The organism is Neolewinella xylanilytica, assembly GCF_002934605.1.
GTDB classification, from domain to species: domain Bacteria; phylum Bacteroidota; class Bacteroidia; order Chitinophagales; family Saprospiraceae; genus Neolewinella; species Neolewinella xylanilytica.
Genome location: NZ_PTJC01000006.1, coordinates 1,843,085 through 1,900,755, shown reverse-complemented (window position 1 = coordinate 1,900,755; position 57,671 = coordinate 1,843,085). Strand labels below are relative to the sequence as shown.

Here is a 57,671-nt window from a genome sequence, read left to right as displayed (position 1 = left end):
GCCATCGAAGCATCTTCGGATGAAACGCTGATCATGTCCTACACCGGCTATGGTAGCCGTGAGGTTCCGGTCGGTGATAACGAAATCATCTCGATCAGTCTAACGAGCGGTGAACTCCTCGACGAAGTAGTCGTAGTGGCGTACGGCAAGCAGAAAAAAGCTACCGTAACGGGAGCGGTCGTGGCCATCGACGGTGGCGACCTCGAAGAATCCCCTTCGGTGAACTTGAGCGCCTCTCTGGCCGGGCGCCTGCCCGGTGTTGTAGTTATTCAAAGTAGCGGTGAGCCGGGCTACGACAACGCCTCGATCAACATCCGCGGCCAGAACACCCTGGGCAACAGCAGCCCCCTCATCGTCATCGACGGAGTTCCCGACCGGGCCGGTGGTCTGGCGCGCCTTAATCCGCAGGACATCGAGTCCATCTCCGTACTGAAGGACGCCTCCGCGGCGATCTACGGAGCCCGGGCGGCCAACGGCGCCATCCTGATCACCACGAAGCGAGGAACCACTGGTAAGCCCACGGTCAGCTATGACTTCAATCAGGGCTGGGCGCAGCCGACCGTTATTCCCGACATGGCCAATGCAGCTGAGTACGGGCGGATCATCAACGAACTGCAGATCTATCAGTCCGGCGTGCCCGTCGACGAATGGCAGGATGCCTGGCGCGCACTGGAGGAAACCGGCACCTATGTATCCCCCACCGACGGAGTTAATCCCATCAACGCCTCCCATACCCCCGAGGACATCGAGTTGTACGAAAACCAGACCGACCCGTGGGGCCACCCGGATACCGACTGGTTCGACGATGCCTTCGTGGACTGGGCGCCACAGGGCCGTCATAACCTGCAGATCGACGGCGGTACGGATAACGTCCGTTACCTGGCCTCGCTCGGCCATACCACCCAGGACGCCTTCTACAAAAACACGGCCACCAAGTACAAGCAGTACGACATGCGCATCAATTTAGATGCGGATATCAGCGACTACGTGACCACCAGCTTCGGCGTGCTGCTACGCCGCGAGGACCGCAACTTCCCCACCGAAAGTGCCGGATCCATTTTCCGCATGCTGATGCGCGGCAAGCCGCATGAGCCGGAGGTGTGGCCCAACGGCCTGCCCGGTCCGGACATCGAGAATGGGCAGAACCCCTACGTCATCACGACCAACGCTACGGGTTACGACCAAGATGTCCGCGACTTCATTCAGACGAACGCCAGTGTAAGTATTTCCAACCCGTGGGTGGAAGGATTGTCGCTTACGCTTTCCGGGGCTTTGGACCAGCAGGTGAACAGTCGTAAGCGGTGGCAAACCCCCTGGATGCTGTACAGCTGGGACGGTCAGACCTACGAGGACGATGGGGAAACGCCTTTACTCGAGGGAGCGATCCGGTCCACTTTCACCGATCCTCGCCTTCAGCAATGGGATGCCCGGATCCTGAACACGAACCTTTCAGGCCGCATCAACTACGACGCGGAGCTTGCCGGTGAGCACACCATCGGATTTATGGCAGGGGTTACCCGGGAAACCTTTGACGGATCGGATTTCTGGGCTTTCCGCCGCAATTACATCTCCACGGCGGTGGATCAACTTTTCGCGGGCGGCAACCTCAATCAGAACAACGGCGGCTCCGCGTACAACCGAGCGCGTCTGGGCTACTACGGCCGTGCTCAGTATGACTACAAGGACAAGTATTTGGCAGAATTCATCTTCCGCTACGACGGTTCTTACATCTTCCCGGAGCAGGATCGTTTTGGATTCTTTCCCGGCATCCTTGTCGGCTGGACCGCTTCCAACGAGGATTTCTTCAACGTTTCCGGCATCGACTTTCTGAAGTTTCGGGCCAGCTACGGACAGATGGGTAACGACCAAGTCTTTTTTAACAACCAATTACAGGAATACGCCTTCCTAAGCACCTACGGCTTCGGCAACTTCCCGATCGGCGGTGCCAACGTCACCACCTTGCGTGAGCAGTTGCTGGCTAACCCCAGCTTTACCTGGGAACGGGCCAACAACTTCAACGTCGGACTGGACGCCGTGCTGTTCAACAACCGCATCGACGTCACCCTGGAATACTTCAACAACCTGCGTACGCAGATCCTGATTCAACAGACCGGTTCCACACCCGCCTCCTCGGGCATCAGCAGCCTGCTACCCCCGGTCAACGCGGGAGAGGTGGAAAACCGTGGTTTCGAATTTAACCTCGGTTACAACGGCAACGCCGACAACGCACTGCAGTACCGCTTCGGCGTCAACGGCGGCTACGCTAAGAATAAGGTTCTCTTCATCGACGAAGTGAGCGGCGCGCCCGACTACCAACTGCAGGAAGGCAACCCGATTGGCGCGTATCTGGTGTACGAATCCGACGGTGTCTTTGTCGACCAGCAGGACATTAACAACACCGAACTGGACTACTCCGCCGTAACCAACAATCTCCGCCCCGGCGATATGAAGTTCATCGACCAGAACGGCGACGGCATCATCAACGGCGACGACCAGATCCGCATCGACGACAACGGAACCCCGACCTTCAACTTCGGCGCGAACATGCGGGCCAGCTACGGGGGCTTCGACCTCAACGTTCTGCTGCAGGGCGCCACGGGCGCTTCGCTACGCGTTCAGACGGAATCCGGCACCATCGGTAACTTCCTAAAATACAGCTACGACAACCGGTGGAGCATCGCCAACCCCAGCAGCGAGCATCCCCGCCTGGCCGAGCGCGGGAACACTTACTACACCGGTGGTAACTACGGCAACAACACGTACTGGCTATTCAGCAAGAACTACGTCCGCCTGAAAACCATCGAACTGGGCTACAGCCTGCCGGCTACGATCACCGATCGCTTGCCCATCAGCTTATTCCGGGCCTACATCAGTGCATTCAACCTATTCACCATCGACAGTCTTGACTTCTTCGATCCGGAGAGTACCAACCAGAGCGGACAGTACTACCCGCAGTCGCGCGTCATCAACATAGGCTTCAACGTCACCCTTTAATCATGCAACTCCAACCGACCATGTCCATTTTTTATAAGACCGGTTACCGCTTGCTTACCGTGGTGGGAACCTTTACCATGCTGCTGACTTTTTCAGCGTGCGACGATGAATTTTTAAATACCGAGCCCCTTGGAAGCATCTCCAGTCAGGCGACTTGGGCCGACGGCCCGCTCTCCGAGGCTTTCGTCTTCAATGTCTATTCCTACCTGGGACGCGGCGGCTTCGACGAACAAATGCTCGCCAGCCTGACCGACGAGGCGCTGTTCACCCACCCGGGGAGGGGCATCGATATCTTCAATGAAGGCAACGAAGCCCCCGATAACATTGCCTGGACCAGCGGTACCTACTCCTACGGAAATATGTACTCCGCCATCCGCCAGGCCAATATCGTCCTGCAGGAGCTCCCGAACTCCACCTTCGACAACGACGAGTTACGGGACCGGCTGATGGGAGAGGCCTACTTCCTGCGGGCCTACTACTACCACCAGTTGGCCCGCTTCTACGGTGGGGTTCCGCTGATCAGTACTCCCTACGGACTGAACGAGGATTACTCCGTCGCCCGCTCCACCTGGGCCGAAACGGTCGACTTCATCCTAAGCGACCTGGAACAAGCAATCTCTTTGTTGCAGGGCAAACCGGAAGCCCGGGGGCGCGCGTCCGTTCTGGCGGCACAGGCCCTGAAGGCACGGGTGCTGCTGTACGCCGCATCGGACCTGCACGACGCCAGCAAGCTACAGGCAGCCTCTTCCACGATGGCCGGCTACGGCAATATAGACCTGGTGGCCTACACCTCGGGTAGTCAGGCAGACCGCTGGACCGCCGCCCGTAACGCTGCCAAAGTGGTAATGGATGCCTCCAGCGGCTACCAGCTGGACCTGACCGAACCGGCCGCCCCGGAACAAGGAACCATGAACCACATCTCCATTGCCATGGCGGGCGGTAGCGCCGCTCCCGGTGTGGACGCGCTCGGTGCGCAGGAGTTAATCTTCGAACGATCCGTAGCCGGCACCTACAACGAGACGCGATACATGATGTACAACGGCCCGAATGGCTACCATAACTGGGCCGGTAACACGCCCATCGGTGCCCTGGTGGACGATTACGAAATGATGGACGGTACGTCCTTTAGCTGGGACGACGAAGAGGTAGCGGCCAACCCGTACGACAACCGGGACCCGCGCTTCTACGCCCACATCCTCTACGATGGAGCCGAGTGGAAGCCCCGGCCCGACGACGTTGTCGCTCGCGATCCCTACGGAGAAATCCAGACGGGAGCCTACGATTCCGGCCAGGACAACGATAGTGGTGAGACGATTTACATCCCTGGCCTGGACACGCGGGAATCCTCCGTAGAAGACTGGAACGGAACGCGCACCCACTACTACACCCGTAAGTTCGGCGATCCCGATCCCGCCATCGTGGATAACACATCAAACTTCAATACTACCCCCTGGCCCTTCATTCGCTATACCGAAATGGTCCTCAACTACATCGAGGCCAGCCTGGAGCTTGGCGACGAAGCGGAGGCCACGGCCTGGCTCAACCGGATCCGCTTCCGGGCCGGCATGCCCGCCGTCACCGATACGGGCGACGACCTCATGGATCGCTACCGCAACGAGCGACGCATCGAACTATCCTACGAGGAGCACCGCTACCACGACGTTCGCCGCTGGCTGATCGCCGAGGAAACCCAGGGCGAACCGCTGGGCGGAGTAGACGTCACCGCCGACCTCCTGCCCGGTCAGTCGCCGAACGAACCCTACTTCTACGATCCGGAAACCTACGAGTACACCTACGAACCGGTCATCGTACCGGAAGAAAGCCGGATGTGGAACGACAAGATGTTCTTCCGCCCCATCTCCCGCGGCGAGATCAACCGGAACGAGCTGCTCGTTCAGAATCCCGGGTACTAAGTATTCCGACCTTCAGAAGGGGTCCGTTTTCGTCACCGACGAAGACGGACCCCTTTTTCGTTGTGGCCCGTCCACGCTATCTTCCCCTCATGCGTTCCCTGACTTACCCGCTCGTTCTCCTGATCCTCTGGCTCGGCGGCTCCGCCTGCGGCCCGGACACCGATGGCGTAGCCCAAGTAGCGGCCCCGCGCTTCTCCCTGATCGCGCCGGAAGCCAGCGGCCTGACCTTCAACAACCTGCTCACCGAGGGCCCGAACACCAATATCCTGATGTACGAATACTTTTACAACGGGGGCGGCGTGGCGGCGGCGGACTTCAACCAGGACGGGTGGGTAGACCTGTATTTCACCAGCAACCTCGGTGAAAACCGCCTGTATCTGAACCGGGGTGATTTCACCTTTACGGACGTGACCGATCCCAGCCAGACGGCCGGCCGACCGGGTCCGTGGAAGACCGGGGTGGCCGTAGTGGACATCAACGCCGACGCCCTTCCGGACCTCTACGTTTCCTATTCCGGCATGCTGCCCGCCGAGAAGCGCCGCAATCAGCTCTTTATCAATGGCGGTTCCGACGATCGGGGCATCCCCCGTTTCCGGGAAGCGGCCGCCGAGTACGGACTCGACCTGCCCGCCTTCAGCAACCAGGGTTACTTTTTCGATGCTGACGGCGACGATGACCTCGACCTGCTCCTGCTCAACCACAACCCCAAGAGCCTGCCGGTCCTGAACGCGGAGAAGACCGGTCAGCTCCTTCAGACGCCGGATCCGGAACGCGGTTTGCGTTTCTACCGTAACGAGGAAGGCACCTACCGGGACGTTACGGAAGAGGCCGGCATCAACGGTTCGCCCCTCAGCTACGGTCTGGGACTCGCGCTGAGTGACATCAACGGAGACGGTCTGATAGATTTCTATCTCTCCAACGATTATGAGGTGCCGGACTACCTGTACATCAATCAGGGCGACGGGACCTTCACCGACGAGCTTAGTGAACGACTGGGCCACACCAGTCACTACTCCATGGGCAACGACATCGCCGACGTGAATAACGATGGGCTGCCGGATATTTTCACCCTGGATATGCTACCCGCCGACAACCGACGCCGTAAGCTTTTGATGGCCGACGATAACCGCTCGCGCCACGATCTGAATCGCGCCAGCGGTTTTCCGGACCAGACGATGCGCAACATGCTCCAACTCAACCGGGGCGACGGGAGCTTCGCGGAGATCGGTCAACTCGCCGGGGTAAGTGCGACCGACTGGAGCTGGTCGGCCCTATTCAGCGACTTCGACAATGATGGCTGGAAAGATCTACACGTCACCAACGGCTACCTGCGCGACTACACCAATATGGACTTCATCAAGTACATGGACGACTTCGTCGCGGCCCGGGGACGGCTACAGAAAACGGACGTACTGGAAATGCTGAAGGAAATGCCGGCCTCCGACCTGAACAACTTTATCTTCAAAAACCAGCACAGGGAAGGCTTCGAAAACGTGACCGGCCAATGGGGGCTAGACCGGCCATCCAACAGCAATGGGGCGGTGGCCGTAGACCTCGATAACGATGGCGACCTTGACTTGGTCGTCAATAATCTGAATCAGCCGGCCTTCCTCTACCGCAACGAAACCACGGATGGAAACTATCTGCAGGTAGCCCTGCAGGGGCAGGCACCCAATACGCAGGGCATCGGTGCTAAAGTCACGATCGAAGTCAACGACACGGTCCAGGTGCAGGAATACTTTCCCAACCGCGGCTATTTGTCGAGTGGTCCGCCGTTGCTCCATTTTGGTTTGGGCGCCGCGGCGCAGGTGCAAAGCCTGCGGGTTAACTGGGCGAACGGGCTGGTATCCACCTACGAGGATGTACCGGCGAATCAACGACTCACGGTAACGCAGAAGAGCGCCAAAGCAGCGGAGGCTTCGGACCTACCTGACGTTGCAGCCTACTTCACCACTACCAGCTCGCCGGTAACCTACACTGACGTAGGACCTGGCGTACGGGATTTTGACCGGCAAGCGCTTCTTCCGCGCAATCTGTCATCGACGGGTCCGGTGCTGGTGACCCACGATTTGAACGCCGATGGCCTGGACGACCTCCTAATCGGAGGAGAAGCAGGTCGGGGCGTCCAGGTTTATTTGCAATCGGAGAACGGATTGCGCGAAGGGTCCGTAAGCTTCCGGCCACCATCCAATAGCCTGCTTCGGATAACGGACATCTCCGTAGGGGATGTGAACGGCGATCGACTTCCCGATATCTACGTAGCCCATGGTGGGTACCAATCGGGGAACGAGGGCAATATGAATTCGGATTATGTCCTGATCAACGGCGGGGACGGTAGCTTTACCCTATCCCAATCCTTTCCGGCCATCACTTCTGGCACGGCCACCGTGGCCATAAGTAGTCAGGCAAAGGTTAACGGCTACCCCATCATCTTCCTCGGCGGTGGCGTTCAATCCGGAGCCTACCCCCTGGCGGAAGCAAGCCAATTCCTGGTAGCGGATGCATCCGGCGCCTACCAAAGCGTGGCACTTGCCGAGGACGATCCGCTGGCTACCCTCGGACTCGTCACCGACGCGGTATGGCAAGACCTGGACGGGGACAACCAGGAAGAATTGATCGTGGTCGGCGAATGGATGCCGGTCACGGTGCTCACTACGGACGGTGAACGTGTACGGGATGTCACGGCCAGCTACTTCGAAGCATCGCCCCGGGGCTGGTGGTACCACCTCCTCGTTGATGACTTTGACGGAGACGGTCGGGTGGATTTACTGATCGGAAACGAAGGACTCAATAATCAATACGGTGCCACGCCGGATAGTCCGGTAATGCTCTACGCCGCCGACCAGGACAATAACGGTAGCATCGATCCGATCTTTAGCTATTACATCCACGGTACCCGCTACCCCGATCTGACGCGCGATGAGTTATTGTCTCAGCTCAGTGGCCAACGCGCCCGCTACCCGAACTACGCGAGTTACGCGGAGGTGACCGCCGATGACTTGGAGGCCGGATTCGAAAAAGCGGGGCAACGGAAATCGGCCGAGCGGTTGGAAACAAGTCTTTTCCTACGCGGTGAAGACGGCAGGTTTCATCTAGCATCCCTGCCCGTCGAGGCACAGTACGCCCCGGTATACGCCGCTTGTAGCCTCGATGCCACTGGCGACGGTATACCCGATATCATCCTGGGAGGCAACGAAGTGAAGGCCCGGCTCCGTTACGGCAGTTCGGATGCCAATGCCGGTACGCTGTTGCGGGGGAATGGGGACGGTACCTTCGAATACGTGCCCCACCCGCTATCGGGTTTGCATTTTTCAGGATCGGTACGGTCGCTGGCGATTTACAATCGAATGCTCCTGGTCGGGGTACAGGAAGGCGACGTAAGTGCCTATACCCTGGCCACCCCCACGAAATAGCCAGCCCGGGCAGGCAACCGCCTGGTGGGGAACCACGTACCTTCGTGGCCGCATGGCTAACCCCACCGACGTGTTACATCCCCTACCGCCCGGAACGGAGTCCACTCCCCTACCCGACCGCTTCACCTTTCCCTTTTACTACCGCCCGCATACGCTGGCGGTGGCGGCGGCCGAAGATCTGCAAGCGCATCTGCGGAGCGATAAAAGCTGGGACGCCGATTTCGGCCTGGACGCCGACGGCACCGGCCGCCAGGGCAAAATGTTCGGTGTACTGGTGGTGGCGCACGGGGATGAGGAACTAAGTTACCTGGCGGCCTATTCGGGAAAACTGGCCGACAGCAACCACCTCCCCGGATTCGTTCCGCCGGTGTATGACCTGCTTGATGAGCGGGGTTTTTACCGCAGTGGGGAATCCGAAATCAATGCGGTAACCCTGGAGTTGGAAGCCCTCCAGGCTAACCCCGCCTATATACGAGCCAAGCAATTACTCGAAACGACCCGGCTGGAAGCGGAGCAGGAACTTCAGCGGGAACGACAACTAGTCAAAGCAGGAAAGCAGCGGCGGCGGGAAGCAAGGGAAGCCGCTGCTGACTTATCCCCTACCGAGCTGGAAGCACTGGAGAAACGGTTGGCGGCGGAGAGCATTCGCCAGAGCTACGGGCTGAAGGATCTCAAACGGGCGCTGGAACACCGCGTTCAACTGGCGGAAGAAGACGTCTCCCGGTACGAGATAGCAATAAGCCGTACGGAGAAGCGACGACGGGAGATGTCCGCCGCCCTCCAGGATCGCATTTTCACGGAATACGCGTTTTTGAACGCGGAGGGTCAAACCCGTGGCCTGGGCAGCATTTTTTCCGAAACCGTTTTCGGGGTACCCCCGGCCGGCGCGGGGGAATGCGCCGCACCAAAGCTATTGCAATACGCATTTATACATGGATTACGGCCGATCGCCCTGGCGGAATTCTGGTGGGGACAATCTCCCGGTTCCGAAATTCGACAGCACGGCCACTACTACCCCGCCTGCAAGGGCAAGTGCGAGCCGATCCTCTCGCATATGCTACAGGGGCTCGAGGTGGACGAAAATCCGCTGCTGGTCAACCCCGCCCGGGGAAAAACCCTGCGGATCGTATACGAAGATGACGACCTGCTGGTGATCGACAAGCCGCACGAGTTCCTCTCCGTCCCGGGTAAGCACATCCAGGATTCCGTTTACCAACGCATACGGGGCCAGTATCCGGAAGCCACCGGACCGCTGGTGGTGCACCGGCTAGACATGTCGACCAGCGGGCTGTTGTTGGTCACCAAACGCAAGGAGGTACACAAGCAGTTACAGCGGCAGTTCTTCCGGCGTTCCGTAGAAAAGCGCTACCAAGCCCTAGTGGTGGGGGCGGTGGCCGGGACGGAGGGATTCATCGACCTGCCCCTGCGCGGCGACCTCGACGACCGGCCCCGTCAGATCGTCTGCTCCGACCACGGGAAGGCCGCCCGCACCCGCTGGAAAGTGGTGGAAGCTACCGGCGGAAATACCCGGGTGGACCTGTGGCCGGTCACGGGGCGGACCCACCAGCTTCGCGTGCACTGTGCGCACCCGGAGGGGCTGGGGGCCGCGATCGTGGGCGACGATCTCTACGGGCAGCCGGACGACCGCCTCTGCCTGCACGCCGCCTGGATCGCCTTCGTGCATCCGACGAGCCGGGAACGAATGGCCTTCGAATCCTCCGTTCCGTTCTGAGGGTTTTTCTCCTGCGCTCCGGCGCCCACCTGAACAATTTCGGGCGCCTCACCGATAGATAGTAGACATAACCCGAACACTATGAAGACGATATATACCTCTATCCTGTTTCTCTCCCTATTCAACCTCGGAAGTTGTGAGAGCAACGAAACCAGTACGGCCGAGACCGACTTTCCTGAAACCGAGCAAGCCATCGAGGAAGAACTCGTCCCGGCCAACATGGCCCCCGAATTCGTCGAGGTCCTCGAGGCACACGGCGGCCTGGCGAATTGGAATAACCTGGCGGGTTTGAGTTTCCTGATCAATGGTTTTCCCACCATGGATGGCGACCGGACCATCAGTGATTACCACAAGGTGAACCTCGGAAGCCGCTACCACCAGATCGAAGGAGAAGGTTACGAAATCGTCTCCCGCGGCGACACGACCTGGGTCACTCCCGATCTGCAGGTGACCGGTGTACCGCCCCGCCTCTACCAGGGTGCCTCCTTTTACTTGATGGGGATGCCATTCGTATTCGCGGATGAAGGCCTAACCGTAACCTACGCCGGGGAAGCCGAATTCGGAGAAGAAACCGTCGATCAGTTCAACGTCCAGGTACCCGACGACATGGGTGACGGCGGAAATGACTATCAACTTTATACCGATCCCGCTACCCACCAATTGCAGTACTCCACCTTCAGCGTCAATTACCCCGCCGTAGCCGATATGGATTTGCGCCAGATGGTCGAATTCAACGAATGGCAGACCGTTGACGGACTGATCGTACCCTCCGTACTCGTACTCTACACCGCGCAGGGCGAAATCACTGAAGGCACACCCGGTTCGACCATCAGTTTCGAGCGGGTTGCTTTTTCCGAAAATCCCTTTGAGGACTCCGTATTTACCACCCCGGAGGGGGCATTGGTCGACCAGACCGCCTACGGTAGGTAAATAAGCACTAGGTACCCAGCCCGGGTTGTCCGTTCGGGTACAGGATCCCCTTCTCCAGCCGGAAGAGGTGGCCGAAGGGGTCGACCTTGAAATCGAGGTGTCCGTCCAGGTCGGCGTAAGCGATGTTCGGGCGGCTCAGCGCGAAGTGCAGGCCGGCGGCGATGCCCAGGCCGCATTCGTCGAGGCAACCTACCATAACTTCGTTTGCGGCCGACTTCGCTACCGAATTGATGTGCAGGGCCGTCCAGATCCCACCCACCTTTTGCAATTTGATGTTGATCATATCGGTCAACTCATGCTGGGTCAGCCGGAATGCATCGCTGAGGGTTTTGAGGCTTTCGTCCGCCATTACCGCGATGGGTGAATCACGGGTGAGGGTACCCATAACCGCTTCTTCGTCGATGCTGGTTGGCTGCTCGAGGATATCGATACCCAAGGGTTGGGCGGCGCTGATGAAGTGCAACGCCTGCTCGAGCGTATACCCCTGGTTGCCATCGAAGCGCAGGGCTACCTTAGGGTAGCGCTTGCGAACGGCGCGGATGCGGGCGATATCTTCCTCGTAATCTAAGCCCCCTTTGATCTTCAGGATACCAAAGCCTTGGTCCACGTACTGCCGGGCGCGGGAAACGGTTTCCTCCAGTCCCAGAATGCCGACCGTTACACTGGTAGCAATGTGGGTACGGAAGCCACCGAGAAATTCGTAGAGCGGGACACCGGCCTTTTTAGCTACCAAGTCGTACAATGCACTGTCGACCATAGCCAGGGCGGAACTCTTCAGCGTACCGCGCAATTCCTCCAGCAGCCGGGCGTAATGGAAGGGATTTTGTCCCATCAGGACGGGCACGATGTAGTCGGGAATGGCACGTTCCACGTCCGCGGCTAGCTCGTCGGTCACCACCAAATCGGGGGCGGCGCAACCGAAGCCGACAAATCCGTCGTCCGTGCTGACCTTCAGAATGAAGTTGGCAGCCTGGCCGATGGTTTCGTAAGCGATGGTGTAAGGCTCGATCAGTTCCAGATCATAGCGTTCGTAGTCAATTCCGGTTATCCGCATTGGCACGAAGGTAGGTGGTAATTTGCTTCACCAGCGCATCTGGCCCGTGGGCCAGCACGTCATAGCAAGGCAAACCCGTTTCCTCCGTCACTTGCCGGCAGGCGCCTTCGATCGCTCCCGCTTCCAATCCTTCGTGGTTAAGGGTTATGGCGATCACCTCCCGCCCGGACACCACCTTGATGGCGTGGATCTGCTCCGGCAGACTATGGAGCCGGTAGCCGGGGAAGCCGTCGTACTCCCTGCGGGTGGGCGCGTGTTGAAGCACTACGAAGTCGGGCCGACCCGCCGCCAGAATCTCAAAACCGCCCGGATAGGCCGGGTTCATCAGCGACCCCTGCCCCTCGATGACGATCACGTCGGGTTTTTCGTTGCGGTAGGCACTGACCACGGCGTGCTCGATCTCTCCGGACACAAAATCGTTGATGCAACTATCCATGATCATGGAGTATTTGGCTCCCTGCATCCACCCGGTCTGCCCGGTGCCGATCATCTGGGCCGCGTATCCGGCTGCCTCCAAGCCGTGCACGATGAGCCAGGCCGTGGTGCGCTTCCCGATGGCCGAGTCGGTACCCAGCACGGCAATTTTCAGGCAATCCACCTCCTCGATATCCCCGGTAAAGAAGTGCAGTTGGTCGCGGTCGGGGGTTTTGCGTACGTCGCGAATGGATACGCCGTACTGGTTAGCGGCTTCGCGCAGGTCCGGGTCATTCGAGATGAAGTCGTGCAGGCCGCTATCGATGTTCAACCCCGCCTGGATGGCTTCCCGTATGGCGGTGCGTCCGGCGACGGGAAGGCGCCCGCCGTCGGGAGCCAGGCCGATGACGAAGTAGCGCGGCCGCAGATCACTCTGCTCCAGCGCTTCCTGCAAACAGGAATACACCGGTATACCGTTCGGCTTGCCGTCCAGCACCTGCCCGCTGTCCTGCCCGGCGTACTGCCGGTCGATAATGCCGATCACCCGGTAGCGGCGGGTGAAGCGGGCCAGGCCGTGGGCGGTTTTTCCGTTGGGGGTATTGAATGCGCCATCGGCGTAAACGATGGCGTTGCCGTCAAGGGGCGTCGTACTCATGCTAAATTATCGTTTGGCGGTAAGAACCGCAATCTGTAAGGAATGATCGCTTTCCTCCGCGGTCAGGGCGATCAGGCCCGCCGTAGAAGCCGGCAGCACCTGGAGGGCTTCCTTCTGGCTCAGGTAGGATGACATCTTGCGCATCTGCTCGTCCGTCACGTGCCATGCCCCTCCCCCACTTTCGTGGATCGCATTCAGGGCTTCCTGCCCGTCGAAGCTGTGCCAGTTGATCAGGGGCTCGTTGATGGAAGTTTCCTTGATGGAAGCGGGGTCGAGATCGATACACCTCCGGCTGCCGGCCAAAAAGGAGGTAACGATGGGGTTCTTCCGAATGGAAGACGCACCGATCATACGGGGCAGCTTGTCGATGTGGCCGTTCTTGAGCAGGCGTTCAAAGCCGGAGAAGATACCCGCCAGTAACGTCCCGTTGGAAACGGGGACGGCGATCCGGTCGGGGACGGTAGCGAGCGACTGGGTAATTTCGTTAGCGATCTGGGCGTAGGCACGCAACTGAAGATCCGTATTATCACCACCTGGGTTTGCGTCGTAGCACCCTCTCTCGAGGGCCCATTGCCGGCTGATGGCGACCGTATCCTCGTAGGTTCCTACGGGGCGGTGCAGCTTTGCCCCGAGCCTTTCCATCTCCTCGATGCGTTTGGAATGGTAGCCGGCCGGAATGAATATCTCGCAGTGGAGGCCAGCGAGATAGGCTGCCAGGGCCACGGCCACCCCGTAATTTCCACACGTAGCCAGCGCTACCCGGTCGAAATTTTCGGAAAGCGCTTCCTCGACGTGGGCGAAGGCAATGCGGTCTTTTTGTGTGCCGGTCGGGTTGTCCCCCTCGAATTTCAGATATAATTTACCCTGATCGAAGTCCCGCTCCAGCCCCCGCGACCGCCGCAACCAGGTATCTCCGATTTCCCGGTCGATGATTTCACTGAAGGCCCGAATCCGCTCGAGTTGGGGAGCGCTGCGATTGCTGCTGATCCGGGCCAGTTCCCGCGCGTGTTTGCTTACCGTATTATCCGCCGTCCGAACGGCATCTCGTAATGTCATGTATGGGTTGCGTCTTACCTAATAACCACGGGGAAAGCTAAACGTTTTCGTACCGTTACACAAGGTGGCGCCGGAGCGCGGGTGCGGGGAATACCCCAAAACGCTAGCGGCTACTCTTACCGTAGGCAATACGGTAGATCACGCCGTTCGTGTCGTCGGTGGCCAGCAGGGAACCGTCCGGCATCTCCGCCAGGCCGACCAACCGTCCCATCTGCTGCTGATCGTTATTCCGGAGCCAGCCGGTAGCAAAGTCGTGAAAGGCAACGGGCTTTCCGTTGTCATCGAACTCGATTCGCACGATCTTGTACCCACTGGGCTCCGAGCGGTTCCAACTGCCGCGCATGGTGACGATGGCGTCGTTGCGGTAGGTAAGCGGGAACTGATCGCCCCGGTAAAAGATCATGTCGAGGGGGGCACTATGGGCGGTATAGGTCATCACCGGGTCCGTTACTTTCTTTTCAAAGGCGTCGAATCCTTCTTCTGGCTCGTCGGCAGGGTTGTAATGGCCATCACCGTAGATGTAAGGCCAGCCGTAGTGCTTGCCTTCTTCCAGCATGTTCAACTCTTCCTTCTGGGCATCATCGCCCAACCAATCAATACCGTGGTCAAGGCCGTAGAGCACGCCGGTCTCGGGATGCCAGTCGAAACCGATGGTATTGCGAAGTCCCTTCGCGAATATCTTGCGCTCGCTGCCGTCGGCGTTCATCTGCACCAGCGTGGCGTTTTCGTCGTTGGTTTCCGCGCAGGCATTACAGGTACTTCCTACCGAGACGTAGAGCTTATCGTCCGGCCCGAAGGCCAACGTCCGGTTGTTGTGCTGACCGCCCTCCGGAAATTTCGTCGCTACCGTATCGATAGGGCCGAAGGTGCCATCGGACTGCAACCGGGTCTTGAGCACCTCGTTGACGGCTACCATATAGAGCTCGTCGCCACGCAGTTCCAACCCGTGGATGTTTTTCATCTCGAAAACCTGCTCGCGGGAATCGGCTTTGCCGTCACCATCGGTATCGCGCAGCATATAGATATCACCACCCCGCCGGGTAACGTACACCGTACCGTCCTCTCGTACGGCAAGCATTCTCGGCTTACCCATATCCTCGGCGAATTTTCCGATGGTGAAGCCATCGGGCACGCTTAGTTCGGCAACGCGCGCGTCGGTGGCGTCGATCCGTTCGGGCTGAAATACGTAGCCTTCCACGCGGGCCCGGTTGATGGGATCTTCGTCGGTGGAGGATAGGGGCTGCACTTCGGACGCGGTGGAGCAGCCGATTAAAAACAGGCAGGCGGCCGGTGTCAGGTGAAAAAGCTTCATACGGTTTTCTTTAGGGCTTGTTGCTGATCGCAACCCAAGGAAGCGGAAGCGAGTTCGGACTATACCTCGTTATCTCCGGCCACGACGGGAAATAGCTATCTTTCGGTAAATCAATTGACCCATGGCGAAAATAGATAAACAGGACCTCCATCCGGACGTATACCGCTTGTTCGACCGCTACGTCCACAGCAAGTTGGAACGGCGCGAATTCATCGAACGTATCGGTGCCTACGCCGTCGGCGGGCTAACCGTCGCGGGCATCCTGGAGTATCTCCAGCCGAAGTACGAAACGGCTGTACAGGTTAAGGCGGACGATCCGCGGATCGAAACGGAATACGTGATCTACAACTCTCCCGACGGTGGAGGTGAAATCCGGGCGTTGCTGGCCCGACCGGCGAGTGGCGGCGGCCCGACGAAACCGGGAGGTGTCCTGGTGGTCCACGAAAATCGCGGGCTCAATCCCCACATCGAAGACGTAGCCCGCCGCGCGGCGGTAGCCGGATTCGTTGCGCTGGCTCCCGATGCGCTCTGGCCCCTGGGGGGCTACCCCGGCAACGACGATGCCGGGCGCGAACTGCAACAACAGCGGGACCGCGACGAGATGCTCGAAGACTTCATCGCCGGCTACGGCTACCTGAAAGACCATGAAGCGACAAACGGTAAGGTCGGTGTGGTCGGTTTCTGTTTTGGTGGCTCGATCGCTAACTCCATGGCGGTCCGTTTACCCGGCCTTTCCGCTTCGGTACCCTTTTACGGCGGCCAACCCGAAGACGGGGAAGTAGCCAAAATATCGGCCCCCCTCCAACTGCACTACGCCGGACTGGACGAGCGGGTTAACGCCGGCTGGCCCGCCTACGCCCAGGCGTTGCTACGTGAAGACAAGCAGCATTCCGCCCACGTCTATACGGGCGTGCAGCATGGCTTTCACAACGATACTACCCCCCGTTACGACGAAGCGGCGGCCAAGCTCGCCTGGGACCGCACCATTGACTTTTTCACCTACTACCTTAGCTGAGGTCCCCTACCGACGGTCGCGAAAGATGCGCTGGGCGAATTGAAAGTTGAAGGTGGCCAGTTCGTCTACGGGCACCGCTACTTGAAATTGAGGGTGGTCGTCGGAGCGGGGAAAGAGGAGTTTACCGACCGCCGATTCCCCGGGCCGCAGGGTCGTTTTCCGGAAGCTGTAATCGAGCCAGAAATACCGGTTGTCCGGGCCCGGGATATCCTGGCCGGCGGGCACCCAGTTCCGCTGGAGGATGTCATTTTCTCGCTGCAGTACGGCGAAGGTCATGGCGTCGGCTACCTGAAAACCGAGGTCGGCGACGACCGTCGCGTTGGTGGTGGGTTCCGGTATGCTTCCCCCACCGTTGGCCAAGGAATAGGCGGAGGCGGCTACCAGGACGGCCGCACCGGCCCACGCCAGGGTACGCGCCGTCCTGGCCTGTTCGACCGACTTGAGATCCATACTTAGGAGCTGGAATTCGGGATCTATGGCGGAGATTCGCTGGCCCAGGGGAAACTCCAGGTAACTTTCCGCCGGGTCGAAGAGAATGGCTTCGTCGGACTCGTTTACGACTTCCGTGTCGAAGACCAGGTAGTTGTCGGATGCATCGTAATAGCTGACTTCTACGGTTACTGCACCATTGGTACTGGACTGCACCGGATTACCGTAGCGGTACCGATCAATTTCGTGCTCGAAGGCGGGTTCCACCCGCACGACCTGCAAGGGTCGGCCGCAGGCATGTAGGAGGAATACGGATAAAGAAATTAGGTAGAGGTGTTTCATGGCGTCGCTTTGGCCTATAAATTAAGCCACCTCCGTCATTTTCAAGACCCTACTCCACCAATTAAGAAAACTTTATTTAGAAAATCCTCAGCGCAGCACCTGCTTATCGAATGGATTCAACCCTACCCCCTGCACCTGCGCTTCGGCTTCAATCCGATATTCGCTTGTCACCTTGCGCAGCCGCTTGGCGGCCCAGGCCAGTCCGCCGAACACCGGGTTACGGTTCCCGAACTCGTCCATGGGTGACGGAATGGGTTCGAAAGCAATCCGAAAGTTGATTTCTACGGGGATACCCTCACCGGCTACCTGGATGGAGTCGGTAATAATTTGCCGGCCCAACTCGTATTCGTCGACCAACTGTTCCTCATCTTTTCCCCGGCTGTACTTTTCGACCATGACGACCTTGATGGCGGTGACGGTCTGCGGATGCCGGCTGGTGAGGCGAATGCGACCGGCGAGACTACCCATGCGGGGACTAAAGTCGGGAGGCAGCATCAGCTCCAGTTTGACTCCTTCTATTCCCAGCCATTGTTTTACTTTTCCTAGCATTGTCGAAATTTAAGCATCCATCGCAGTGATAAACCGTTCTTATCGACAAACGCCTTCCCTACCTATAAGTTAGCCCATGGAACTAATCACCAACGATCAGGTACGAAACCTCGGAAATCTCGAACTCCTTGCCCGCCAGGTAGTGGAAGGCTTCATCATCGGGCTGCACAAAAGCCCCTTCCACGGCTTCAGCGTAGAGTTTGCCGAGCACCGCATCTACAATCAGGGAGAACCCACCCGGAATATCGACTGGAAGGTGTTCGCCCGTACCGACAAAATGTACACCAAGCGGTACGAGGAGGAAACCAATCTTCGCTGCCAGATCGTGATCGACAGCAGTTCGAGTATGTACTTCCCTGAGGTCGATACTAACACCGAGGACTATGTCAACAAAATTCGCTTTGCTTCCCTGGCGGCGGCCAGCCTGATGAACCTGCTCATGCGGCAACGGGACGCTTTTGCCCTTACGTTCTTTGATGAAGGCGTAGGGGTACACACCCGACCGAAATCGAGTACCACCCACTACCGGCTGATGCTGACTTACCTGCAGCAGCTCATCGACCAGCCGACCCACGACGTAAAAACGGCTACCGCCGCGGCACTGCACCAGATCGCCGATAGCATCCACCGTCGGTCGCTAGTGGTCATTTTCAGCGACATGTTTGATGCAACGGAGCGCGAAGAGGAACTTTTCTCCGCCCTCCAGCACCTGAAGCACGCCAAGCACGAAGTTGTCCTGTTCCATACCATCGATAAATCGCGGGAGATCGACTTCGAATTCGAGAACCGCCCCTACGAGTTTATCGACATGGAAAGCGGAGACCGCGTCAAACTCCAACCGCAGCAGGTCAGAGAATACTACGTAGAGCAGGTAGCGGCCTACCAGCAGCGGCTTCGCCTGAAGTGCCTGCAGTACAAGATAGACTACGTGGAAGCGGATATCCGGGCGGGTTTCCGCCCGATCCTTCAGCAGTACCTGGTCAAACGCGCCAAGATGCGGTAGCGCGTTCCCAGCTCCGTTACTCTTCTGTCTCGAAGGCGCTTTTAACCCTCCTCAGGAAAGTCTGAGCCGTTCCCGGCGTTACCTCGAGGATCTCGTAGGTGAGGCCGTCGTCCATCTCCAGAACGAGGTCTTTCGGATTGACACCCCGCAATTCGTTCATGAAGCTGTTGTTGTTGCTCACCACGTTCAGGATGCCGTCCTTGAAACCGAAGAAGTAGTAGGTTTCACTGGGTGACTTCAGGTACAGGTACAGGCGGTCGTCTCCCCCGGTCGTCATTTTCACTTCCATGTACGTTTCGAACCGACGGCTGATGGGCTGCCCGGCTACGGAAGCCAGACCGTTCAGCGCTTCGGTACTCACGAAAGACTGGTAATCCACGTTCCACCGCATCTTCATGTCGGTAAACAGGAAGGTGTGCTTGTTGATGGCCGGTGCGAGATCGACGGCATCGGCCGCAAGCCCCGCCAGGGCACGATCCCGGTCGTTCCCGGCCGGGAACAGCGTTTCGATACCCGCCGTGGCGAAATCTACCCGCTGATTGACCAGCAACTGCGGGGCGCTATACGCACCGGAGGCAATGTCGTTTACCATGATCTCGGTGAGGCTCTTGGGCAGGATCAAGTCGATGGCCGTCATCAGCTCCACCTCGGTTTCCGGATAGTTCGTCACGGATTGATTCCGTTCCTGAATATCGACCACGCTGATGTCGGTGGCCGGGGTCTCCTCCACTTCTTCTTCCAGAAGGAACATGTTATCCGTGATGGTTGCGGGGTCTCCGTCGGCGGCGGTGGTATCCTGGCTGACTTCTTCTGCGGCGGGGCGCGGGTCGGAAGCAACGGCAGCCTCCGGTTCCGGCTCCCGGGCGAACTGCTCCGGCAACTCCATCGCTACGGTGCCGTAACTACGCATGGAAATGTACTTAAGCCGACCTCCGATACCGAGCTCGCCGTCTCCTCGGACCATTCCGGTCTGGTGGTCAAATACCATGAGGTTGCCCACCCGTGAATCCGGATCGTTGACCCGGATACTATCCCCGAACAGAAAGGCGTCGTTCTCTTCGTCGTACGTAAATACCCCGCTGGCATCGAGTATCGGGTGATCGACGCGCCGCTGCGGCGTCTGGATCATCGTCGGATAAATATGTCGTTCCGGTTTACTCAGGTAAAAACCGGTGTAGAGGGGCTTGGCATCTTTTCCGAGGGCGTCCTTGGTATTGAGCACGAGGTTATTTTTATCCCCCATACTTTCGACCACGAACCACTCGGCGGTCGGCAACTTGTCGGCCTCGATGCGGGCGTAGCCGTCGAAGGCCAACTCTTTGCTACCGGCGTCAAGTTCGATGGTTCCGTAAAACCGCGTTTTGTCGTCGATGTAAAAACGGGTGGTCTCGTCGATCTGACCTTCCGCACGGGTGGCGGTTTCCTTCTCCGACATCAACCCCTTCCCCACTCGGGTACCCACGATGTTCTGTAACTCGAACTCTTGTACGTGGTCGCCCACGTTGTATTCGTAAAATCCGGAAGCGGTATACTCCTTGCGCCCGGCGATGTCGACCGTCGCGCGGTTGATGACGTGGTACTGATTCAGGGTATCGGCCACGATCTGAGCATTCGTCAGCTGTTGAATCTTGCCGCCCGGCTGCACCACGATGTTGCTGTCGCCGGGAATGATCCGGGCGTCGGCACTGATGACGTAGGGTACGCCACCTACCTTCAGCTGGCTGGCCAGGTTATCGTACACCGCGGTGGTCCCCGTGAAGGTGAGGCTGTCCTGGTCCGGATTGTTGCTGGTGAACCGGTCTTTGCCGGCGCTCGTAGCGAAGGTGATATTTCCTCCAGCCATATCCCAGTCGAAACGATCGCTGGACGTGCGGAACTGGATGTAGGGCAGTCTCGTATTCAGTTCGGTACCGTTGGAACCGAAGCTAGCCTGACCGGTAGCGAAATCGAAGTCCGCGTTGACGTTGTTGGTCGTCAAAGCGATGCCCTCCGAGTTCCCCTGGCTTTTGATGCTGACGCTCGCGGTGTCGATCACCACCTCTTTTGCTCCGAAGTTGAAGTCTTCACTGTCGACCGTTGCCTGCGACCAGTCGAGCCGTCCGCCACCCCGCAGCGCCTCGGGCGTTAGTACCAGGGTCCCGTCGAAGGTATGATCGCCGGTGCCAAAAAGGTCGAACCGCCCGCCGTCCTGGGGGGCTACGGCCAGCGAGTCGCCGTAGGGCATAAAGGTGACGCTGACCACCTCTCCCCGAACCTCGGGTACCTGACGGTTCTCGGTGATGGATTCGTTGAGGACGAAGGACTGAGCGGTGGTGGTAGCGCTGTCGACGCCGAACCGAATGTTCGGACTGGTGATTTCCGCTTCCAGGTACTTGAGCGTTCCATTTCCCACTAATCCGCCGTTGTTGAGGGTAACCTCTCCGGTGTAGGCACCCCGGTCGCCGTACATGCTCTCCGGCAACGTATCGATGCGGGCAATGAAGCCCAGGCTACCATCCTCCTGTATCTGCAATTGCTGCTTCATCCGGGGAAATATGCCGCCACTTACCAACTCTCCTTCCAGGTTCAGGTTGGTTTCGGTGAGGCTATCCAAGTTATTCAAACTGAACGGTGCAAGTTCGAAGTAGAAGCTGTCCCGCGAATACAGCGAGTTGCTATCTGCCTGGTCGTAATAGATGTAGGAAGGCCCCCGGGTCTGGAGAGAAGGAAAATACGCGATGTCCTCCGAACCGCTCTTATTCTTGGGAGCGTCCAGCAGTAAGTAGCCGCTGACGTGCTCCAGGCGGCTGGCGGTCGATAGCTTCCGGGCACCGGGTTCGGGGTTACCTCCTTCCGGCAGGAATAGGTCGATGTAGCGCACCGAATCGAACTGGATATAATAGGGCTCGTATTTGAAGTGGAAGTCATTGCCCGTAAGGATGGCATTCCCGGCGTAGACCTGTCCGCTGAAATCGATATTTCGGTCGCCTACGATAGCCACCTGCCCGCCGTAGGGCTTGATCGCGAGCTGCTTTTCCGCGTTGAATTGAATCGGTTTCACCCCTTCCACCAGAATGGTGCCGGCCTTTAAGTCGATGAAGGCATTCTCCGTGTCAATGCTACTTATCAAAGACAGCCGGTCGTAGTCCTTGGCTTCCCGGGCGGAAAGCACGTAGTGTTCCAACTTGTCGGATACGATGATCTTCTGGGTCTCCGGATTATACGTGAGGAAGCCGCGGGACTGCAAATCGAAAAGCACGGATTCAATGTCTCCGCTGGTGAGCCCACTCTGGAAGCGGTCGGCTACCCCGTTGGCGGAGAGCGTGTCGCTGCTGCCGTACACCTCATGTTGGTACCGGTAAATTACTTCCAGCGGATTAAAGCCGGCCAGGGCCCGAATCCGGGTATACTCGAGTTCATTGAAATAGTTTTCGCTCTCGAAACGGACATCCCCCTTTTCCTGAAAGCTCACCGTGGTACGTCCGACGACGGCGCTGTCTCCATCCAGATATACGTTAATGTTATCGGCACTGATCGCGAACCGGTTCGCGCTATGAAGAAAGGGCGCCCGGTCGGCGCTGCTTTTGGTCCGCTTCAACTTTACCAGCCGCTGCGGAATATCAACATCGATACTCGCGCTGGGATGGTAGAGGCTATCCTCTCCGAAATAAATGGCGAAGTCTACTTGCTGACCGGTTAGCCGGTCCCCCGGTACCACCATGAATTGTTTCGAGGCGCCGCGCATTTTAACTTCCTCCCGGTCGTTGCGGATCTGCAAGGTGACCGAATGGTCGGCTCCTTCGTCGGTCGTAGCATAAACCCGCGCCGCACGGAGTTCGAAGCGCCCGAGCAAACTCATGTTTTCCCCGATGTTGTCAATGGTTACCGACCGATCGGTGGACACGAAGCTGGGTACCTCACCGGCTTCCCGCGGACCGCTGGCCAGCACCCTGTCTTCGTATTGGCCGTAGATGATCTTATCGCCGAAGTACGGCGGATACTGCAGGTGAGCGGAATCCGATAGAAGCAGGTCCCGTTTCGTATTGACGTTGTAATCGACCAGCCGGACGAAGATGTCCGACGATAAGCCCACTCGCTGCCAATCGGTACGGCCTCCCTTGCCGTTGACCATCTCGTTGGTCAGGTCCACGTAGAGCTGCGTTTCCTGGATGATCAGGCTATCCTTTGCTTTCGATCCCTTGAACTGGTGCACCTCGTCGATGAAGAGCAGGGGTATTTCTTCAAAGCGAAAAGCGGGTTTGCCGCCCGCCACGTACCAGCCTTCACTGCTCTGGGTGTTATCCAGGCGGGAGCGAGTGAGAAAGTTCAGGGAGGTAGTCAGCACGTTATTCACGGAAGCAGGCGAGCTGGCGTAAACGTCCAACGTTTTCGTGAGCATGTCGTGAAATTCCCCGAAGAGTTGGGCCCGCTCGTCATCGGCCAGGGCGGTTTGGATGTCCAGGTAGTCTGCCATCGGTCCTTCCGCGCGGGCATTGAAATTCGCCAACAGCACGGAGTTCTGTACGATGCGCTTTTGTTGGGCCTCCGTAAAGCCTCCGCCGAGAAAACTACCGATGAAGTTGGCGTAGGCTTCCTCGGCGCGATCGTTCCGCGTCCCGGTCATGTAGGCTTCCAGCTGCTCCTCGTAGGCAACAAGATCCGCGTCCGGCTCCAACGCGGCTAGTTGGGCCCGGCAATTGATTGCTAGGAGTACAAAGGCACTCATTAAATAGGACCGCATAAATATTCTGTTCATTCGCGGATAAATTCTAACGCCCGCCAATCTTCACGGGCCACCGTCCGAAGGTGGGCAAATCCGGCCCGGCGATACCGATCGATCACCGAGTCAGCGTCCTGGAGTAAGATACCACTTGCGTAGACCCTTCCGCCCGGGCGCGTGTTCCCACTCAACGCCTCCGCAGATGCTAATAGTACGTTCCGATTTATGTTTGCCAGCACTAGGTCGTAGGGCATACCGGTCAGTATTTCATCGAGCGTTCCGACAACCAAACGGTCAAAAATAACATGGTTTGTCGCCGCGTTTTCCCTACTGTTCTCGATGGCCCACGGTTCGATATCCACCGCATCCACCTGGTCGGCTCCCAGTCGCTTGGCCAGTATTCCGAGCACGCCCGTGCCGCAGCCGTAGTCAAGCACCCGCTGTCCTGGAGCCGGATGCGCCGGGAAATGCTCCAGTAACAGTTCGCACATCATGTACGTAGTGGCGTGGTGTCCGGTCCCAAAGGACATTTTAGGGTCGATCACCAGATCGTACTTCACCTCCGGTACCGGGGGGTGAAACGTGGCACGAAGGGAGAGCCGGTCGTCAATGCGGATGGGCTGGAAACCGCTCTCCCAGATGGCGTTCCAGTTCTTCTCCTCCAGGTGTTCGGAATAGTACGTAAAGGCAAACCGGTCCTGCAAGGACCGTAACGTCGCGGTATCCCGCTCCAGTTGCTCCCGCAGGCCATAAGCCGTTACGCCAGTTTCGGTTTCCTCGAAGGAATCGAAGCCGGTATCGGCCAATAGGGCGATCAGCACGTCGACATCCTCGGCTGCACAATCAATCGGGTAAGCAGTGTACATGGGGCAGTTTATTCTGGTTGGGAAATAGCGCAAAGTAACCGGCTTTTACCGGGATGGAGTGGATACGGATAATCTATACCGGCCAAAGGATTGCCCTACTACCGCGTTACCGGGATGGGGGTAATCGCCGCCATCCCCCCCTTCGGCCGTCAGAAGATGGTAGGTCTCGCTGGTCGGTTAAGCTGATTAGCCGGCTGCGTAAAGGACCGGAACCCTACCTTGCGAACTCACGTATGCTAAGCAGTGAAGGTCCAACTGTACTTTATCGGCAAAACCAAGGAAAAATATCTCCGCACCGGCGAAGAGATATACGCTAAACGGCTGAGCCACTACTTACCCGTGGCCGTCGAGATACTCCCGGACATCCGCATGGCGGGAAAAATGAGTTCGGAGGAATTGAAGGAAGCGGAAGGCAAGCTCTTGCTGTCGCGCATTGGTCCGGAAGACCGGCTCGTGCTGCTCGACGAAGGCGGCGCGACGTACTCCAGCGTTGAATTATCCAGGTGGATGGAGAAAGAGTTACAGCGTCCGGCGCGGCGGCTGGTATTCGCGGTCGGCGGCGCATTTGGTTTTACCGAGGCGGTTTACGCCCGCGCGGATCAGCAATTGAGCCTCAGCCGGATGACGTTCAGCCACCAAATGGTCCGCTTGTTTTTACTGGAACAAATCTACCGGGCCATGACCATCCTTCGCAATGAGAAATACCATAATTCCTGAAGATGACGGAATTGCGGCGTGGCTTTCGTGCATTCGTGGCCCGGGAAAAGCTCTTCGGGCCCCAGGACCGCTTACTGCTGGCCGTCAGCGGCGGGTTGGACAGTTGTACCCTCGCTCACCTCTTGGCCACCGAAGGGTACACCTTTGGAATGGCCCACTGCAATTACCAGCTCCGGGGCGAAGATTCCGACGGTGACGAACGTTGGGTTCGGGAGCTGGCCACCCGCTACGGCTGCGCCTATCACGGCCGCACGGCTCCCCCCCCCCACCCGCGACCCGCAGGTTTTAACTTGCAGATCTGGGCCAGGCAAGTAAGGTATGATCATTTTAAGAAAATTCTGGATGAGTACCACTACACCACCTTGCTCACCGCTCACCAACTGGATGATAATCTGGAAACCCAGCTGCTGAATCTGCTGCGGGGAACCGGCCTAAGCGGCATGCGCGGCGTGCCCTTGCAAACCGCATTTCCCGTTGCACGGCCGCTGCTCTTTGCCGGGAAGGCCGATATCCTGGCGTACGCATTGGCTGAGGGGCTTACTTGGCGGGACGACCGTACCAATGCGGAGACCGACTATCTGCGCAACCGGCTTCGCCACACCGTCATTCCCGGTCTCCGGGCAGCCGGACTGACCGACGATAACCTGCGTCGCACGTTCGACCACCTGCGGTCCGCCGAGCGATTTTACCAAGACGGACTACTCGCCCACCCCGCCGTTACCCGAACGGAGGATTCCCTACGGATCGATCGGACGCTGGCTGGTTTGGGCGAACGGGACCTCCTTACCCTGCTATGGCACTACGGTAAGAACCTAGGCTTCACGGAGGATCAGTTCCGGCAGCTGGCGACCAAATCGGGTGCCTTCGAGGTAACCTCCGCGACCCACCGCGCGGTGGTTACGGAAGAGACCATCTTGTTTAGGCCGAAATCCAACCTGGTACCCGTAGCATCCACCGTGGAAAGGCTCCCCGCAACCGTGGTCTTCGGTCATCAAAAGATTCGCCTAGACGTGGTGGAAGCGCCGGCCGTGTTAGAGGAAAGGGGTATCGATTTTGTCCGGATCCCGCAACTTCCGTTGCACCTGCGGGCCCGCGCCCCCGGTGACCGTTTCGATCCACTGGGTATGCAGGGAAGGAAAAAGGTAAAGGACTTTTTTATCGACCAAAAAGTACCGCACTGGGAGCGGGACCTCACCCCCGTACTCGTGGATAGCGAAGGCCGGATCGTAGCTATCGTCGGGCACCGAATTGCGAACTCGTTTGCCGTCGGGCCGAACGATGAAAGGGTGTTACGGATACGCACCGAACGAGCAAGCCCCGAACTACCGTAGTAGTCCGGGGCTTGCCGAATAAAGGGCATTGCTGCCTATTCGGGAACCTTCGTGGGATCGAGCAGATCGTAGAACTGGTCCAGTCTCGGAAGGAGAATGATCCGGGTCCGGCGGTTGATGGAGCGGTTTTCGGCCGTCGTGTTATCGACCAGCTGGTTGTACTCTCCGCGGCCGGCGGCGATCAGGCGATTGGGATCGATATCGAACTTGTTTTCCAGGGCTTTGACCACCGCCGTAGCCCGGAGGACGGAAAGGTCCCAGTTGTCCTTCACACAGTTGGTGTTGATGGGCACGTTATCGGTGTAGCCTTCCACCATGATCTCCAGGCTGGGGCGGCTTTTCGCAATCGAGGCGATCTTTTCCAGCACCTCGGCGGCGCGGTCGGTGATCTGGTAACTTCCGCTCTTGTAGAGCATCTTATCGGAGAGGTTGATGTAAACCACGGTCTTATCTACCTCGATGGTTACGTCCTCGTCCTCGATACCGTCACGCAGTACGCTTTTGAGGTTGACGGCCAGGGCGAGGTTGATGGAGTCGGCGCGCGACTTGGCAGCCTGCAGTACCCGGATATAACGATCCTTCCCTTCAAGCTGAGAAAGGGTCTGGCTGATGTTCTGGCTGGCTCCCTGACTGAGGTTGGTCAGCCCTTCGAGCTGGGTCAGCTGGCGATCGCGTTGCTCCCGGAGGTCCACGACTTGTTCTTCACGCAGGGTGGCCTGGGCGTTGGCGGTTTCCAGTTCGTTTTCCAACTGGAGCTCCCGGCGTTCGCACTCCGCGAGCTGCTGGGCGTAGCGATTCAGCTCCTGATCGCGCTGGGCGATGAGCTCGTCACGGGAAGTGACGTCGGCCTGGAGTGACTCGAATTTCTTTTTGCTTACACAGGAGGTGAGGCCCAGTAAAAGGACCAGGAAGAGCAGGGAATTTTTTAGCATAGCAGAAAAAGGTTGGGAGTAAGGAGTGCCCAAATGGGCGAACAGGTAAGGCGAACGGACTCGTTGACGGCTTGCCCGATCGACTGTCCAATAGAGACCCGCGAAGATTGGGAAATTCTACACCACGCCCAAATATTTGTGGAATTTCGTGTAAATGTTTGTGCCTAATTGTCGTTTTCCGGTGCACCGGCTGGCGTTCCGATACTATGACGGACACCCGCAAGTCCGGTCACCCTACTGCTTCAAAAAATTTATCCCCGCCACCCGGTTTTCGTCCGTAACCCGGAGGTAGTACCAACCCGCCGGCAGCCCCGAAAGATCCGCTTCAAGTCCTACCGGATCGACGCGGTAGCGAAAAAATGCCGCCCCCCCCACCCTTCGGCCCATGGCGTCGAATAGCTGTACTTCCGCGTTTTCGGGTAAAGCACGTGCGGTGGTCAGTACCTGCAACCTCCCGGACGTCGGATTGGGAAAGGCGATTTGGATGCCGAAAGCTGCCCCTTCTTCCAGGCAATCGTCCAATATAGCGGCCTGAGCGGCACCTGCGTCAATAATGCCGCCGGTAACCGTGATCCCCGACAGGCTGGATTCGGGCCTGACGGAAGCCAGGATCGCCGCGCGGACGCGCAGGGCCGCCGGGGCGGGATCGGTCCTGGCGCCTGCCTCCAGACTCGGGCACGATGGTGTAGCGTAGAGCAAGGAAATCGCTCCCGTAACGTAGGGCGCCGCGGCGCTGGTGCTACCGAACGTACCGTAGGTGTTGCCGGGTCGGGTAGTATAACTCTGCTCACCGGGGGCGGCGAGATCTACGTTTTCCCGGCCGTACCCGGAAGCGGCAAACAGCCCGTCGTCCGCATCTACGTTCGTCACGCCGATGAGAAAATTACTGGGGCAGTCTATCGGCATATCGCCGGCCAGATCGGCGTCGCGACCGACGTTGGCCACACTGGCGGCGGTGAGCACGCCCACCTGACCCAGACGGTCGTACATATCGCCCCACACGGGAAAATCCTCACAGGTGGCGTCCTCGATACCGAAACTGGCGTTCGTGGCCACGACGAATGCGCCCGCGCTGCCGCCCGTGCGGTTGTATTCGCTTCGCTGATCGATCACGTATTGGTAGGCGGCGATGATGTCCGCCACGGTACTGATGGTGAAGAGCATCAGCCGCGCTTGCCAGTTGGTACCCGTTACGCCGGTGGCATTGTTGCCAGTGGCCCCCAGCAAACCGGCGACCGCCGTACCGTGCACGTCGGCGGGGTGGTCAGGCGATTGGTCTACGAAGTTCCAGCCGTTGGTGTCGTCTACGAAGCCATTGGCGTCATTATCGATACCGTCGCCGGGGATCTCGGCTTCGTTCTTCCAAATATTTCCCAGGAGATCCACGTGGTCCGTATCGAATCCAGCGTCGAGTACGGCGGTGACAATGGGAACTCCTCCGGCGGTGCGGCCACCGGTCGTCAGGTTCCAGGCTTCCTCGTACCCAGAGCGTTGCATGTTGGCCTGCCGGAAATACTGGGGATCGTTCGGTACTTCCCGGAAAGCTACCCGATGGTTGTACTGCACGGTCACGGCCCCCTTTTGTTCGAGTAGTGCCCGCTGCGCACTAGCGGCTGATTCGGGCGTCGGAAACCGGAGCAAGGCGATATCCTCGGTCAACCACTGATACGTGGCGGTGGCAATGGTATGCCGTTTGGCTGGCATTGCCGGGCTTTCCCAGCGGCAGATCAGTTCCGTCGTGATGCGCTGGGCCGGAGCAAAGGCCGGACCTAAGGTGATCAGCCAAAACAGCCATGTACCACGCATCATCGTTGTTAATATGTTTCGTCCCGTCGCAGGAGCCGCTCGCCCAGTACGCGGGTCCGGTAAGCCACCGTAGCCATCCAGCCGCCAAATAGGGTCCAGCCAATGATGGTTGGATAGAATACCATGCGCATCGTATTGTCGAGATCCTCTCCGCCCATGGCCGGGTTGCCTTCGGCCCCTGGGTGGAGGCTAGTGGTGCTGAGTCGGGGAAGAATATAGATCAGCGGAATCAGGCAGACGAAAGCAAAGATGTTATAGACGGCTCCGAGACGGGCTCGCCGCTCCGGATCGGGGAAGGCCGCCCGCAGCACGAAATACCCGCCGTAGATCAGCAGCGCGATCAGGGTAGTAAACTGCTTGATGTCCCAGTTCCAGAAGCTTCCCCAGGTGTACTTGGCCCAGACCGCGCCGGTAAGGAGTCCGAGCACACCGAACAACATTCCCACGCCGGTGAATACCACGGCCCAGGTATCCGCCCGCTCCAGTTTGCTAATTTCGGAAAGGGGTACGACATCGGGGATTTCCGCACGGTCCTGCTTGGTTTTGCGCCGCAGGTACTTGACGGAGTACGTCACCGCCGCAATGAAGAGGAACATCATCGCGAACCAGAGACTGACGTGAAAGTAGGTGTTGCGGATGGTTTCCGACAGCAGGCTGCGGTAGGGATAAGACATGCCATCATAGGCCGTCAGGTCTCCCTTCTGCATCGCGGTACGCTGCCATGCCTCCTGCACGCCGGCCAGATCGGGCGGCGCTGCGGACTGCCGGATGACAACCACGTCGGGAGAAACAAAAGCCCCGCTACCGGGACCACTGACAATGAGGGAAAGTTTCTTGTTTTCCGGACGATCGGCCGGAAGAAAGGCGGGTACTTCAAAGGTAACCGTGGCACGGCGATCGTCCACCACGTCCACCCGGGAGGCTTCCAGGGCGTAGCCATCCCCGTAGTTAAGCCACGCACGGGTAGCGCCCTCATCCGCGGTAAACTCCGTATTGTAACCTACCAGGTCGAAACGCTGGGTCGTGCCGAGTTGCGCTGCATTGGGGGTTACGGAGAGCAGGTTGGGCTTCAGGGGCACCAACATACCGGCGGTGATCGCGTAAACCAGGATCAGGACGCTCAGTACTTTCCACCAGCTTTGGCCCATCAATCTTTCCATGCCGCAAAGGTAGCGCTTGAACTTCTCCTCCACCACGCACCTTGCTGACAGGCAGATATTTTGACCGCAAAATGCCACGGCGGAAAGAAAATTTTCAACCTGGAGCCGTTTCGATTACTTTAATTAACGCAAAGCGCTACCCTATGTCTGACGAAATTCGCAATGGTACGATCCTCCTGGCCGAGCCTTTCATGCTTGACCAGAACTTCAAGCGGAGCACCATACTCCTGGTAGAGCACAACGAGGAAGGCAGCTTGGGCTTTATCATTAACCATAAGGTGAATATGCGGGTAGACGAACTGGTGAAGGACTTCCCCGAGTTTGACGCCCCGGTCTACTTCGGTGGCCCCGTAGGAACGGATACCGTCCATTATCTGCACAATAAAGGAGAGATTCTGGAGGGCAGTGACGAGGTTGTGAAAGGTATTTACTGGGGAGGAGATTACCAGAAACTGAAGGTGCTCATCGACCAAAAGCTGATCACCCCTCAGGACATCCGCTTCTTCGTTGGCTACAGCGGCTGGTCGGAAAAGCAGCTCCAGGAGGAACTAGCGGGAGGTAGCTGGGTCACGGCCAGAATGTATCCGAATTACCTATTCAAGAGCCAGCCTGAAAAGCTCTGGGCCCAGGTAATGCATAATAAGGGCAACACCTTCAGTGTTATCGCCGGTATGCGGGAGGAGCCCACTTATAATTAGTTGCTCCGATCGCCTAACTTTGTCGCATGCACTCAGCCGCAACCACATCCTTGCGCTCCCTTCTCATGGAGGAAGGTAGAGTCTGCCTGCCCGGAATAGGCACGCTGCTCGTGGTCGAACAACCGGCAATGGTTAGCCTGATCGAAGGCCGGGCCTCCGCTCCCTGCGCCCGCGTCGCCTTCAACGGGAACCTGGTAGTGGACGACGGCCGATTGCGGCGAGAGATCGGTCCCGAAGACGCCGAAGCGTTCGTCCGCCAGACACGGGATAGTCTAGAAGCGGGCCGCACCGTCCTGCTCGACGGTATCGGTAAACTGTACCGGCATCAGGACGGTGATGTCCGCTTTTCCCCGGGAGCCACCAACTTCAGCAAAGAATCCTTCGGACTTCCCGAGATTAATCTGAAACCGATCGTCCGGAAGGAAAAACCTGCGGCAGTTCCACCACGCCCCTCCGCCGCGCCAAACCAGGAGGTAGTAGTGGCCAAGTCCGCGTGGCCGATGCAATACCGGGGCGTGCTATGGTACGCGGCCGGACTGGCCGGCCTGCTGCTGGTTCTCTACCTGTTGTTCCGGCTGGGCGGAGCGATTGGGGAGCAGTTTGCCACCCCCGACGATCGACCCACTGCCCGGGAGCGCGCGCCCGCGCTTGTCAGGCCGGCGGAAGATGCAGCCCTGATCGACGCAAACGATGTCCGGCCGGCGGCGCCCCCTACCCTCGAACCTTCCGCGACGGTAGTGCGGCCCCCGGAAGACCAGCCAATCGCTAGCCAGACGAATACCGCCATCATCGCCATCGGTCTCTACGCCCGCCAACGCAACGTCGACAAACAGGTCCGGCGACTGAGCGAGGCGGGATACACTCCCTTCACGGAGGAGGTCGGTCGCAATACCCGACTCGGGGTCGAAGTCACCTATTCGGATGAAAGCCGGCTACGGCAGGTACTTCGGGAAATTCGCGCCAGGTATACTTCGGATGCCTTCGTCATGCGGGTGAACGGCGAGGAACGCCGGCCCGAGCAACGCTGAGTTGGTAGTCCCAATGGAAAAAGCCCCGACCCATTTAAGGATCGAGGCTTCGTAGAACTAGGAAGTTCTGTGCCGGAGGGGGGAGTCGAACCCCCACGCTCGTAAAAGCACACGCCTCTGAAACGTGCGTGTCTACCAGTTTCACCACTCCGGCATTTTGGAGTTCCCGGTAAGGGGCCGCAAAGATATACGGCCCAACTTAATTTCCAACAACCCAGACAAATTTTTTTGCCTGGATTCGTACCGCCAGTGGGAATCGAACCCACACTCCCGAAGGAACTGGATTTTGAATCCAGCGCGTCTACCAATTCCGCCATAGCGGCCGGTACGTCCGGAGCGTTTTCCGGAGCGAGGGCAAAAGTAAGCGTCGCTGGCTTACCCTACAACCAGTTCGGCAATTAAATCGTACTCCGTGGCGTCGGTTACCCTGGCGGTGACCATATCCCCCGTCCGCAGGTAGGCGCTGTTGGCATCCAGATGGACTTCGTTGTCTACATCCGGACTGTCATACTCCGTACGCCCGACGTAGTGGTCGCCGTCCTTCCGGTCGATCAGTACGGTCACTTCCCGGCCGATGCGCTGCTCGTTGAGCTGTAGACTGATCTCCCGCTGGATTTCCATGAGTCGCGCCGCGCGGTCTGCCTTCACCTCCGCCGGCACGTCGTCTTCTGCGTCGTAGGCGCGGGTATCTTCCTCGTGGGAATACTGAAAGACTCCGAGTCGCTCGAACCGCATCTCGCGGACGAAATCGCACATTTCCTCGAATTCAGCCTCGGTCTCTCCGGGGTACCCCACCAGGAAGGTGGTGCGGATGGCAATATCGGGCACGGCCTTCCGCGCGTAAGCGATCAGGTCGGTGGTTTCCTGGCGGGTAATTTGCCGCCGCATCCGTTGTAACACCGCATCCGAACCGTGTTGCAGCGGGATGTCGAGGTAGTTACAGACTTTCGGCTGCGCCCGCATCACGTCGAACACCTCCCGGGGAAACTTGGAAGGATAGGCGTAGTGCAGGCGGATCCACCGAATGCCCTCCACCGCCGCCAGCGCCTCCAGCAGATCCCCTAGTTTACGGGTTTTGTAGAGGTCCAGGCCGTAATAGGTGAGCTCCTGGGCGATTAGCATCAGTTCCTTGACACCATTCCGGGCGAAGTGCTCGGCCTGGCGTACCAGTTCTTCGATCGGTCGACTGATATGGTCTCCCCGCATCAAGGGGATGGCACAAAAAGAACAGGTACGGTTACACCCCTCGCTGATTTTGAGGTAGGCGTAGTGCTCCGGGGTAGTGATGAATCGCTCCCCGATCAGATCGTGTTTATAATCCGCTTCCAGGCGGGCGAGCAGTCCCGGTAATTCCATGGTACCGAAAAAGTCGTCGACCTCCGGGATCTCCGCTTCCAGGTTGTCCTTGTAGCGCTGACTAAGGCAGCCCGTCACGTAAAGTCGTTCGATCTCGCCGCGCGACTTCCGATCGGCGTAGTCCAGAATGGTATTGACACTCTCTTCCTTGGCCAGGTCGATGAAGCCGCAGGTATTAACGATGACGATGTTGGCCTCCTGATTACTATCGTGTTGCACGTCGTAATCGTTGGCCTTCAGCTGGGTGATGATGTTCTCGGAATCGACCAGATTCTTGGAACAGCCGAGCGTGATGACGTTGACCTTGTCGGGTCGTAGCGTTCTGGTTTTCATACGGTTCCGGATTAGCGGCCGCAAAGGTACGCATTGTATGCCAGCCCGGGAAGGGGTACGATTTAGTAAACCCTTCCCATCATGTCGTGCTCGACAATCGCGCGCTTCAACTCCAGGAAGTCCACCTCCGCCTGGTGGCTGTATACCACCTCCCCGCCCGGCTCCACGAGTATGGTATAGGGCAAGGCCCCGTTCCAGCTGGAGTCGAGCGCTTCGACCAGTTCATAAATATTGTCTCCGGTAAATAGGTAATTAGCCACGCCGGAATGCACCTTCTCTAGGAAGGCCAGGGCGCGATCCGCTTTATCGGGCTTGTCGGCCGAGATGGACACGAACTCAAAATCCCGCGCCCCGTACATCCGCTGGAGCTTGATGAACTCCGGATATTCCATGACACAGGGGCCGCACCAGGTAGCCCATACGTTGATCAGGCGAAGTTTATCACTGTCCTCGTTAGCCACCAGTTCCCTTACCTTTTCCTGATCGGCGGACTGCAGACTCACTTGGCGCGCCCGCCAGTCCGCTTCGGATTTTTCGTTGTATTCGGTCTTCCATGCCCACTTGGTAGAGCAACCGAAGGTAGGTGTCGTTGGCTCGGGAACGGCCTCACCGGCCAGGAGTGCATCGGTGGCGGCGCGTAAATCCTCGGCATTCGCCGTTCCGGGCCGTTCGCTTTTGTCAATCCTCCCCGTATACCGGAGCACCCGATCCGCATCCAGGATGAAAATATGAGGAGTAGCCACCGGACCGTACTGCAGCGATACCTGGTGGTCGTCGCCATCGTAGAGGTAGGGGAAGTTATAACCGGCATAGTCTGCTCGGACGGCTAGCTTGTCGTAATCGTCATTAAGATCGGTATACCCCAGCTCCTCGTACAGCAAACCAAGCGGGCTATTAGGGCTGATAGCGATGACCTGCACCCCCTTGTCACGGTAGGCGTCTTGAAAATCGATGAGTCGCTGCTCGTACGCCTGGGCGGTCGGACAATGATTGGCGGTGAAGGCCAGTACGAGGACGGCGGCGTCGGAATAGTCGTCCAGACCGTGCATTTTTCCGTCGGCGCCGGGTAAAGTGAAATCCGGAGCCCGGCTACCTACGGCCAGCGTCTCGACCTCCTGCTTGGCCACCGGCTGCGGATCGGCTTCGTAGCTCGGGGCCGGAGTAGCTTCCTGGGTGGTCGTGGCGGGAGCGTCCCCCTCCTCCGCTCCGCAAGCGAGATAAAAGATAAAGGGAAAGAGGAATAGGAGCCTGTTCATAATCGACGTTTAAGACGCCTAAAATACGATTGATTTAGACATCGGATGTGTCAGTACTGCCAAAACGGCAGTACTGACACATCCGATGTCTTACCCCACCGTCGCGCCGGCCGCGACCATCTCCACTATCGCTCGTTCCCCGTCGCCGGGTTGGAGCTCCACCGGGCGAGAGGCTTCCTGGATCAAGGTTACCGCGAAACCTTCCCGCAGTCCGTCCAGCACCGTAAACTTGACGCAGTAATCGAGAGCCAGGCCCAGCACGTGGATGTTGCGGATCCCACGTTCCCGTAACCATTCCGCCATACCGGTAGCTTTGCGGTGGCCGTTGTCGTAGAAGCCGGAATAGCTGTCGATCTCCGGATCGGTTCCCTTGCGGAAGACCCGATCGATTCCCTCGACGTTCAGGTCGGCAACGAACTCGGAACCCCAGGTATCCTGCACGCAGTGAATTGGCCAGAGCACCTGTTGCAGCCCGTTGAGGTCGATCACCTGCCCGGGTTTGCGCCACATGTGGTTGGCCGCGAAGGAGCCGTGATTGGCGGGGTGCCAGTCCTGGGTGGCCACAACCGTCGGGTATTCGGACATAAGCCGGTTGGCAATGGGCACCACGCGATCGCCCTCCGGTACGGGGAGCATGCCGGTGGGCATGAAATCGACCTGAAGGTCTACGATAATGAGTGCGGTGTCCTGGGGAGCCATAAACTGCTTTTGTTACCTAGATAATCCGTTGCCGGGCCGGAGGTTTAACCAAATGGCTGCGTGGCCCGTTGTTTGCTTGGCACCCGCGCTCCGTCGCCCTACCCTCTTTCTATGAAGTTTACCGATTATCCCCTTTCCCAGGAACTGAAGACCAGCATCGGCAAGCAGGGCTGGAAACGGCCGACAGATATCCAATACCGGGCGATCCGCCCCATCCTGGACGGGGAAGACGTGCTGGCCATCGCCCAGACGGGGACGGGAAAGACCGCGGCCTTCGCTATTCCCATTCTGCAGAAACTGCACGAACGTAAGCAAAGCCAGTGGCGGGAGTCTGGCATCAGCTGCCTGGTCATGGTGCCTACCCGCGAACTTGCCCTTCAGCTTACCAAAGTCTTTACCGCCCTCGCGCGGGGCACCGGGGTCAACGTTCTTGGCCTGACCGGCGGGGTCGAGATCGAACCGCAGATAGCCAAACTAACCAAGGAGCTGGACCTCCTCATCACCACGCCCGGGCGGATGTACGACCTACTGGGAAGGCAGCTACTGCGGCTGGAGCGGGTGGATATCCTCGTACTCGACGAGGCCGACCTCATGCTCGACCTGGGCTTTATCGAAGACATCCGCGGGGTGATCGGCCACCTGAAGCGGAAGCACCAAACGCTCTTTTTTTCGGCTACCATCGACGAGCGCATCAAGAAACTGGCCTACTCGCTGGTCAAGAACCCGATCCGGATCCGCATTTCCCCCAAGGACCCGGTGAGTAAAAACGTTGACCATTCCGTCGCTTTCGTGGAGATGGACGATAAACGCTTTTTCCTGGAGCGAATGGTAAAAGAAAACGAGGACGCAAAACTGTTGGTTTTCGCACGCACTCGGGTACGTTGCGAACGGATTGCCAAAGCGATGGACCGCGTCGGGATTGCCACCATCACCCTCCACGGTGACATGGAACAAGCGGAGCGGGAAGCGGCTTTAGATGGCTTTCGCGCCGGGGCGGAGCGGGTCATGGTCGCGACCGACGTCAGTGCCCGAGGCATCGACATTCCGGACGTAACGCACGTGGTGAATTACGACCTTCCCGAGCAGGCGGATAATTACGTCCACCGGGTCGGACGCACGGGACGGGGCAAACGCCGCGGCGTTGCCTATTCCTTCTGCGCCCCCGACGAGCAACCCCTGTTGCAGGCAATTGAAAACTACACCGGCCACGCGATCCGGGTCGTCCCACTCGATAAAAGCGAATACCAGCAGACCCTGACCCTGAGTAAGGAAGACCAGATGGGGCTGGCCGATCTGCTGGATGAAGTAGAAAAAGTGACCAGTAAGCGCAAGGGAAAGCGAAAATAAGTCGGAGCGGCTCCGCTACAGCACGCTCGCCGTTTCTAAAAAATCCCCCTTGGTATTTACGTCCGACACGATGTATAAAACGGCCACCGTCCCGAAGAGCATTGACATCGCCAGGTTCCCATAAAAGCCACGCTGGGCCAAAGGGTCTTCCGTTAAGTATACCCACGATTCCAGGATCGACATGTCGTATCCGTGCAATTCGATATAGAAGGTGAAGAAGGTGGCGGCTACCAGTAGCAGTAGGTTGACGGCGATAAGGACGGGTTTGGTGCCCCCGCCCATGGTCCCCCCGGCTTTTCGGTATCCGTGGACGGACAAAATGGCAATCAGGAAGGCCAAGAAGGTGGTGATCAGCTCGAAGTAATATGCGACCAATACCCAGACGATAACACCCAGGGTACCCCACGCACAGGCACCCACGGCCCCGAATAAATACCCCTGCTCTTCTTCCTTACGCAGCTGGCTCTCCCGCTCGATTTTTCGTTGAAGTTCCTCACGCTCCGACTTGCTCAATAGGGTACCCTTGCCGTTATGGACGTAGGCAAGTCGCGCATCTTCGTTGATAAATGTCGAAAAATGCGGACGCACTCCGGAGGTTTCTAAAGTTGCGATGAGTAGCGCGATCGCTTGCTCCAGTTTAGCAACCTTCGTAGAGCGAAGGGTTTCCAAAAAGCGAATAGCCACCGAGCGGTCGGTCGTTTCCACGGAGGCAAAGCCCACCTCTTCTTTGCGGGCATTTATGGCCTCAACGATTGCGGATTGGGTGCCTTGATCGAGTAGCGTCGTCTCGACGCAGATTAGCTTGAACTGAGGGTTTGCCAGGATTCCGCCCTGAAAAATATTGACCTGGAAGCCATGTTCCAGTCCGAAAACGGAATCCGTACCCCGGTGCCATCCTTTAGCTTTACCAAAAGCTTTTAGCTTTTTGCCGACCATCGCTGCTTTATCTGTTTTGCGGCAAACCCGGACGTGACGGCCTTGGCGGTCACGAATTTTGCGATCAGGTTTACCGGTGAAAGCAGGGAACGCTGATAGCCATCCGAGCCATATACTATTCGGAAGCTTTAACTAATTGAGCCAAGTGACAAAATTATATTTATGCTCACCCCCTTGCGCCGTATATAAATCGCTCCGAACTTTGCGGCCGATTTCAACTCACCCACAGAAAACTGGCCGTTGCCTATGCGCGCTCATACACCCAAACCAACCCGTAGCACCCTGCAGAATCGTCGCCTTAACCGGGCTATCCTTGCTGCACAACTGGATCACAGCCCGGCCTTTCGGGCGGTTTATCGTCGCTCGGAATTCCCTCCCGCACGGCGCAGGGACATTGCCCTGGCCATCACGGGAAGTTTACTGATTTTCGCGATCCTGCTGCTTACCATAGTTGGTGCACGCTAGGCTTGATGCGTTCCTGGTAAATTTTATTCATCGCCGCTATCTCGCTCGGAGTCAACGGTTTCCGATCTGCGACCGATAAATTGGATGTGAGGTGCTCCAGCTTGGAAGCGCCGGGGATAATGCAACTTACCTCAGGGAAGCTCAGTATCCACTGTAGAGCAATGGGAGCCAAGTTTTCCTGACCCGGGAAGAGCTTCTTGAGTTCCGCGACCGCAGCCAGTCCTTGTTCGTAATCGATGCCGCTGAAGGTTTCTCCTTTATCAAAAGCTTCGCCGTTGCGATTGAAGTTGCGGTGGTCTTCCGCACCGAAGGTGGTGTCTTTGGTAAATTTCCCGGTCAGCAGGCCACTCGCTAGTGGTACCCGCGCGATGACGCCAACGTCGTGCTTTTTCACCAGGTCGAAGAAGAGCTCGGCGGGGCGCTGGCGGAAGACGTTGAAGATGATCTGCACCGACGCCACGTTGGGATACTCCATCGCCTTGATGGCTTCCTCTACCTTTTCCACGCTTACGCCAAGGTGCTGGATTTTCCCCTCTTCCTTCAGTCGCTCGAAGAGGCCGAAGATCTCCGGCCGGTAGTATACGTCGTTAGGAATGGAGTGCAGCTGGATGAGGTCGATCCGTTCGATCTTCATCCGGCGCAGGCTCTCCTCGACGTAGCCGCGGAGGGCCTCGACGGTGTAGTTTTCGTTCGTATGCGGATTGATCTGCCGGCCACACTTGGTAGCTACGTAGATGTATTCGGAGCGTTCGCGGACTACCTTGCCGACGGCCTTTTCGCTAAGCCCGTCGGAGTAGACGTCGGCGGTATCGATGAAATTGACGCCGCCGTCGATGGCCTCGTTGAGGATCCGCTCGGCTTCCTGATCGTTGAAGGGGTCGCCCCACTTGCCACCTACCTGCCAGGTGCCGAGGCTGATTTCACTGACTTCGAAATTGGTTTTTCCTAGTTTGCGATAATTCATGCTGGTATTTTCCAGTGCTAACGGGGCGACGGCGCGCAGGTGCGAAGATTTCCGAATCAGGCAAAATCCAGTTCCAGCCGGCCCTCGTCGCGGCCTTCCAGCACGGACTCTCCACCCCGCAGGAACGCATCCACCGAGCGAGCACACTCCCGTCCTTCGGCAATCGCCCAAACGACCAGGCTCTGCCCGCGGCGCATATCCCCGGCGGCGAACACCTTCGGCACGGAGGTTTGGTAGTTGTGCTCCGGACTGGCGGCTACGTTCTTCCGCGCGTCCAGGCCGACCCCCAGCTTGTCGAGCAACCCTTCGTGCTGGGGATGCATGAAGCCGGCGGCAATGAGGAGGAGTTGACAAGGAAGTTCCCGTTCGCTACCCGGTATTTTGACGAAGGTGTTGCGACCGGTTTGGTCTTTGCCCCAGCGAATGTTGACAGTTCGGACCGCCCGCAGGTGGCCTTCGTCGTCCTTCAGGAAGGCCTCGGTCAGCACCGCCCATTCCCGTTCGCAGCCTTCCTCGTGGCTGGTGGAGGTGCGCAGGATCATCGGCCAGTTGGGCCAACTGTCCGGGGTCCGCTCGGAGGGGGGCATGGGCATGATTTCGATCTGAGTGACGGAGCGCGCGCCGTGGCGGTTGCTGGTGCCGACGCAGTCGGCTCCGGTGTCTCCCCCGCCGATAACGAGGACGTCCTTGTCCCGGGCGTGAATCTCATACAGGTCGCTGAGGTCGTCTCCCGCTACCCGTTTGTTGTTCTGCTCAAGAAATTCCATCGCGAAGTGTACGCCCTGGGCTTCCCGCCCCTCGCTGGGGATGTCCCGCGGAATGGTTGAACCGCCGGCAAGTACGACGGCGTCATGCTCCCGGACAAGCTGCCGGGCGTCGACGTTCTCCCCAACGTTTGCGTTTGTGCGGAACTTCACCCCTTCGGCGGCCATCAACTCGATGCGGCGGTCGATGACCCACTTTTCCATTTTGAAATCGGGGATACCGTAGCGCAGCAATCCCCCGATCCGGGTGTTGCGCTCGAAAACCGTTACCGTGTGTCCGGCCTTGTTGAGCTGGGCGGCGGCGGCCAGTCCGGCGGGCCCGGATCCGATCACGGCAACGGATTTACCGGTGCGGCTGGCGGGTGGGTTCGGGCGGGCGTAGCCGCGTTCAAAGGCTTCCTCGGCGATACTTTTCTCGATGTGCTCGATGGCCACCGGGGGCTGATTGATGCCCAGCACGCAGGCCGACTCACAGGGAGCGGGACAGATACGCCCGGTGAACTCGGGGAAATTGTTCGTGGAACTTAGGATCTCGAAGGCCTCGCGCCAGTCCTCTTCATACACCGCGTCGTTGAACTCGGGAATGATGTTACCGAGCGGACATCCGCTGTGGCAAAAGGGCACGCCGCAGTCCATGCACCGGCTGGCCTGGGTGATGGTCCGCTCTTCCGACATCGGCTCGTAAAGCTCCTGCCAATCCGTCTTGCGCACCTCGACGGGGCGCTTGTCGGGCAATTCACGCGTGTACTTGAGAAATCCGTTGGGATCTGCCATGGTTGTTAATTTGTTGCCCAGCTTGGCGGGCGTGGCTTGTAGTAATGAATAAGTGGAGAATAGCCCCAAGGGCGGGAGATGGATAGATCAGCTGACCGCGGCGACTTTCACCGTCACGTCGGGCTTTTCACCTTTTTTCTCCAGTACCGCCTTGTAATCGCGCGGCATCACCTTGACGAACTGCGCTTCCTCCGCTTCCCAATTATTCAGCATATCCAGGGCCCGCTTGGAGCTGGTGTAGGCGAAGTGATTACGCACCATTTGCTTGAGCAGATCGCGATCGAAATCGTTTAACTCCTCCCGGTCGGCCATATCCGTATTGAGGCTTTTGTGGAACTTCTTCTCCGGGTCGTATACGTAGGCCATTCCGCCCGACATACCCGCCCCGAAGTTTTTACCGGTCTGACCCAGAACGACGACCACGCCGCCCGTCATGTACTCGCAACCGTGGTCACCAAGCCCCTCGACGACGGCCTTCATCCCGGAGTTGCGTACCGCGAACCGTTCGCCGGCCATGCCCTTGATGTAAGCCTCGCCCGAGGTAGCCCCGTAAAAGGCCACGTTGCCAATGATGATGTTTTCGTGGGGATCGAAAGTAGAAATGCGATCCGGCACGACGATGAGGCGGGCTCCCGAAAGTCCCTTGCCGAAGTAGTCGTTGGCCTCCCCTTCGAGAAGGAACTCGATGCCCTTAGCCGTAAAGGCGCCAAAACTTTGACCGGCCGAACCCCGGAACCGGAACTTGATCGCCCCGTCGGGAAGTCCCTCGGCGTGGAACCTGCGGCTCACCTCATTGGATAGCATGGCGCCGACGCTGCGGTCGGTATTCTTGATGTCGAAGCTACCCGTCACCGGTTCCATTTCTTCCAGGGCATTCTTGGCGGCGGTAATCAGTCGGCGATCCAGAACGTCGTCGATGCCGTGATCCTGCTCCACCCGTTTGTAAAGGCCTACGGTCTCGTCGGCTACCTCTTTGTACAGGATCGGGCTAAGATCGAGGCTGCGGTACTTCCAGTGCTCGATCTCGCTGTTCATTTTCAGGTGCTCCACCCGGCCCACCATTTCATTGACGGTGCGGAAGCCGAGTTCGGCCATGATGGTGCGCATGTCCTCGGCGAGGAAGCGGAAGAAGTTGATTACGTGTTCCGGATCGCCGGTGAAGCGCTTCCGCAACTCCGGATTCTGGGTTGCGATACCCACCGGACAGGTATTAACGTGGCATTTGCGCATCATGATGCAGCCCTCCACGACCAGCGCTGCGGTGGCTACGCCGTACTCCTCCGCACCGAGCAGCGTGGCAATTACCAGGTCGCGGCCGGTACGGATCTGGCCGTCGGTTTGCAGCGTTACCCGGTCGCGCAATTTGTTGCGGACGAGGGTTTGGTGACTTTCCGCCAAGCCGAGCTCCCAGGGTAATCCGGCGTGCCGGATCGAACTGAGCGGACTGGCGCCGGTACCGCCGTCGTGACCGGAAATGAGAATAGCGTCGGCGTGCGCCTTGGCGACCCCGGAAGCAATGATCCCGACGCCGGCCTTGGATACGAGTTTGACGTTAATGCGGGCGCGGCGGTTGGCATTTTTCAGATCGAAAATCAACTGAGCCAAATCCTCGATACTGTAGATATCGTGGTGGGGCGGCGGAGAGATGAGGCCCACTCCGGGGGTCGATTTCCGTACCCGGCCAATCCAATCGTCGACCTTATGACCAGGCAGCTGACCTCCTTCGCCGGGTTTTGCTCCCTGAGCCATCTTAATCTGGAGCTCGTCGGCGTTCGTGAGGTAATGGCTGGTTACGCCAAAGCGCCCGGAAGCCACCTGCTTGATGGCCGACCGCATGTTCCGGCCCTTTTCGTCTAGTTCGAAGCGGATTTCATCCTCTCCCCCTTCTCCGGAGTTAGAGCGGGCGCCGATCTTGTTCATCGCGATCGCCAGCGTGGTATGGGCCTCCCAACTGATCGATCCGAACGACATCGCCCCGGTCGCGAATCGCTTCATGATTTCTTCAGCCGGTTCAACCTCCTCGACGGGAATAGGATCGCCCTTCCGGAAGGTAAGCAGTCCCCGCAGGGTAAGCGCCTTTTCCGCCTGCTCGTTGATGGCGTCGCGGTAACGGTAGTACGCATCCTGGTCGTTCTTCCGGGCGGCGATCTGTAGGTAGTGAATGCTCTTCGGGTTGAAGGTGTGGGCTTCCCCGCGGCGCTTCCATTGGTACACGCCCCCGACTTCCAATTTTGGATTCGGAACGTATTCCTTCGGGAAAGCCAGGCGGTGGCGAACCATGACCTCGCTGGCCAACCCGTCGTACCCGATACCTTCGATCCGGCTAATCGACCCCCGGAAGCATTCATCCACGACTTTCCGGTTAAGTCCAAGAATCTCAAAGATTTGCGCCCCCTGATACGACTGGAGGGTTGAGATGCCAATCTTCGACATGATCTTCAGTACGCCCTTACCGATCGCCTTGCGGTAAATCTTGATTACGTCCTTCACTTCGTAGCCTTCCGCCTCGAAGACATTACGGGCGTGCAAGTCGGCGAGGGCAGCATAGGCCATGTACGGGTTGACGGCACTGGCCCCGTAACCGATAAGGGTAGCCACATGATGGGTTTCCCGGATGTCACCACTCTCAACGACCAAACTCGTCTTGGCCCGGAGGCCCAACTCTACCAGGTGGTGGTGGACTGCACCGAGGGCAAGCAAACTGGGAACGGGTGCACTGTGACTGTCCGCTTCGCGGTCGCTCAGGATCAGGATGTTGTAACCGCTTTGCACCATCGATTGGGCCTGTGCGCGGATGTGCTCGATTGCGGCCTGAAGGCGGCCGGCTTGTCCGTCAGCGGGAAAAACGGTACTGATCACCCCGGCCCGGAAGCTCCGGTGATGCAATTCCCGCAGTTTGGCTACTTCATCGTTGGTGAGAATCGGGGTGTCCAGGTGTATATACGTGGCGTTGTCCGACTCCGCACGCAGGATATTGCTCGAACTGCCGAGCATCGCATACAGTGACATCACGCTGCGTTCCCGGATAGGGTCGATAGGTGGATTGGTGACCTGAGCGAACAGTTGCTTGAAGTAATTCGCGATGTGCTGGCTGTGTAAGGATAACACGGCCAACGGGGTATCGCTCCCCATAGAGCCGATGGGATCCGTACCCTGTTTGACCATCGGCTCCAGCATCACACTGAGATCCTCTTTCGTGTACCCGAAAAGCTGCAACCGCCGGAACAGCGTCTTCTGGTCCATGCTGACTTCGGCCTTGCGGTTCAGGGGGAGATTGTTGATGTCCTGCTTGAACTCATTGAGCCAATCGCGGTAGGGCAAACGCTGACAAATGATTTCCTTCAACTCCTCGTCGCCGATCACGCGGTGCTCGTCCAGGTCCGCTACCAGGATACGGCCGGGCTGAAGACGGCCCTTCTTAATGACTTTCTTTTGGTCTACTTTCAGCGCGCCGGCCTCTGAGGCTACGATCAGGGTGTTGTCATCGAGCAGGCAGTAGCGACTGGGTCGCAGGCCGTTGCGGTCCAAGGTGGCGCCGACCAGGATACCGTCGGTGAAGCAGATAGACGCAGGGCCGTCCCACGGCTCCATTAGCGCCTTGCTATATTCATAGAAGGCCTTTTTGTAATCGGGCATTTCCTCGTCGTGCTGCCACGCTTCGGGAATCATCATCATGAGGGCGTGGGGGATACTGATGCCGTTCATGGTAAGGAATTCGAGGACGTTGTCGAAGTTGGCCGAGTCCGACAGCATCGACCCGCAAACCGGGTAGATCATGTCCAGCTCCTCCTCCGTGAACTTGGACGTTTTACGGATGAGACTCTCCTTCGATTTCCACCAGTTGACGTTCCCCTGCACCGTGTTGATCTCGCCGTTATGGGCGATCATGCGGAAGGGCTGGGCCAGCTTCCACTTGGGAACCGTATTCGTAGAGAAACGGCTATGCACAAGTGCAATGGCGGACTTATAGCCCAAATCCTGGAGATCGTGGTAGAAACCGGGCAACTGCCAAGTGGTCAGTTGTCCTTTATATACGATGGTCTTGTAGCTGAAAGAGCAGAGATAAAACTGATCGCGGGTTTCGGGGTAGGTGGTGTGAATGCGGTGGGTAGCAAATTTGCGCAACACGTATAACTTGCGTTCCAGGTCGCCAGGCTCCATCTCCCCCCGGGGCTGAACGAAGATTTGCTCCATCCGCGGCTGGGCGCCAACCGACGTGGGGCCGACCTCATCGGCGTCGTGGGGGTTTTTGCGGTAGGTGATCACGTCAAAACCAAGTTCATCGCAGTAATCCTCGAAGAGAAAACGGCAGCGCTGGCTCAACTCTTTTTCCGCCGGTAGAAATAGTTGGCCTACTCCGTACTTCCCGAAGTCCGGCAATTCCTTACCCATTTCGGAAAGCTTACGCTTGAAAAACTCGTGGGGAATCTGGGTCAGGATTCCGGCCCCGTCGCCGGAATTGGGCTCACAGCCACAGGCTCCGCGGTGCTCCATGTTGGCCAGCATATATAAGGCATCCTTTACGATGCTATGCTTTGCCTCCCCGTTGAGGTTGGCAATAAACCCCGTGCCACAGGCATCGGACTCCAGATGAGGAACGTACAGTCCGTTCTCGCGGGGGGTGTCGGCTTGGTATTGCATAGGTCGGATTAGATGGTTGTACGTGATTGTGGGTACACAATATACCCGGAATGCTTCGCGCCGACAATGTTCCACAGCATTAATTCCGGTAAGATTTCCAGTCACCAGCAAGATTTCTGATGGCTACCTATGAATGGTGATGGAATAAATATTTGCAATTACATTAATTAGAGTAATTTTAATTTAATATTGAGGCATTTTTCAATCGATTGTTATCTATCATCATCACGCGTGCCCCCACTTACGATTAATCTTAAGCTTAAAAAAAGCTTTCGGCAAGTCGTTGAGCGGTCATCTTTCGTAATGTTCCACGAACTTTTTGTAGCTGATTCCGGCCTTTCAACTGTGGTAGTTGTTGGTTATATTTGCCCGGTATCAAACAAGATGTATGAAAAGCCCCCAGGCATTGGAATCGGTAGCTGAATTTCACCGGACATTTCGGGTTCCGATTATTGAAGCTCCTGCGATTCCGGCGCCCGAACGGTCCGCTCTCCGCATTAATTTACTGCGGGAAGAATTGGAGGAGTTACAGCAAGCAATCGAGGATGAAGATTTGGTGGAAGTGGCGGATGCACTAGCCGATTTGCAGTACGTACTCAGTGGCGCGGTACTGGAATTCGGCCTGGGCGATAAGTTTAAGGCAATATTCGATGAGGTACACCGGTCTAACATGAGTAAAACCTGCCGCAGCCTGAAGGAAGCGGAAGCCACCGTGGAACATTACCGAACCCTACAACAAGAAGGCCGCGTGGAACCCGCTGGCGATCATTTCCTCGTTTACCGGGTGGCGGATAACAAAGTGCTCAAAAACGTGAACTACTCGCCGGCCGATCTTGCCGGGCAACTTAAGTAACATGGAGGACGGTTTTCGCCATCGCGGACAGCGCAAGCGCCTTATCGACGACCTCCGAAGAGGCGGAGAGTTCAGCAATCGCGTGCTGGATGTGATGGCCAATATCCCACGCCATTCCTTCCTCGACAGCAGCTTTTCCGAGTGGGCATACCGCGACGAACCTTTTCCCATCGACTGCGAGCAGACCATCAGTCAGCCCACCACGGTGGCGTGGCAAAGTACCGCGTTGCAGTTACTACCCAGGCAGAAGGTGCTGGAAATTGGGACGGGATCTGGCTATCAGGCCGCCGTTCTTTCCCTGTTAGGGGGGCGGGTATTCACCGTGGAACGTCATAAACCGCTCTACAAAAAAGCTAAGCTGACCCTTAAAAAGCTTCGATTGGATCGAGGCATCCGCTTTTTCCTCCGGGATGGCAACCGGGGGGTACCGGAAATGGCCCCCTTCGATCGGATCTTGGTTACCGCGGGCGCCGAACAGGTACCGCAGCCCCTTCGAGAACAGCTGACTATAGGAGGCGTGATGGTTATACCGGTAGGCCCGGAAGGCGATACGCAGCAACTGCTCCGCATTACCAGAACCGCAGCGGATACCTACACCGAGGAAGAACTCGGTCTCTGTAGGTTCGTACCCTTCCGGGAAGGTCTGGCGTAATCAGGCGGGATCTTCGGATCGATAGGAACGCAACGCGTGATACACGTCGCGGTGGATGGCGCTTCGAGTGTGGTACTTGAGCAATTTCTCATTCGCCGGGTCGGGGTGGATACGGTTGGTCAGGAAAACGAAGACCATATCGTTGTCGGGATCGGCCCAGACGCAAGTGCCGGTGAAACCGGTATGCCCGACGGTGTTTTCCGATGCCCCCGCGGCCACTACGCTACCGTAGCCACCGGCCAGCCGGTCGAAGCCAAGGGCGCGGTAATTGTAAGGTCCCCGGGCGGTAAACAACGCTACGGTCTTCTCGGAGATCAGCTGCTTACCGGCGTAGTTCCCCCGATCGTTGAGTAGTTGGAACAGCCGCCCCAGATCGAGGGCGTTCCCGAAAAGACCCGCATGTCCGGCCACCCCCCCCATCATAGCGGCTCCTTCGTCATGGACGTAGCCGTGCAGTTCGCCGCGGTTCATCCAGCGGTCTACGATGGTCGGGATCAGCTGTTTGATCGGAAACCTTTCCAGCGGCCGGAAAGCCAGCCGGTGCAATCCCATCGGGTCGTAAAAGTGTTTGGTCACGTAGACGTCGAGTGGCTGGCCGCTGATCTGCTCAACGATTAGCTGTAGCAGGACGTAGTTGACGTCGCTATACCGGTGCTCCGGGCGGCGAGTATAGGCTACTTGGTCTAGTGTGTGACGCAGCAACTCGGGGGTACGGTCGTCCAGCCACCGCGTGGCACTTAGGGGAAGCCGGTGCAGCGGGTCGAACTCGTCCTTAATGAAGTCATCGTTGAAGTACGGATAAATCGGCAGCCCGGGTTGCAGTCCCGTATGATGGGTCAGCAACTGATCGATACGGTAGTTTCCGACTACCTTGTTTCGGTATTCCGGTAAATAGGTGGAGACTCGTGCATCCAAATCGATCCGCCCCTCGTCGTATAGCTTCATCACGGCGAGGGAAGTGGCTGCGGCTTTGGTGATCGAAGCCAGGTCGTAGAGATCGGAAACCCGTACCACCTCCTCCTTGGCGTAGCGGTGAAAGCCGTAGGAGCGCTCGTATACGACCTGGCCGTTTTTTAGCACCGCCAGCTGGGCACCGGGGGTTGCCCCATACCGGATGGCCCGGTTGATTGCATTGTCGATGCGCTCGAAGCGAAAGCGGTCGATACCCAACGCCTCCGGAGTCCGAAATCCGCCCCGGATAGCCCGCAGGCGGATGCCGCGACCATCCGCCAGCGTACCCGTCAGTCCGGCGGCCCCGAAGATCGCCTGGGCGATGCGGGTCTCGCTCTCCCGGGAACGGAGGGGAGCGTTGATCCAATTCCAGGAGGAAGGCGGATCGATCAGGGTGGGGTCTCCGAAATGAATTAGGGTCAGGCTATCGATGCTCCGCAAGGGGATATACCATTCCGAACCAGTGCCGACGCCGGGGGCATCGGAAACGACGACAAGGGTTGGCATCGGCTCGGCGTGCGGCAACGCCGTCACCAGATCCGAGGTGAAGGCGACCTCCTGGACATCGGCGAACCGCCGGACCATCTCGACCAGTTGGACGGGGCGTTCCCCCTCGCGGTAAACGAGCCGGACGGGCGTTGCCGGGTCGAGTGGTAGCGGGCCTGCTTCATTGCGGACGAGGGTCAGGGATTTTTCCAGTCGGTTGCCGCGTTCGAGGTCACCTACCACGTCCAGGCTGAGCACGGGCCAGCCGTGGAGCGTGGTTAGGGTATCTGAAGCGGGGACATCGGACAGGGATGCCAGCAAATTGGGAGAAACATGTTCTGCTTCCCGGTTTGGTTCCTCGTCTTCTCCCCAGATCAGGTGGGTGAACCAATCCACCACCCAATCCCCCCAGCCCTGGGATGCCGGCTCCCTGGCGGAGAAGAACAGCAGACAGCTTACTAATGCGAAAAACTTCCAATTCATTCGGGTGCGAAGGTGGGCGGGGCAGAACCCCGTCGAAATGTGATGGCTCCATGCTACCTTGCCGGCATGGAAGCCAATACCGCCCTACTCTACTTCCTGTTGACCGGTATCGGTATCATAATGGGTACCCTCCTGGCATGGTTGTATTTACAATCGCGACAAAACCGCACCCACTTGGAAAAGGAGGTGGTAAAAACCGATTATGTCGGCCGGGAGCTCTACGAACAGCTGCGTAGCGATGCCGACCTCCACTACGAAAATCTGCAGGAGCGCATTCAAACCGAAGCCGAGCTGCGGTCCCGCATCGCCACCCTGACGGCCAACAACGAAAACCTGCAGCAGCGACTCAGTCAGGAAAAGGAAGAAATGGAACGGTTGCAAGCCGTGTCCGTGGCCCAGTTCGAACGTACCGCCGAAAGGCTGCTGCAGGAAAAGGGGGACCGGTTCACCAAACAGAATGCCGTGCAGCTGGACGGACTCCTCACCCCCCTGAAAGAGCGCATCCAGGGTTTCGAGGACCAGATCCAGAAGCGCTACCTCGACGAAACGAAGGAGCGCGTGAGCCTGCGGACGGAGATCCGAAATTTGCAGGAGCTCAATCAGCAAATCAGCCTGGAAGCGAACAACTTAGCCGGAGCACTTCGCGGAAATACTAAGGTGCAGGGAGACTGGGGGGAGTGGCAGTTATTGACCCTCCTCGAAGCAAGCGGCCTACAGCAGGGAGTGCATTTTTTCGCGCAGTCCAGCTACACCGACGAAGACGGGCGGCAGAAGCGACCGGACTTTATCATCAATCTGCCGGACAACAAACACCTGGTCGTGGACAGCAAGGTGTCCCTCAATGCCTACGAGCGCTTCTGTAGTTGCCCGGAAAACGACCTGGCGGCCCGGAACGTGGAAGCAGCAAGTCATCTCCGTAGTCTCCGGAATCACGTGACGGACCTGGCGAGTAAAAACTACACGCGGCTGTACCAGATCAATTCACCGGACTACCTGCTGCTGTTCGTCCCCATCGAGCCGGCGCTTGGCCTGGCGCTCCAAACGGACAAGCAACTTTTCATCGAAGCGCTGCAGAAGAACATCGTGCTGGTGACCCCCTCTACCCTGTTGGCTACCCTGCGAACGGTGAGTTACATCTGGAAGCAGGAAAACCAGAAGAAGAACGTACTGGAAATCGCCCGCCAGAGCGGCTTGCTCTACGACAGTTTCGTGGCCTTCACCGACGAGCTGCAAAAGATCGGCCACCGGCTCGATCAGGCCCAGTCGTCTTATCAGTCGGCGCTGACCAAGCTGAGTACCGGCGGCAAGTACGGCGCCACCCTCATCGGACGTGCGGAAAAACTTCGTAAGTTGGGCGCGAAGGCCAAACGGCGCATCGACACCCGCCTGCTGGAGGAAGAGTAATACCCAAACCAAAGATCATGCAAAAAACCGTCCCCAACGCCCGGGCGGCCATCGCGGGCATCCAAAGCGGAATGACGCTTATGCTCGGTGGCTTCGGCCTCTGCGGCATTCCGGAAAAGACCATCGCGGCGCTGGCCGATAGCGACATTACCGACCTGACCTGCATTTCCAATAACGCCGGGGTCGACGATTTTGGCCTCGGGCTCCTGCTGCACAGCCGGCAGATCCGCAAAATGATCGCCAGCTACGTAGGCGAGAATGCCGAGTTTGAACGGCAAATGCTCAGTGGCGACCTGGAGGTGGACCTGATTCCCCAGGGCAGCCTCGCCGAGCGCTGCCGGGCGGGCGGTGCCGGAATCCCCGCCTTCTTCACTCCCGCCGGTTACGGCACGGAAGTCGGGGAAGGCAAGGAGGTCCGTGAATTCAACGGCAAACCGCACATCCTCGAATCCGCCCTCACCGCCGACTTCGCCATCGTCAAAGCCTGGCGGGGGGACACCGATGGCAACCTGATCTACAAGGGCACCGCGCGCAACTTCAATCCGGTCATGGCCATGGCCGGACGCATCACCATCGCCGAGGTGGAAGAACTGGTGCGACCGGGCGAACTCGACCCCAATCAGATCCATACTCCCGGCGTGTTCGTCCAACGCATCTTCCAGGGCGACGGTTACGAGAAACGAATTGAAAAACGGACAACCCGCTAAGCCATGCTAGACAAAACAGGAATCGCCCAACGCATATCCCGAGAGTTACAGGATGGCTGGTACGTTAATCTCGGCATCGGTATTCCCACCCTGGTAGCGAATTTCGTTCCGGAAGGTATTGACGTAACTTTTCAGTCGGAAAACGGCATACTCGGGATGGGCCCCTTCCCTACGGAGGATGAGGTGGACGCCGATCTCATTAACGCGGGCAAGCAGACGATCACGGCTCTGCCCGGCGCGGCGATTTTCGACAGTGCCACCAGCTTCGCCATGATTCGCGGACAACACATCCAGCTTACCGTACTGGGCGCTATGGAGGTATCCGATACGGGCGACATCGCCAACTGGAAGATACCCGGCAAACTGGTTAAAGGGATGGGCGGTGCCATGGATTTGGTGGCCTCGGCCGAGAACATCATCGTGGCCATGATGCACACCAATCGGGCGGGGGAGTCCAAGTTGCTCCCCGAGTGCACCCTCCCCCTGACCGGGGTGCGCTGCGTGAAAAAAATCGTCACCAACCTCGCCGTGCTGGACGTTACCCCCGACCGGGGCTTCCGGCTCCTGGAACGCGCTCCGGGTGTCAGCGTGCGGGAGATTCAGGACGCCACCGCTGGGCGGTTGCTGGTCGAGGGGGACATTCCCGAGATGCAAATGGGCCGGTCATGATTCTCGCCGTTATTCCCGCCCGCTACGCAAGCACCCGGTTTCCGGGTAAACCGTTGATCGACTTGGGCGGCGAGACGCTGGTGCAACGGGTTTACAAAGCGGTAAGCGCCGTAACCACCATTGACCAAGTTGTCGTAGCTACCGATGACGACCGGATCTTCGATCACGTGCGGCAGTTCGGAGGAGAGGCCGTAATGACCTCCGCGGATCATCCCTCCGGCACCGACCGGGTAGCGGAGGCGGCGGCCCACTATCCGGACGCCCGTATCGTGGTAAACGTACAGGGCGACGAACCCTTTATTCGTCCGGATCAACTAGCGGCGGTGCTCGACTGCTTCGCGTCGGATCGGACGCAGATCGCTACCCTCGCCGCTCCGATTCGCGACGAACATGCCCTGCTATCCCCGAACGTGGTCAAGGTGGTGCGCGACGCGGCGGGACGGGCCCTCTACTTCAGCCGCCACGCCATCCCCTACCTGCGGGACGTAGCGATCGGCCGATGGATCGACGAAGGAAAACACCTGCAACACGTGGGCCTGTATGCGTTTCGGACGGCAGTACTTGCGGAGCTTACACGCCTGTCCCCCACCCCACTAGAGTTGGCGGAAAGCCTCGAACAGCTGCGGTGGTTATCGGCGGGCTACGCAATCCAGGTCGCCCTCACGGACCGGGGCAGCCTCGGCATCGATACCCCGGCCGACGTAGAAGAGGCCCTCCTCCGACTGCGTTGAATCATTGGGGCGGTGCCGTTTCCGGGAAACTTCCCCGGTGAAGTAGCTGCTCGCCGGACTTTCGATTCGCGAAATAGGCGCGCAGGGTGTAGGCCGAAGAGGTGAAGGCAATATCCTTCCAAGGTATCTCCTCCTCCCGAAACAAACGGCTTTCGAGACTTTCCGGTCCGATTCCGTACCGACCACCAGCCAATTCGCCTACGAACTGCAGGTAAACCTGATTAACCTTTTCGAGATCATAAACCGTAATGAGGTAGTCGATAGTTACCTCCGCCGCCGCTTCTTCCCTTACTTCACGGCGGGCGCCGTCGGCAACGCTTTCCCCGTTCTCCAGGTACCCACTGGGAACGTTCCACAACCCGTAGGCGGGGGCGATGGCCCTACGGCAGAGCAGCACCCGATCCTCCCACACCGGCAGGCAGCCGGTCACCATCTTGGGATTCTGGTAGTGAATGGTGTGGCAGTTGTCGCAGACGAACCGAGGCTGGTTGTCCTGGTCGGGAATACGGAATTGGAGGTCAGCCGATCCGCAGTGGGAGCAGAAGTTCATGGGGTTAAGATAACCTCCCCGTTTCGGTCCACCCGCAGAAGATTAGCGGAACAGGCGTAGGGAATCATTATTAAAGGCTACCAAGTACGCCGGTCGGTCGCTTCCCACATCCAGGGTAGATAGCCTTCTCACCTGTCCCGACACTTCACCCTCGATGGGATTAACCTCCATCCGCAGTTGCTTGTCGATGGTCAGTACGGAGAGCCTTCCGGCATCATACCAGCCCATTTCAATATTCGCGCTGTGAAAGTTACCTCCGACGAGAAACCGCGTTTTATCCGCAGCATCCGACATCTTTTGTATAGCGTGAATCGATGACCACTGCAAGCGGTCCGGCAGCGCCTTGCTGCGGAAATGGCCGTCGGCTGCTTGCTCGAAAAGCATACTTTCCATTGTTTCGATGCTGAATATCCTAGCCTGTCTCCAGGCGTCCGCGCCAAATAGTTCCTGCGGTGTGGCCCGCGCGAAATCACGAGCGTAAATGAATTTTTTCTTTAAATACGGAAGTTGTTTGAGGAGTTCGGCGTAGTTGGCGAATGGTATTTCTCTCCCTTGTACATAGTAGGTAAGTACGGTTTCTTCCCGGCCATTGTGATCGAAGTCGTTTACATAAAGTCGGACTGGATGCGCGACGGTGGGTTGCAACTTGTTGTTGGTGCCAAAATTTCCGGCCAGTACATCTAGATCTCCATCACCGTCAACGTCGGCAACTTCGACGCAGCTCCACCATCCCGTGCGGTCACTAAGTTCAACTACCGAAAAGTTGGCTCCCGTATTCATCAGCGCGGCTACGTGGCCCCATTCTACCGCGACGACCAGGTCCGGGTCTTCGTCTCCGTCCAGGTCCGCCCACTTCGCATCCGTTATTCGACCCAGTGAAGCTAATCCGGGCGCCAGTTTTTCGGTGACATCCTGAAACTGCAATTCCCCCCGGTTCCGGAATAGGTAGGACCGGGGAATTCGGCCATAATCGTTGGGGACCACCCTACCCGTGACCACCAAATCGACCAGCCCGTCTCCGTCAAAATCCATCGGTAAAACGCGCGACGCCGTGGCGTAAACCCCGTTCAGGACGTCAGTACGCGTAAAATTCCCGGCGCCGTCATTCAGATAGGTTCTTTGCTTCCGGGGGAGGTGTTGTTTTTCAAACTCATTGCCACCTGCGGCCACGATGAGGTCGAGGTCTCCGTCATTATCCAGATCCGCAAAAGCGGCGTCCACGTCTTCGTAAATGCTATCCTGCTCGATGGCTGGGACTTCCGGCGACGTGAACCGGCCCGCAGGATTTTGAAAATACAGGGCACTTCTTTCGTACTTGGAAGATCCCACGAAAAAGTCATCCAATCCATCTCCGTTCAAATCGCCCACTGCGAGCCCGGGTCCCTCGGTGGACACCATGTGGGGGATTAAGGGTTCCCGGTTGAAATCCACGAATTGGTTTTCGGTATGGGAATGCTTGATCCCGGAACCCGCGGTTTCATCTGCTAATGGGGCAAACTGATTGGTCTTGCCCAGGCTTGTATAGTCGAATTTCGGCAATCCAGTAGCATAGGTCGCGGTTACGGTTCGATTGTACCTGCTAGTGTCCAGGCGAGTATACGTCCCGTCCGGCCAGATTAGTAGCATGGAGTCCACGGTCGTAGAATCTCCCAAACCGATATGCAAGGGCCCTAGAGCAGAGGATTGGAAGCCTCTGGCCGGATGATTCTCTACCCGCTGTCGTCCGTTTCCGCTAAATACGACTACACTAGCCCCAATTGCATTCAAATTCTTGTCAGGACCCACCAATTCGACATTTAGGTAAGCATCGGAATCGCGCGCCGATTTACCGCCGCCTTCCCGCAGTTGGTTCCGGTAGATGTAAGGATAATCCTCAATGTTGTTGGTGACGATATCCAAATCGCCGTCCAGATCAAGATCGACGAAAACGGCGCTATTCGAATAGGAAGTGGCCGCCCCGGTTACTCCTTGGGACAAATCGGTAAAGTGTAGGTGTCGATCGTTTTGAAAAAATTTATTGTACAGTTTGATCTGCGGCATTTTGGCAACATACTCCAGTTCGTCGGAGGGTTTTGTGGCGGGCTCCGTGCCTGGAAGGCTATTGTCCTGTGTTTTGAAATTGATCCAATCGATATCGTTCATGCGCCGTGGTATCCCGTTGCTGACGAACAAATCCGTAAAGCCGTCATCGTTCATATCGAAGAATAACGGGCCCCAGGACCAGTCGGTAGCGTGTACTCCCGCCCGAGCGGCAATCTCACTGAAAGTGCCATCCCCGTTATTAAACTGGAGCGTATTTCGGGAAAACTGGGGATTATACCCAAAGCCTAGCTTGAATCGGAATACGTCAAAACCGTCTTCGGCGAGTGACTGCTTTAAAATTACCGGATCTTCCGGAAGCATATCCAGCGAAAAGATATCGGTATAGCCATCATTGTTGAGGTCGGCCATATCGACTCCCATGGTAAACCGACTGGTATGTCGAAGCCGCTCGGTCAGGACCTCCCGGAAGGTCCCGTTCTGCTGGTTTAAGTAGAGGTAATCATTTTCGTGAAAGTCATTACCCACATAGATATCCGGCCAGCCGTCGTTGTTGATGTCTCCCACCGAGACCCCTAGCCCATACCCCAAGGCGGTTCCGATGATTCCCGCTTCCACACTAACATCCGTAAAACCGCCGCCCCCCACGCCATCCGGGAGGCCGTCGTTTCGGAGCAATCGGTCGCCGGCAAGTGGGTGACGTCCCTGCTGGTCAAACCGCTCGCGGGGGCCGAAGGTCCCGTTTTGATGCACGGAGTGATTCAATTGGAAACAATCCAAGTCTCCATCGCCATCATAGTCTAAGAAAACCGCCTGGGTTCCAAAGCCAACCTGATCCAAGCCGTATTCGGCGGCGGCTTCCCGAAAAGCGGGTACGCCATTGGCATCTGCTCCCTGGTTCAGGTACAATTGGTTAAACCCCTGCATAGCTGCGTAACCGCTAACCTGGGTAACGTAGATATCCAGCCAACCGTCCTGGTTGATATCGACCACGGAGGCGCCGGTAGTCCAACTGTCCTGTCCGGCTATACCGGCAGCCACGGTCACGTCGCGGAACTGCAGATTCCCCTCGTTAAGAAACAGGGCGTTATCGTCCCGATTGGCGGTAAAATAGAGATCCGGCAATCCGTCATTGTTGAAATCGCCAGCCGCAAGTCCACCGCCGTTGTAAAAATACATGTAGCTAAACACGTTCAGGACCTCGTCCATTTGGGGGTCGTTTCGAAAGGTCAGGCCGGTTTCATCTCCCGTCAGTAACTCGAACCCCGCTGGGGTCTGCTGCTCCGCATCCTGCTCGGTGCAGCTAATAAAAAGTAAGAGTGCCGCCAAGCAACCGACTGCGCCGTGAGGGCGCCACTGAGATAACCGCAACCGTAGTGAATGTACCCGCACCGATAGCTTATTGAACCGTTTCCGGGATTCGATAGACGCCGGGCTGCGCATCGTTGACCGTAGCGATCAGCAATTTTTGGCCGTTCAGATGAATGACGGTAAAGTCTTTGACCTCACCCGAAATACGTAGCCCAGACCGCCCCGCTGGAACCGTGGTGAACCGCCCCGTACCGTCATTCAGCAGCACTTCTCCGTAGCTGGCATCTAACCGGGAGAATTGCGGGAGAAATCCCGACTGGTTTCCACCGAGAATTAAATCCTGCGCTCCGTCGCCATTCAGATCGGCAACATGGATTGCACCAACGCTTGAAAACTGCACCCGGACGGGCAATGCCTCTACGCGGTAGCTTCCGTCGTTGTTCCGGAACGCCACTGCCGAGCGGAATGAATTGGCCTCGCGTATCAGGGCACGGTCGAGCACTTCTGGCGGAAACAGCTCTTCAATGGAACGCTGAGCGTAATCGGTGTGCTTAAGGTTCGCTTTCCGTAGGCTAGCAACTTGCGCCGTCAGATCGCGCTTCATGGGCAGGGGCATATTCCTTCCGCCCAGAGATTGAGTAATGATTTTTTCCGTGGTACCATTGCCATCGAAGTCCGCAACGTAGAGTCTGGCGGGAGACGCTGAGTCGGCGGAGAAGTAAAAATTCTCACCCCGGTTGCCGAGTACCAGGTCCATATCTCCATCCCCATCCAAGTCAGCCTGGGCGACGGCGTACCACCAACCCTTGAGTTCATTCAGGTTGCTGCTTATTTCCCGTACCCCCATCGCGGTGAACTCAAATTGTCGTGGTTCTCCCCACTCGCTTACCGTGGTGAGCAAGATTTTCCCCGCTCCCGATTCCACCGCCAGCGAAGCGTCGGTAACCATCCCTAACGTAGCCAGCGCGGGGGCAGCGAGTTGAGTGGCATTCCGGAATCGTCCGCGTCCGTTGTTTTCCAAGAGGAAGCTGGGTACGGCTACACCGTAATTACCTGGCAGGCTTCGGGTTCCTACAAACAGGTCCACGTCGCCATCAAAGTCAAAGTCGAAAGGCAGGACGACGGAGGTGTTAACCCCGATTCGAGGCAATGCGCCACTTTGAATGCTGAGATTCCCTTTGCCGTCGTTGAAAAACAACTTATCCGCTAACAGAGGGCCGTTCGGCTGGCCGGCATTGCCCGCCGAGCCGA

At 57.9% G+C, this 57,671-nt stretch carries 40 protein-coding genes and 2 tRNA genes (2 of these 42 running past the window's edge); 18 read left to right on the top strand and 24 right to left on the bottom strand.

Translation table 11 applies throughout. The annotated features are described in order from the left end of the window. The 5 genes from CLV84_RS17090 to CLV84_RS17070 form a co-directional block, all read left to right on the top strand. Positions 1-2,994 carry the 3' portion of a SusC/RagA family TonB-linked outer membrane protein gene (locus CLV84_RS17090; RefSeq protein WP_104420965.1) on the top strand. It extends 195 nt beyond the left edge of the window, so only the last 2,994 of its 3,189 coding nucleotides appear in the window; the start codon falls outside the window, past its left edge; its stop codon occupies positions 2,992-2,994. A 2-nt stretch (positions 2,995-2,996) separates the two neighbouring features. Then, positions 2,997-4,907 carry a RagB/SusD family nutrient uptake outer membrane protein gene (locus CLV84_RS17085; protein ID WP_245911542.1) on the top strand — a complete coding sequence of 637 codons (1,911 nt, stop codon included), beginning with the start codon at positions 2,997-2,999 and terminating at the stop codon, positions 4,905-4,907. An 89-nt stretch (positions 4,908-4,996) separates the two neighbouring features. Further along, complete coding sequence (locus CLV84_RS17080) at positions 4,997-8,320, top strand: VCBS repeat-containing protein (protein WP_104420964.1); 3,324 nt, start codon at positions 4,997-4,999, stop codon at positions 8,318-8,320. Positions 8,321-8,372: 52 nt separating this feature from the next. Further along, positions 8,373-10,052, top strand: a complete 1,680-nt coding sequence (locus CLV84_RS17075; RefSeq protein WP_104420963.1) for a pseudouridine synthase — start codon at positions 8,373-8,375, stop codon at positions 10,050-10,052. Positions 10,053-10,133: 81 nt separating this feature from the next. After that, positions 10,134-10,982 (top strand): hypothetical protein, encoded by an 849-nt coding sequence (locus CLV84_RS17070; protein WP_104420962.1) that lies wholly within the window; start codon positions 10,134-10,136, stop codon positions 10,980-10,982. A gap of 7 nt (positions 10,983-10,989) precedes the next feature. Here the strand turns inward: CLV84_RS17070 and CLV84_RS17065 are convergent, their stop codons facing one another. The 4 genes from CLV84_RS17065 to CLV84_RS17050 all read right to left on the bottom strand — a co-directional run bounded on the left by CLV84_RS17065 (position 10,990) and on the right by CLV84_RS17050 (position 15,473). Next, positions 10,990-12,036 (bottom strand): mandelate racemase/muconate lactonizing enzyme family protein, encoded by a 1,047-nt coding sequence (locus tag CLV84_RS17065; RefSeq protein ID WP_104420961.1) that lies wholly within the window; start codon positions 12,034-12,036, stop codon positions 10,990-10,992. Beyond that, entirely contained in the window at positions 12,017-13,105 is a 1,089-nt protein-coding gene (locus CLV84_RS17060; protein ID WP_104420960.1) for a DUF1611 domain-containing protein, read from the bottom strand. The genes CLV84_RS17065 and CLV84_RS17060 overlap by 20 nt, the downstream gene beginning before the upstream one ends. 6 nt (positions 13,106-13,111) lie before the next feature. Continuing rightward, complete coding sequence (locus tag CLV84_RS17055; RefSeq protein WP_104420959.1) at positions 13,112-14,161, bottom strand: pyridoxal-phosphate dependent enzyme; 1,050 nt, start codon at positions 14,159-14,161, stop codon at positions 13,112-13,114. Positions 14,162-14,264: 103 nt separating this feature from the next. Next, positions 14,265-15,473: a PQQ-dependent sugar dehydrogenase gene (locus tag CLV84_RS17050; protein ID WP_104420958.1), complete on the bottom strand. Its 1,209-nt coding sequence runs from the start codon at positions 15,471-15,473 to the stop codon at positions 14,265-14,267. 121 nt (positions 15,474-15,594) lie between these two features. Between CLV84_RS17050 and CLV84_RS17045 the strand changes: the two genes are divergently transcribed. Then, positions 15,595-16,488 carry a dienelactone hydrolase family protein gene (locus tag CLV84_RS17045; protein ID WP_104420957.1) on the top strand — a complete coding sequence of 298 codons (894 nt, stop codon included), beginning with the start codon at positions 15,595-15,597 and terminating at the stop codon, positions 16,486-16,488. 6 nt (positions 16,489-16,494) lie between these two features. Here CLV84_RS17045 and CLV84_RS17040 read toward each other — a convergent pair whose 3' ends face one another. Together CLV84_RS17040 and CLV84_RS17035 are read right to left on the bottom strand one after the other, a co-directional pair. Next, positions 16,495-17,259 carry a hypothetical protein gene (locus CLV84_RS17040; RefSeq protein ID WP_104420956.1) on the bottom strand — a complete coding sequence of 255 codons (765 nt, stop codon included), beginning with the start codon at positions 17,257-17,259 and terminating at the stop codon, positions 16,495-16,497. 87 nt (positions 17,260-17,346) lie between these two features. Continuing rightward, the gene (locus CLV84_RS17035) at positions 17,347-17,808 is read right to left on the bottom strand and encodes a hypothetical protein (protein ID WP_104420955.1); all 462 of its coding nucleotides are present in this window, start codon (positions 17,806-17,808) and stop codon (positions 17,347-17,349) included. Positions 17,809-17,884: 76 nt separating this feature from the next. Between CLV84_RS17035 and CLV84_RS17030 the strand changes: the two genes are divergently transcribed. Next, positions 17,885-18,811 (top strand): DUF58 domain-containing protein, encoded by a 927-nt coding sequence (locus CLV84_RS17030; protein WP_104420954.1) that lies wholly within the window; start codon positions 17,885-17,887, stop codon positions 18,809-18,811. 16 nt (positions 18,812-18,827) lie between these two features. Here CLV84_RS17030 and CLV84_RS17025 read toward each other — a convergent pair whose 3' ends face one another. Together CLV84_RS17025 and prmA are read right to left on the bottom strand one after the other, a co-directional pair. Then, a complete protein-coding gene (locus CLV84_RS17025) occupies positions 18,828-23,531 on the bottom strand; it encodes a hypothetical protein (RefSeq protein WP_146088844.1) in 4,704 nt (1,567 codons plus the stop codon). 11 nt (positions 23,532-23,542) lie between these two features. Further along, on the bottom strand, positions 23,543-24,376 hold the full coding sequence (gene prmA, locus CLV84_RS17020; RefSeq protein ID WP_104420952.1) for a 50S ribosomal protein L11 methyltransferase: 834 nt from the start codon (positions 24,374-24,376) through the stop codon (positions 23,543-23,545). Positions 24,377-24,619: 243 nt separating this feature from the next. On the opposite strand from prmA, the gene CLV84_RS17015 reads away from it, so the two are divergent. Then, positions 24,620-25,093, top strand: a complete 474-nt coding sequence (locus CLV84_RS17015) for a 23S rRNA (pseudouridine(1915)-N(3))-methyltransferase RlmH (RefSeq protein ID WP_104420951.1) — start codon at positions 24,620-24,622, stop codon at positions 25,091-25,093. A gap of 2 nt (positions 25,094-25,095) precedes the next feature. Then, positions 25,096-26,424 (top strand): tRNA lysidine(34) synthetase TilS, encoded by a 1,329-nt coding sequence (gene tilS, locus CLV84_RS17010; RefSeq protein WP_104420950.1) that lies wholly within the window; start codon positions 25,096-25,098, stop codon positions 26,422-26,424. A gap of 35 nt (positions 26,425-26,459) precedes the next feature. Here tilS and CLV84_RS17005 read toward each other — a convergent pair whose 3' ends face one another. From CLV84_RS17005 to CLV84_RS16995, 3 genes are all read right to left on the bottom strand, one after another. Next, the gene (locus CLV84_RS17005) at positions 26,460-27,356 is read right to left on the bottom strand and encodes an OmpA/MotB family protein (RefSeq protein WP_104420949.1); all 897 of its coding nucleotides are present in this window, start codon (positions 27,354-27,356) and stop codon (positions 26,460-26,462) included. Positions 27,357-27,590: 234 nt separating this feature from the next. After that, positions 27,591-29,165 carry a S8 family peptidase gene (locus CLV84_RS17000; RefSeq protein WP_104420948.1) on the bottom strand — a complete coding sequence of 525 codons (1,575 nt, stop codon included), beginning with the start codon at positions 29,163-29,165 and terminating at the stop codon, positions 27,591-27,593. 5 nt (positions 29,166-29,170) lie between these two features. Continuing rightward, positions 29,171-30,322, bottom strand: a complete 1,152-nt coding sequence (locus CLV84_RS16995) for a cytochrome c biogenesis protein (protein ID WP_104420947.1) — start codon at positions 30,320-30,322, stop codon at positions 29,171-29,173. 143 nt (positions 30,323-30,465) lie between these two features. Here CLV84_RS16995 and CLV84_RS16990 point away from each other — a divergent pair, with 143 nt between their 5' ends. Both CLV84_RS16990 and CLV84_RS16985 read left to right on the top strand, forming a co-directional pair. After that, complete coding sequence (locus CLV84_RS16990; RefSeq protein WP_104420946.1) at positions 30,466-31,020, top strand: YqgE/AlgH family protein; 555 nt, start codon at positions 30,466-30,468, stop codon at positions 31,018-31,020. Between the two features lie 26 nt (positions 31,021-31,046). Then, positions 31,047-32,048, top strand: a complete 1,002-nt coding sequence (locus tag CLV84_RS16985; protein ID WP_146088843.1) for a hypothetical protein — start codon at positions 31,047-31,049, stop codon at positions 32,046-32,048. Positions 32,049-32,118: 70 nt separating this feature from the next. On the opposite strand, the gene CLV84_RS16980 is transcribed toward CLV84_RS16985, so the two are convergent. From CLV84_RS16980 to pncA, 5 genes are all read right to left on the bottom strand, one after another. Continuing rightward, a tRNA-Leu gene (locus tag CLV84_RS16980) sits at positions 32,119-32,202 on the bottom strand. Positions 32,203-32,289: 87 nt separating this feature from the next. Next, a tRNA-Leu gene (locus tag CLV84_RS16975) sits at positions 32,290-32,371 on the bottom strand. A gap of 52 nt (positions 32,372-32,423) precedes the next feature. Next, positions 32,424-33,737, bottom strand: a complete 1,314-nt coding sequence (gene rimO / locus CLV84_RS16970; RefSeq protein WP_104420944.1) for a 30S ribosomal protein S12 methylthiotransferase RimO — start codon at positions 33,735-33,737, stop codon at positions 32,424-32,426. A gap of 62 nt (positions 33,738-33,799) precedes the next feature. Then, positions 33,800-34,993 carry a redoxin domain-containing protein gene (locus tag CLV84_RS16965; RefSeq protein WP_104420943.1) on the bottom strand — a complete coding sequence of 398 codons (1,194 nt, stop codon included), beginning with the start codon at positions 34,991-34,993 and terminating at the stop codon, positions 33,800-33,802. Between the two features lie 90 nt (positions 34,994-35,083). Beyond that, positions 35,084-35,692, bottom strand: a complete 609-nt coding sequence (gene pncA, locus CLV84_RS16960; protein WP_104420942.1) for a bifunctional nicotinamidase/pyrazinamidase — start codon at positions 35,690-35,692, stop codon at positions 35,084-35,086. 111 nt (positions 35,693-35,803) lie between these two features. Here pncA and CLV84_RS16955 point away from each other — a divergent pair, with 111 nt between their 5' ends. Next, a complete protein-coding gene (locus CLV84_RS16955; RefSeq protein ID WP_104420941.1) occupies positions 35,804-37,039 on the top strand; it encodes a DEAD/DEAH box helicase in 1,236 nt (411 codons plus the stop codon). 15 nt (positions 37,040-37,054) lie between these two features. Here the strand turns inward: CLV84_RS16955 and CLV84_RS16950 are convergent, their stop codons facing one another. From CLV84_RS16950 to gltB, 4 genes are all read right to left on the bottom strand, one after another. Next, the gene (locus CLV84_RS16950; protein ID WP_104420940.1) at positions 37,055-37,975 is read right to left on the bottom strand and encodes a hypothetical protein; all 921 of its coding nucleotides are present in this window, start codon (positions 37,973-37,975) and stop codon (positions 37,055-37,057) included. Between the two features lie 442 nt (positions 37,976-38,417). Next, positions 38,418-39,404 carry an aldo/keto reductase gene (locus CLV84_RS16945; RefSeq protein ID WP_104420939.1) on the bottom strand — a complete coding sequence of 329 codons (987 nt, stop codon included), beginning with the start codon at positions 39,402-39,404 and terminating at the stop codon, positions 38,418-38,420. Between the two features lie 56 nt (positions 39,405-39,460). After that, the gene (locus CLV84_RS16940) at positions 39,461-40,942 is read right to left on the bottom strand and encodes a glutamate synthase subunit beta (protein WP_104420938.1); all 1,482 of its coding nucleotides are present in this window, start codon (positions 40,940-40,942) and stop codon (positions 39,461-39,463) included. A gap of 87 nt (positions 40,943-41,029) precedes the next feature. Beyond that, positions 41,030-45,583: a glutamate synthase large subunit gene (gene gltB / locus CLV84_RS16935; protein WP_104420937.1), complete on the bottom strand. Its 4,554-nt coding sequence runs from the start codon at positions 45,581-45,583 to the stop codon at positions 41,030-41,032. A gap of 388 nt (positions 45,584-45,971) precedes the next feature. On the opposite strand from gltB, the gene CLV84_RS16930 reads away from it, so the two are divergent. Continuing rightward, positions 45,972-46,436: a pyrophosphohydrolase domain-containing protein gene (locus tag CLV84_RS16930; RefSeq protein WP_104420936.1), complete on the top strand. Its 465-nt coding sequence runs from the start codon at positions 45,972-45,974 to the stop codon at positions 46,434-46,436. Position 46,437: 1 nt separating this feature from the next. Next, on the top strand, positions 46,438-47,088 hold the full coding sequence (locus CLV84_RS16925; RefSeq protein ID WP_104420935.1) for a protein-L-isoaspartate(D-aspartate) O-methyltransferase: 651 nt from the start codon (positions 46,438-46,440) through the stop codon (positions 47,086-47,088). On the opposite strand, the gene CLV84_RS16920 is transcribed toward CLV84_RS16925, so the two are convergent. Next, positions 47,089-49,008 carry a serine hydrolase domain-containing protein gene (locus CLV84_RS16920; RefSeq protein WP_104420934.1) on the bottom strand — a complete coding sequence of 640 codons (1,920 nt, stop codon included), beginning with the start codon at positions 49,006-49,008 and terminating at the stop codon, positions 47,089-47,091. It abuts the gene before it with no gap. A 66-nt stretch (positions 49,009-49,074) separates the two neighbouring features. Between CLV84_RS16920 and rmuC the strand changes: the two genes are divergently transcribed. Genes rmuC through kdsB form a run of 4 tightly spaced genes read left to right on the top strand, consistent with a single transcriptional unit; the run spans position 49,075 to position 52,519 of the window. After that, positions 49,075-50,412: a DNA recombination protein RmuC gene (rmuC, locus tag CLV84_RS16915; RefSeq protein WP_104420933.1), complete on the top strand. Its 1,338-nt coding sequence runs from the start codon at positions 49,075-49,077 to the stop codon at positions 50,410-50,412. A gap of 17 nt (positions 50,413-50,429) precedes the next feature. Next, complete coding sequence (locus tag CLV84_RS16910; RefSeq protein WP_211295279.1) at positions 50,430-51,119, top strand: CoA transferase subunit A; 690 nt, start codon at positions 50,430-50,432, stop codon at positions 51,117-51,119. A 3-nt stretch (positions 51,120-51,122) separates the two neighbouring features. Further along, positions 51,123-51,788: a 3-oxoacid CoA-transferase subunit B gene (locus CLV84_RS16905; RefSeq protein ID WP_104420931.1), complete on the top strand. Its 666-nt coding sequence runs from the start codon at positions 51,123-51,125 to the stop codon at positions 51,786-51,788. After that, the gene (gene kdsB, locus CLV84_RS16900; RefSeq protein ID WP_104420930.1) at positions 51,785-52,519 is read left to right on the top strand and encodes a 3-deoxy-manno-octulosonate cytidylyltransferase; all 735 of its coding nucleotides are present in this window, start codon (positions 51,785-51,787) and stop codon (positions 52,517-52,519) included. The genes CLV84_RS16905 and kdsB overlap by 4 nt, the downstream gene beginning before the upstream one ends. A gap of 1 nt (position 52,520) precedes the next feature. Here kdsB and CLV84_RS16895 read toward each other — a convergent pair whose 3' ends face one another. From CLV84_RS16895 to CLV84_RS16885, 3 genes are all read right to left on the bottom strand, one after another. Continuing rightward, positions 52,521-53,069: an NUDIX hydrolase gene (locus tag CLV84_RS16895; protein WP_104420929.1), complete on the bottom strand. Its 549-nt coding sequence runs from the start codon at positions 53,067-53,069 to the stop codon at positions 52,521-52,523. Between the two features lie 42 nt (positions 53,070-53,111). Further along, entirely contained in the window at positions 53,112-56,438 is a 3,327-nt protein-coding gene (locus CLV84_RS16890; RefSeq protein WP_170067754.1) for a VCBS repeat-containing protein, read from the bottom strand. A 70-nt stretch (positions 56,439-56,508) separates the two neighbouring features. Further along, on the bottom strand, positions 56,509-57,671 hold the final stretch of the coding sequence (locus tag CLV84_RS16885; RefSeq protein WP_104420927.1) for a CRTAC1 family protein. Its footprint extends 2,203 nt past the window's final position; 1,163 of the gene's 3,366 nt are visible here — the last part of the coding sequence; its start codon lies off the right edge, out of view; the stop codon is at positions 56,509-56,511.

Coding starts and splice junctions, on each gene's coding strand:
- CLV84_RS17085 (WP_245911542.1), top strand. CDS start 2,997: ATGCAACTCCAACCGACCATGTCCATTTTTTATAAGACCGGTTACCGC.
- CLV84_RS17080 (WP_104420964.1), top strand. CDS start 4,997: ATGCGTTCCCTGACTTACCCGCTCGTTCTCCTGATCCTCTGGCTCGGC.
- CLV84_RS17075 (WP_104420963.1), top strand. CDS start 8,373: ATGGCTAACCCCACCGACGTGTTACATCCCCTACCGCCCGGAACGGAG.
- CLV84_RS17070 (WP_104420962.1), top strand. CDS start 10,134: ATGAAGACGATATATACCTCTATCCTGTTTCTCTCCCTATTCAACCTC.
- CLV84_RS17065 (WP_104420961.1), bottom strand. CDS start 12,036: ATGCGGATAACCGGAATTGACTACGAACGCTATGATCTGGAACTGATC.
- CLV84_RS17060 (WP_104420960.1), bottom strand. CDS start 13,105: ATGAGTACGACGCCCCTTGACGGCAACGCCATCGTTTACGCCGATGGC.
- CLV84_RS17055 (WP_104420959.1), bottom strand. CDS start 14,161: ATGACATTACGAGATGCCGTTCGGACGGCGGATAATACGGTAAGCAAA.
- CLV84_RS17050 (WP_104420958.1), bottom strand. CDS start 15,473: ATGAAGCTTTTTCACCTGACACCGGCCGCCTGCCTGTTTTTAATCGGC.
- CLV84_RS17045 (WP_104420957.1), top strand. CDS start 15,595: ATGGCGAAAATAGATAAACAGGACCTCCATCCGGACGTATACCGCTTG.
- CLV84_RS17040 (WP_104420956.1), bottom strand. CDS start 17,259: ATGAAACACCTCTACCTAATTTCTTTATCCGTATTCCTCCTACATGCC.
- CLV84_RS17035 (WP_104420955.1), bottom strand. CDS start 17,808: ATGCTAGGAAAAGTAAAACAATGGCTGGGAATAGAAGGAGTCAAACTG.
- CLV84_RS17030 (WP_104420954.1), top strand. CDS start 17,885: ATGGAACTAATCACCAACGATCAGGTACGAAACCTCGGAAATCTCGAA.
- CLV84_RS17025 (WP_146088844.1), bottom strand. CDS start 23,531: ATGCGGTCCTATTTAATGAGTGCCTTTGTACTCCTAGCAATCAATTGC.
- prmA (WP_104420952.1), bottom strand. CDS start 24,376: ATGTACACTGCTTACCCGATTGATTGTGCAGCCGAGGATGTCGACGTG.
- tilS (WP_104420950.1), top strand. CDS start 25,096: ATGACGGAATTGCGGCGTGGCTTTCGTGCATTCGTGGCCCGGGAAAAG.
- CLV84_RS17005 (WP_104420949.1), bottom strand. CDS start 27,356: ATGCTAAAAAATTCCCTGCTCTTCCTGGTCCTTTTACTGGGCCTCACC.
- CLV84_RS17000 (WP_104420948.1), bottom strand. CDS start 29,165: ATGATGCGTGGTACATGGCTGTTTTGGCTGATCACCTTAGGTCCGGCC.
- CLV84_RS16995 (WP_104420947.1), bottom strand. CDS start 30,322: ATGGAAAGATTGATGGGCCAAAGCTGGTGGAAAGTACTGAGCGTCCTG.
- CLV84_RS16990 (WP_104420946.1), top strand. CDS start 30,466: ATGTCTGACGAAATTCGCAATGGTACGATCCTCCTGGCCGAGCCTTTC.
- CLV84_RS16985 (WP_146088843.1), top strand. CDS start 31,047: ATGCACTCAGCCGCAACCACATCCTTGCGCTCCCTTCTCATGGAGGAA.
- rimO (WP_104420944.1), bottom strand. CDS start 33,737: ATGAAAACCAGAACGCTACGACCCGACAAGGTCAACGTCATCACGCTC.
- CLV84_RS16965 (WP_104420943.1), bottom strand. CDS start 34,993: ATGAACAGGCTCCTATTCCTCTTTCCCTTTATCTTTTATCTCGCTTGC.
- pncA (WP_104420942.1), bottom strand. CDS start 35,692: ATGGCTCCCCAGGACACCGCACTCATTATCGTAGACCTTCAGGTCGAT.
- CLV84_RS16955 (WP_104420941.1), top strand. CDS start 35,804: ATGAAGTTTACCGATTATCCCCTTTCCCAGGAACTGAAGACCAGCATC.
- CLV84_RS16950 (WP_104420940.1), bottom strand. CDS start 37,975: ATGGTCGGCAAAAAGCTAAAAGCTTTTGGTAAAGCTAAAGGATGGCAC.
- CLV84_RS16945 (WP_104420939.1), bottom strand. CDS start 39,404: ATGAATTATCGCAAACTAGGAAAAACCAATTTCGAAGTCAGTGAAATC.
- CLV84_RS16940 (WP_104420938.1), bottom strand. CDS start 40,942: ATGGCAGATCCCAACGGATTTCTCAAGTACACGCGTGAATTGCCCGAC.
- gltB (WP_104420937.1), bottom strand. CDS start 45,583: ATGCAATACCAAGCCGACACCCCCCGCGAGAACGGACTGTACGTTCCT.
- CLV84_RS16930 (WP_104420936.1), top strand. CDS start 45,972: ATGAAAAGCCCCCAGGCATTGGAATCGGTAGCTGAATTTCACCGGACA.
- CLV84_RS16925 (WP_104420935.1), top strand. CDS start 46,438: ATGGAGGACGGTTTTCGCCATCGCGGACAGCGCAAGCGCCTTATCGAC.
- CLV84_RS16920 (WP_104420934.1), bottom strand. CDS start 49,008: ATGAATTGGAAGTTTTTCGCATTAGTAAGCTGTCTGCTGTTCTTCTCC.
- rmuC (WP_104420933.1), top strand. CDS start 49,075: ATGGAAGCCAATACCGCCCTACTCTACTTCCTGTTGACCGGTATCGGT.
- CLV84_RS16910 (WP_211295279.1), top strand. CDS start 50,430: ATGCAAAAAACCGTCCCCAACGCCCGGGCGGCCATCGCGGGCATCCAA.
- CLV84_RS16905 (WP_104420931.1), top strand. CDS start 51,123: ATGCTAGACAAAACAGGAATCGCCCAACGCATATCCCGAGAGTTACAG.
- kdsB (WP_104420930.1), top strand. CDS start 51,785: ATGATTCTCGCCGTTATTCCCGCCCGCTACGCAAGCACCCGGTTTCCG.
- CLV84_RS16895 (WP_104420929.1), bottom strand. CDS start 53,069: ATGAACTTCTGCTCCCACTGCGGATCGGCTGACCTCCAATTCCGTATT.